The sequence below is a fragment of the Myxococcus sp. AB056 genome (assembly GCF_006547365.1).
Lineage (GTDB): Bacteria > Myxococcota > Myxococcia > Myxococcales > Myxococcaceae > Myxococcus > Myxococcus virescens.
The window spans coordinates 1-55,144 of record NZ_VHLB01000059.1 but is presented as its reverse complement, the minus strand read 5'-3'; the positions used below and the strand labels follow the sequence as shown (position 1 = coordinate 55,144).

The 55,144-nt window shown below is 69.4% G+C and carries 51 protein-coding genes, 1 tRNA gene and 2 pseudogenes; 33 read left to right on the top strand and 21 right to left on the bottom strand.

Translation table 11 applies throughout. The features are described from left to right. Together FMP39_RS24120 and FMP39_RS24115 are read right to left on the bottom strand one after the other, a co-directional pair. The coding region (locus FMP39_RS24120; RefSeq protein ID WP_141592578.1) for a TIGR04563 family protein at positions 1 to 203 on the bottom strand (203 nt) is incomplete at its 3' end. Positions 204 to 209: 6 nt separating this feature from the next. Next, on the bottom strand, positions 210 to 413 hold the full coding sequence (locus FMP39_RS24115; RefSeq protein WP_002638649.1) for a TIGR04563 family protein: 204 nt from the start codon (positions 411 to 413) through the stop codon (positions 210 to 212). Between the two features lie 454 nt (positions 414 to 867). Here FMP39_RS24115 and tilS point away from each other — a divergent pair, with 454 nt between their 5' ends. Both tilS and ftsH (FMP39_RS24105) read left to right on the top strand, forming a co-directional pair. Then, on the top strand, positions 868 to 2,223 hold the full coding sequence (gene tilS / locus FMP39_RS24110) for a tRNA lysidine(34) synthetase TilS (protein ID WP_141592577.1): 1,356 nt from the start codon (positions 868 to 870) through the stop codon (positions 2,221 to 2,223). Between the two features lie 180 nt (positions 2,224 to 2,403). After that, positions 2,404 to 4,320 carry an ATP-dependent zinc metalloprotease FtsH gene (gene ftsH, locus FMP39_RS24105; protein WP_090490779.1) on the top strand — a complete coding sequence of 639 codons (1,917 nt, stop codon included), beginning with the start codon at positions 2,404 to 2,406 and terminating at the stop codon, positions 4,318 to 4,320. 100 nt (positions 4,321 to 4,420) lie between these two features. Here the strand turns inward: ftsH (FMP39_RS24105) and FMP39_RS24100 are convergent, their stop codons facing one another. The 3 genes from FMP39_RS24100 to FMP39_RS24090 all read right to left on the bottom strand — a co-directional run bounded on the left by FMP39_RS24100 (position 4,421) and on the right by FMP39_RS24090 (position 7,084). Beyond that, entirely contained in the window at positions 4,421 to 5,347 is a 927-nt protein-coding gene (locus FMP39_RS24100; RefSeq protein WP_141592576.1) for a pirin family protein, read from the bottom strand. Between the two features lie 31 nt (positions 5,348 to 5,378). Continuing rightward, complete coding sequence (locus FMP39_RS24095) at positions 5,379 to 6,074, bottom strand: pirin family protein (RefSeq protein ID WP_141592575.1); 696 nt, start codon at positions 6,072 to 6,074, stop codon at positions 5,379 to 5,381. Between the two features lie 128 nt (positions 6,075 to 6,202). Beyond that, entirely contained in the window at positions 6,203 to 7,084 is an 882-nt protein-coding gene (locus FMP39_RS24090) for a LysR family transcriptional regulator (protein WP_141592574.1), read from the bottom strand. A 134-nt stretch (positions 7,085 to 7,218) separates the two neighbouring features. Between FMP39_RS24090 and FMP39_RS24085 the strand changes: the two genes are divergently transcribed. The 8 genes from FMP39_RS24085 (at position 7,219) to tsaE (ending at position 14,446) form a co-directional block, all read left to right on the top strand. After that, positions 7,219 to 7,767, top strand: coding sequence for a YceI family protein (locus tag FMP39_RS24085; RefSeq protein ID WP_141592573.1), 549 nt, complete (start codon positions 7,219 to 7,221; stop codon positions 7,765 to 7,767). A gap of 71 nt (positions 7,768 to 7,838) precedes the next feature. Beyond that, on the top strand, positions 7,839 to 8,243 hold the full coding sequence (locus FMP39_RS24080) for an OsmC family protein (protein WP_141592572.1): 405 nt from the start codon (positions 7,839 to 7,841) through the stop codon (positions 8,241 to 8,243). 86 nt (positions 8,244 to 8,329) lie between these two features. Next, positions 8,330 to 9,544, top strand: a complete 1,215-nt coding sequence (gene folP, locus FMP39_RS24075; RefSeq protein WP_141592571.1) for a dihydropteroate synthase — start codon at positions 8,330 to 8,332, stop codon at positions 9,542 to 9,544. A 261-nt stretch (positions 9,545 to 9,805) separates the two neighbouring features. Further along, entirely contained in the window at positions 9,806 to 11,200 is a 1,395-nt protein-coding gene (gene glmM / locus FMP39_RS24070) for a phosphoglucosamine mutase (RefSeq protein WP_141592570.1), read from the top strand. Positions 11,201 to 11,311: 111 nt separating this feature from the next. Continuing rightward, on the top strand, positions 11,312 to 12,037 hold the full coding sequence (locus tag FMP39_RS24065; protein WP_026113891.1) for a pyridoxine 5'-phosphate synthase: 726 nt from the start codon (positions 11,312 to 11,314) through the stop codon (positions 12,035 to 12,037). A gap of 6 nt (positions 12,038 to 12,043) precedes the next feature. Continuing rightward, positions 12,044 to 12,424 (top strand): holo-ACP synthase, encoded by a 381-nt coding sequence (gene acpS, locus FMP39_RS24060; protein WP_141592569.1) that lies wholly within the window; start codon positions 12,044 to 12,046, stop codon positions 12,422 to 12,424. Between the two features lie 4 nt (positions 12,425 to 12,428). Next, positions 12,429 to 13,964 carry an NAD(P)H-hydrate dehydratase gene (locus FMP39_RS24055; protein WP_141592568.1) on the top strand — a complete coding sequence of 512 codons (1,536 nt, stop codon included), beginning with the start codon at positions 12,429 to 12,431 and terminating at the stop codon, positions 13,962 to 13,964. Then, positions 13,961 to 14,446 carry a tRNA (adenosine(37)-N6)-threonylcarbamoyltransferase complex ATPase subunit type 1 TsaE gene (tsaE, locus tag FMP39_RS24050; protein WP_141592567.1) on the top strand — a complete coding sequence of 162 codons (486 nt, stop codon included), beginning with the start codon at positions 13,961 to 13,963 and terminating at the stop codon, positions 14,444 to 14,446. Before FMP39_RS24055 ends, tsaE begins: the two co-directional genes overlap by 4 nt. Before the next feature lie 84 nt (positions 14,447 to 14,530). Here tsaE and FMP39_RS24045 read toward each other — a convergent pair whose 3' ends face one another. The 5 genes from FMP39_RS24045 to FMP39_RS24025 all read right to left on the bottom strand — a co-directional run bounded on the left by FMP39_RS24045 (position 14,531) and on the right by FMP39_RS24025 (position 20,475). Next, entirely contained in the window at positions 14,531 to 15,394 is an 864-nt protein-coding gene (locus FMP39_RS24045) for a class II glutamine amidotransferase (RefSeq protein ID WP_141592566.1), read from the bottom strand. A gap of 90 nt (positions 15,395 to 15,484) precedes the next feature. Further along, positions 15,485 to 16,750, bottom strand: a complete 1,266-nt coding sequence (gene hutI / locus FMP39_RS24040) for an imidazolonepropionase (protein WP_141592565.1) — start codon at positions 16,748 to 16,750, stop codon at positions 15,485 to 15,487. Positions 16,751 to 16,753: 3 nt separating this feature from the next. Then, positions 16,754 to 17,509 (bottom strand): hypothetical protein, encoded by a 756-nt coding sequence (locus tag FMP39_RS24035; protein ID WP_141592564.1) that lies wholly within the window; start codon positions 17,507 to 17,509, stop codon positions 16,754 to 16,756. Between the two features lie 2 nt (positions 17,510 to 17,511). After that, complete coding sequence (gene hutU, locus FMP39_RS24030; protein ID WP_011554344.1) at positions 17,512 to 19,167, bottom strand: urocanate hydratase; 1,656 nt, start codon at positions 19,165 to 19,167, stop codon at positions 17,512 to 17,514. Positions 19,168 to 19,275: 108 nt separating this feature from the next. Further along, positions 19,276 to 20,475 (bottom strand): BON domain-containing protein, encoded by a 1,200-nt coding sequence (locus FMP39_RS24025; RefSeq protein ID WP_141592563.1) that lies wholly within the window; start codon positions 20,473 to 20,475, stop codon positions 19,276 to 19,278. Between the two features lie 240 nt (positions 20,476 to 20,715). On the opposite strand from FMP39_RS24025, the gene FMP39_RS24020 reads away from it, so the two are divergent. From FMP39_RS24020 to FMP39_RS24010, 3 genes are read left to right on the top strand one after another with little or no spacing between them, the layout of a single operon-like run. Further along, entirely contained in the window at positions 20,716 to 23,094 is a 2,379-nt protein-coding gene (locus tag FMP39_RS24020) for an FdhF/YdeP family oxidoreductase (protein WP_141592562.1), read from the top strand. A 15-nt stretch (positions 23,095 to 23,109) separates the two neighbouring features. Beyond that, positions 23,110 to 25,428, top strand: coding sequence for a hypothetical protein (locus FMP39_RS24015; RefSeq protein WP_141592561.1), 2,319 nt, complete (start codon positions 23,110 to 23,112; stop codon positions 25,426 to 25,428). 38 nt (positions 25,429 to 25,466) lie between these two features. Beyond that, complete coding sequence (locus tag FMP39_RS24010) at positions 25,467 to 26,846, top strand: sigma 54-interacting transcriptional regulator (protein WP_141592560.1); 1,380 nt, start codon at positions 25,467 to 25,469, stop codon at positions 26,844 to 26,846. A 5-nt stretch (positions 26,847 to 26,851) separates the two neighbouring features. Here FMP39_RS24010 and FMP39_RS24005 read toward each other — a convergent pair whose 3' ends face one another. From FMP39_RS24005 to FMP39_RS23995, 3 genes are all read right to left on the bottom strand, one after another. Next, a complete protein-coding gene (locus tag FMP39_RS24005; RefSeq protein WP_141592559.1) occupies positions 26,852 to 28,183 on the bottom strand; it encodes a serine/threonine-protein kinase in 1,332 nt (443 codons plus the stop codon). Positions 28,184 to 28,262: 79 nt separating this feature from the next. Next, a complete protein-coding gene (locus FMP39_RS24000; RefSeq protein WP_228558288.1) occupies positions 28,263 to 32,054 on the bottom strand; it encodes a serine/threonine-protein kinase in 3,792 nt (1,263 codons plus the stop codon). A gap of 147 nt (positions 32,055 to 32,201) precedes the next feature. Then, positions 32,202 to 32,438, bottom strand: coding sequence for a helix-turn-helix domain-containing protein (locus tag FMP39_RS23995; protein WP_013940940.1), 237 nt, complete (start codon positions 32,436 to 32,438; stop codon positions 32,202 to 32,204). 266 nt (positions 32,439 to 32,704) lie between these two features. Here FMP39_RS23995 and FMP39_RS23990 point away from each other — a divergent pair, with 266 nt between their 5' ends. From FMP39_RS23990 to FMP39_RS23965, 6 genes are all read left to right on the top strand, one after another. Next, positions 32,705 to 33,112, top strand: coding sequence for a (deoxy)nucleoside triphosphate pyrophosphohydrolase (locus tag FMP39_RS23990; RefSeq protein WP_090490760.1), 408 nt, complete (start codon positions 32,705 to 32,707; stop codon positions 33,110 to 33,112). 1 nt (position 33,113) lies between these two features. After that, positions 33,114 to 34,040, top strand: coding sequence for a hypothetical protein (locus FMP39_RS23985; RefSeq protein WP_141592557.1), 927 nt, complete (start codon positions 33,114 to 33,116; stop codon positions 34,038 to 34,040). Positions 34,041 to 34,215: 175 nt separating this feature from the next. Further along, positions 34,216 to 36,240: an ATP-dependent zinc metalloprotease FtsH gene (ftsH, locus tag FMP39_RS23980; protein ID WP_141592556.1), complete on the top strand. Its 2,025-nt coding sequence runs from the start codon at positions 34,216 to 34,218 to the stop codon at positions 36,238 to 36,240. A gap of 112 nt (positions 36,241 to 36,352) precedes the next feature. After that, positions 36,353 to 36,598: an RNA polymerase sigma factor region1.1 domain-containing protein gene (locus FMP39_RS23975; protein ID WP_090490757.1), complete on the top strand. Its 246-nt coding sequence runs from the start codon at positions 36,353 to 36,355 to the stop codon at positions 36,596 to 36,598. Between the two features lie 103 nt (positions 36,599 to 36,701). Further along, entirely contained in the window at positions 36,702 to 37,331 is a 630-nt protein-coding gene (locus FMP39_RS23970) for a nucleotide exchange factor GrpE (protein ID WP_141592555.1), read from the top strand. A 99-nt stretch (positions 37,332 to 37,430) separates the two neighbouring features. Then, positions 37,431 to 38,864, top strand: a complete 1,434-nt coding sequence (locus FMP39_RS23965; protein ID WP_141592554.1) for a trypsin-like peptidase domain-containing protein — start codon at positions 37,431 to 37,433, stop codon at positions 38,862 to 38,864. A gap of 12 nt (positions 38,865 to 38,876) precedes the next feature. Here the strand turns inward: FMP39_RS23965 and FMP39_RS23960 are convergent, their stop codons facing one another. Further along, positions 38,877 to 39,512, bottom strand: a complete 636-nt coding sequence (locus FMP39_RS23960) for a DUF6066 family protein (protein WP_141592553.1) — start codon at positions 39,510 to 39,512, stop codon at positions 38,877 to 38,879. Between the two features lie 167 nt (positions 39,513 to 39,679). Here FMP39_RS23960 and FMP39_RS23955 point away from each other — a divergent pair, with 167 nt between their 5' ends. Continuing rightward, positions 39,680 to 40,039: a PilZ domain-containing protein gene (locus FMP39_RS23955; protein ID WP_013940932.1), complete on the top strand. Its 360-nt coding sequence runs from the start codon at positions 39,680 to 39,682 to the stop codon at positions 40,037 to 40,039. 169 nt (positions 40,040 to 40,208) lie between these two features. On the opposite strand, the gene FMP39_RS23950 is transcribed toward FMP39_RS23955, so the two are convergent. Then, on the bottom strand, positions 40,209 to 41,759 hold the full coding sequence (locus FMP39_RS23950) for a Glu/Leu/Phe/Val dehydrogenase (RefSeq protein WP_141592552.1): 1,551 nt from the start codon (positions 41,757 to 41,759) through the stop codon (positions 40,209 to 40,211). Positions 41,760 to 42,096: 337 nt separating this feature from the next. Between FMP39_RS23950 and FMP39_RS23945 the strand changes: the two genes are divergently transcribed. After that, positions 42,097 to 42,171: transfer RNA gene (locus FMP39_RS23945), tRNA-Thr, on the top strand. A gap of 120 nt (positions 42,172 to 42,291) precedes the next feature. Here the strand turns inward: FMP39_RS23945 and FMP39_RS37535 are convergent. Next, a pseudogene (locus FMP39_RS37535) lies at positions 42,292 to 42,542 on the bottom strand (hypothetical protein); the annotation flags it as partial. After that, a complete protein-coding gene (locus tag FMP39_RS23940) occupies positions 42,529 to 42,822 on the bottom strand; it encodes a DUF2381 family protein (RefSeq protein ID WP_228558286.1) in 294 nt (97 codons plus the stop codon). The gene FMP39_RS23940 and the pseudogene FMP39_RS37535, both read right to left, overlap by 14 nt. Before the next feature lie 204 nt (positions 42,823 to 43,026). On the opposite strand from FMP39_RS23940, the gene FMP39_RS23935 reads away from it, so the two are divergent. From FMP39_RS23935 to FMP39_RS23925, 3 genes are all read left to right on the top strand, one after another. After that, positions 43,027 to 44,328 carry an AHH domain-containing protein gene (locus FMP39_RS23935; RefSeq protein WP_141592551.1) on the top strand — a complete coding sequence of 434 codons (1,302 nt, stop codon included), beginning with the start codon at positions 43,027 to 43,029 and terminating at the stop codon, positions 44,326 to 44,328. 22 nt (positions 44,329 to 44,350) lie between these two features. Next, positions 44,351 to 44,911, top strand: coding sequence for a DUF1629 domain-containing protein (locus tag FMP39_RS23930; RefSeq protein WP_228558285.1), 561 nt, complete (start codon positions 44,351 to 44,353; stop codon positions 44,909 to 44,911). Between the two features lie 335 nt (positions 44,912 to 45,246). Beyond that, positions 45,247 to 45,705, top strand: coding sequence for a hypothetical protein (locus tag FMP39_RS23925; protein WP_141592550.1), 459 nt, complete (start codon positions 45,247 to 45,249; stop codon positions 45,703 to 45,705). A 192-nt stretch (positions 45,706 to 45,897) separates the two neighbouring features. Here the strand turns inward: FMP39_RS23925 and FMP39_RS23920 are convergent, their stop codons facing one another. The 4 genes from FMP39_RS23920 to FMP39_RS23905 are packed head-to-tail and all read right to left on the bottom strand — an operon-like array spanning position 45,898 to position 48,429. Continuing rightward, on the bottom strand, positions 45,898 to 46,521 hold the full coding sequence (locus FMP39_RS23920) for a bifunctional 2-polyprenyl-6-hydroxyphenol methylase/3-demethylubiquinol 3-O-methyltransferase UbiG (protein WP_141592549.1): 624 nt from the start codon (positions 46,519 to 46,521) through the stop codon (positions 45,898 to 45,900). A gap of 28 nt (positions 46,522 to 46,549) precedes the next feature. Next, the gene (locus FMP39_RS23915) at positions 46,550 to 47,344 is read right to left on the bottom strand and encodes a sulfite exporter TauE/SafE family protein (RefSeq protein WP_141592548.1); all 795 of its coding nucleotides are present in this window, start codon (positions 47,342 to 47,344) and stop codon (positions 46,550 to 46,552) included. A gap of 26 nt (positions 47,345 to 47,370) precedes the next feature. After that, a complete protein-coding gene (locus tag FMP39_RS23910; RefSeq protein ID WP_141592547.1) occupies positions 47,371 to 47,697 on the bottom strand; it encodes a rhodanese-like domain-containing protein in 327 nt (108 codons plus the stop codon). A 30-nt stretch (positions 47,698 to 47,727) separates the two neighbouring features. Further along, positions 47,728 to 48,429, bottom strand: a complete 702-nt coding sequence (locus tag FMP39_RS23905; RefSeq protein ID WP_141592546.1) for an MBL fold metallo-hydrolase — start codon at positions 48,427 to 48,429, stop codon at positions 47,728 to 47,730. Positions 48,430 to 48,521: 92 nt separating this feature from the next. On the opposite strand from FMP39_RS23905, the gene FMP39_RS23900 reads away from it, so the two are divergent. From FMP39_RS23900 to FMP39_RS23860, 9 genes and pseudogenes are all read left to right on the top strand, one after another. Then, positions 48,522 to 48,947: a YeeE/YedE family protein gene (locus FMP39_RS23900; protein WP_141592545.1), complete on the top strand. Its 426-nt coding sequence runs from the start codon at positions 48,522 to 48,524 to the stop codon at positions 48,945 to 48,947. A gap of 11 nt (positions 48,948 to 48,958) precedes the next feature. Continuing rightward, entirely contained in the window at positions 48,959 to 49,429 is a 471-nt protein-coding gene (locus FMP39_RS23895) for a DUF6691 family protein (RefSeq protein WP_141592544.1), read from the top strand. A gap of 94 nt (positions 49,430 to 49,523) precedes the next feature. Continuing rightward, positions 49,524 to 50,051 (top strand): RNA polymerase sigma factor, encoded by a 528-nt coding sequence (locus FMP39_RS23890; protein ID WP_141592543.1) that lies wholly within the window; start codon positions 49,524 to 49,526, stop codon positions 50,049 to 50,051. Next, positions 50,038 to 50,799, top strand: a complete 762-nt coding sequence (locus FMP39_RS23885) for an anti-sigma factor (RefSeq protein WP_141592542.1) — start codon at positions 50,038 to 50,040, stop codon at positions 50,797 to 50,799. The genes FMP39_RS23890 and FMP39_RS23885 overlap by 14 nt, the downstream gene beginning before the upstream one ends. 212 nt (positions 50,800 to 51,011) lie before the next feature. After that, a complete protein-coding gene (locus tag FMP39_RS23880) occupies positions 51,012 to 51,368 on the top strand; it encodes a rhodanese-like domain-containing protein (protein ID WP_141592541.1) in 357 nt (118 codons plus the stop codon). A 100-nt stretch (positions 51,369 to 51,468) separates the two neighbouring features. After that, positions 51,469 to 53,067: a bifunctional UDP-sugar hydrolase/5'-nucleotidase gene (locus FMP39_RS23875; RefSeq protein ID WP_141592540.1), complete on the top strand. Its 1,599-nt coding sequence runs from the start codon at positions 51,469 to 51,471 to the stop codon at positions 53,065 to 53,067. A 29-nt stretch (positions 53,068 to 53,096) separates the two neighbouring features. After that, complete coding sequence (locus FMP39_RS23870; RefSeq protein WP_141592539.1) at positions 53,097 to 54,140, top strand: YeiH family protein; 1,044 nt, start codon at positions 53,097 to 53,099, stop codon at positions 54,138 to 54,140. A 28-nt stretch (positions 54,141 to 54,168) separates the two neighbouring features. After that, the gene (locus FMP39_RS23865) at positions 54,169 to 54,630 is read left to right on the top strand and encodes a DsrE family protein (RefSeq protein WP_228558284.1); all 462 of its coding nucleotides are present in this window, start codon (positions 54,169 to 54,171) and stop codon (positions 54,628 to 54,630) included. A gap of 15 nt (positions 54,631 to 54,645) precedes the next feature. Continuing rightward, positions 54,646 to 55,144: pseudogene (locus FMP39_RS23860) on the top strand (hypothetical protein); the annotation flags it as partial.

The following is a 55,144-nucleotide window of genomic DNA, read 5'->3' as shown; positions in this document are numbered from 1 at the left end:
GGCGCGGGGGCCGCGGGACGAGGAGGCGGGCTGAGCACGTCGTTGACCGACGGCATCTTCCGGATGTCCCCGCGCGCCACCTTCCACGCTTGCTGGACAATCCAGGACAGCGAGCGGTCCTGCCTCGTCGCCTCACGCTGGATCTCCTCCAGCATGTCCTCGGGGAAATACAGACTCTGTTTACGATGGTCCGTCGTAGCCATCCGTCGTTACTCCTCCCGAGGGTCCTGGCGCTCGTCGCCAGTCACGTCATTCACGGCGGGGAACGACTTGATGCGCTCGCGGGCGATCTTCCACGCCTGCTGCACGACCCAGGAAAGGGAGCGGTCCTGGCGGGTCGCCTCTTCCTGGATCTCCTTCAGCATCTCCTCGGGGAAGTACAGCGACTGCTTGCGCTTGTCGGTGCCTGCCATACTTGGGTCTCCGGGGCGGATTCGGGGTGACGACCTGAACACACCTGGGCCGTTATCCGACAGACTCCCAAGTGGGTCAACGGTTTCCAAGGACTCATTCCGAGGTCGCACGGTCCGTCCCCGTGCTCGTCCAGTTGCACGTAAGCTGTGCAACCATGCGCGAAAAAGGAAACGCCCCGGACTCCACGAGGGAGTCCGGGGCGCTTCGGAAAGAGGGACCGCCCGGGGAAATCTCCAGGCGGGCCCGTGGACCCAGAGGGGGAGGGGGGGGACCCCTAGGTCCAACAGCTCAAAATCCGACCGTCTCAAGAACAGCGTTCGCGGCCGCGTGTATTTCCGCTACCGCATCAACGCCGATTCGATGTTGTGGCGATCATAAGAATCAGCCCCCCTGCCTTCAACCGCACGTGCCTCTGTAACCCGCTCACCCGACACTCCATTCCACCGCAGTCCGATGCCCCGTCACGATTCCGCCACGCAGCTGCTGACGACGACGCTTCAAGAGGCGTACACCCGGCTGGGACTCGAGGGAGGTTCGGTGCTGCTCGCCGTTTCCGGCGGCGCGGACTCCACGGCCCTCCTGGTGGGAACCGCGCTCGTCGCCGAGCGACTCCGGCTTCGCGTGGAGGTGGCCTCGCTGGACCATGGCCTGCGTCCCGAAGCGGTGGAGGAGGCCCGCCAGGTGTCCGTCCTGGCGGCCGCGCGGGGGCTGCCCTGCCACGTCCAGGCGCTGCGGCTGCATCCAGGGGCCGGCATCGAGGCGCGCGCGAGGGAGGCTCGCTACGCGGCGCTGGAGGCGCTCCGCCTCGGGCGGGGCCTGGACGTGGTGGCCACCGCGCACACCGCCACGGACCAGGCGGAGACGCTGCTCATGCGCCTGGCCCGAGGCACCGCCCTGCGCGGCGCGGTGGGCATCCACGAAGCGCGCCCCGGACTGGTGCGTCCCCTGCTGTCGTGCACGCGGGAGGAGGTGGTGGCCTTCCTGGCGGAACAGGGTGTCGCCTATGTGACAGACCCGATGAACGCCGACCCTGTCCACTTCCGGACGCGCGTTCGCCTTGGAGTGCTACCCGCGCTGTCGCGCGCCGCCGGCTTCGCGGTGGAGGGGCACCTGGCCGCCTTCGCGCGCGTGGTCGCGGAGGACGAGTCGCTGCTGGCGTCCATGGCGGACGCGGCCTTCGACCGGCTGCGCCTGGAGGATGGCGCGCTGGATGCGGTGGGCGTGCGCGCGCTGGAGCCCGCGCTGCGCCGGCGGGTGCTCGCCCGGCTGGTGGCCGGCACGGAGGCCGCCGTGGATGAGGCCACGCTGGCCCGCGTGCAGCGCGCGGTGGCCCAGGGCGGCACAGCCACGTTGGGCAGGGGCTACGTGCTGCGCGCGACCAGCGGACGGGTGCGCTGCGTGCGGCAGGTGCCGTCCAACCCACCGGCTGAACTCCGGCTGGAGCACGCGGGTTCGCGGGGCGCGCTCGTGGGGACGGGCTGGAATTTTTCCGTCGAGTTCGCACCTCCACCTGCGGGCGTGCTCGGGCTGGCGCTCGGGGACGGGACGCGCTGGCCGCTGACCGTGCGGACACGCCGCCCCGGCGATCGGGTGTGCACTGCCGGGGGACAACGCAAGCTCCAAGATGTGTTGGTTGATCTTCGAGTGCCCGCAGAAGCACGGGCCACGCGGCCGGTGGTGGCGGATGCCGAGGGGCAGGTGTTGTGGCTCCCCGGCCTCTGGTCTCCGGTGGCTCCGCGTGCGGCCGCCAGGGAGTACCTCTGGGCGGTCCCTCCCGGTTCGAGCATTCAGCGGACCGCGGCGTTATAGAGTGGCAGAGTCGCAGTTCGGGGGATGGGCGCGGCCCCCTAAATAGTTGAGGGCTTTTTGCTGTTGCTGATACGGTCCGTCGCTGGGTAGCTCGCCTGGTGTCGGCCAAGTGATGGATAAAGCTGGGGTTCTTCCCAGCGCGGCCCTCATCCCGCCGAGTTCCGAAAGGGCAGCTGACACGTGCGTTCGACTTACAAGACCATCGGGCTCTGGGTCATCCTGATCGTCCTCTTCGTCGCCTTCTACAATTTCTTCTCCCAGGGCAACGACCAGGTCCAGGAACCGTCCTTCACCCAGTTGCTGACGAAGGTGGAGGAGAAGAAGGTCCAGGAGGTTGCCGTCAAGGGCAACACCTACTCCGGCAAGTTCACCGACACGTCGGAGAAGTTCCGCACGACGGGGCCGGCGCCGGATGCGGCCATGCTGAACCAGCTCCGCAGCAATGGCGTGGACGTGAAGTACGAGCGGGAGGAGCAGAACAGCCTCTGGCTGACCATCCTCGGTCAGTGGATGCCGGTCGTCTTCCTGTTCCTGTTCTTCATCTTCTTCATGCGCCAGCTCCAGGGTGGCAGCGGCAAGGCGATGACCTTCGGCAAGTCGAAGGCCAAGCTCCTCAGCGAGAGCCACAACAAGGTCACCTTCGCGGACGTGGCCGGCGCGGACGAGTGCAAGGAAGAGCTCGAGGAGATTGTCGCCTTCCTCAAGGACCCGAAGAAGTTCACCAAGCTGGGCGGCCGCATTCCCAAGGGCGTGCTGATGATGGGCTCGCCGGGAACGGGCAAGACGCTGCTCGCCCGCGCGGTGGCCGGCGAGGCCGGCGTGCCGTTCTTCTCCATCTCCGGCTCGGACTTCGTGGAGATGTTCGTGGGCGTCGGCGCCAGCCGCGTCCGTGACCTCTTCGAGCAGGGAAAGAAGAACGCCCCCTGCATCATCTTCATCGACGAAATCGACGCCGTGGGCCGTCACCGTGGCGCGGGCCTGGGCGGTGGACACGACGAGCGCGAGCAGACGCTCAACCAGCTCCTCGTGGAGATGGACGGCTTCGAGTCCAACGACGGCGTCATCCTGATTGCCGCCACCAACCGTCCGGACGTGTTGGATCCGGCGCTCCAGCGTCCCGGCCGCTTCGACCGGCGCATCGTGGTGCCGCGTCCCGACGTGAAGGGCCGCCTGGGCGTGCTGAAGGTGCACACCCGCCGCGTGCCGCTGGCGCCGGAAGTGGACCTGGAGGTCATCGCTCGCGGTACGCCGGGCATGACGGGCGCGGACCTGGAGAACCTCGTCAACGAGTCGGCGCTGATGGCCGCGCGGCAGAACAAGGAGCGCGTGGACCTGAGCGACTTCGAGGCCGCCAAGGACAAGGTCTTCATGGGCCCCGAGCGGCGCTCCATGATCATGACCGAGAAGGAGAAGAAGAACACCGCCGTCCACGAGGCGGGCCACGCGCTGCTGGCCAAGCTCCTCCCGGGCTGCGACCCTCTCCACAAGGTCACCATCATCCCGCGCGGCCAGGCCCTGGGCGTCACCTGGAGCCTGCCCACCGAGGACAAGGTCAACGGCTACAAGAAGCAGATGCTGGACCAGATCTCCATGGCCATGGGCGGCCGCATCGCCGAAGAGCTCATGTTCAACGAGATGAGCAGCGGCGCCGCCAACGACATCGAGCGTGCCACCGAGACGGCCCGCGCCATGGTGTGCCGCTGGGGCATGAGCGAGAAGATGGGCCCCCTGGCGTTCGGCAAGAGCGACGGTGAGGTGTTCCTGGGCCGCGACTTCAACTCGTCCAAGGACTACTCCGAGGACACCGCCCGGCAGATTGACGCCGAGGTCCGCAGCATCGTCGTGGGCTGCTACGAGCGCGGCAAGAACCTGCTGACGGAGAACATCGAGGCCCTGCGCCGCGTGTCCGACGCGCTGGTGGAGTACGAGACGCTGGACGCCGAGGACGTCAACATCCTCCTCCAAGGTGGTCAGCTGACCCGTGAGCGTCCGCCCCCGCGCGTGAATGCGCCCCCGAAGGCGACGGAGAAGAAGGACAAGCGGAAGATTCTCGACGCGCTCGAGGGCCTGCCGACGATGGAGCCGAAGAAGGCCTGAGCGTCACGCCCTTCCAGCGGTTGAGCTGAAATGAAGAAGGCCCTTCCCAGCAAGCGTGGGAAGGGCCTTCTGCTTTGCGGGCTTCCGGGAGTCCGCGCGCCTACGGGTAGCGCACGGGGAGGGGGGCCTCGGGCAGGGGGATGAACTCCGTCTCATCCGGGACGGCAGCGAAGCGGCCAGCCTTCCAGTCCTCCTTTGCCTGCTCCAGCCGCTCCTTCGAGCTGGAGACGAAGTTCCAGAAGATGTAGCGCGGCCCGTCCATGGGCTCCCCGCCGAGCACCAGCAGCCGCGCCGCCGCGGTGGCGCGGAGGGTGACGGCACCGCCGGGCCGAAAGACGAGCAGCTCTCCCGGCTCGAAGGCCATGCCGTCCACCTCCACGGTGCCCTGGACGAGGTACATCGCCCGCTCCTCGTGCTCGGCCGGAACCACGAAGCGCGCGCCGGCCTCCAGCGCCACGTCCGCGTAGAACATGTCCGACAGCGTCTGCACCGGCGAGCGCTGACCGTGCACGGTGCCGGTGATGACGCGCATCCGCGCGCCCTCGCCCTCGTGGACGGGCATCTGGTCCTCGGGGTGGTGGACGAACGCTGGGGCCGTCTCCTCGTGGCGCTTGGGCAGCGCCACCCACGCCTGCATGCCAAAGAGCTTGCTGCCCGCGGCGCGTGGGCCGGGGCCGGTGCGCTCCGAGTGGACGATGCCGTTGCCCGCCGTCATCCAGTTCACCGCGCCGGGGCGGATGGGCTGCACGGTGCCCAGGCTGTCCCGGTGCATGACTTCTCCGTCGAAGAGGTAGGTGACGGTCGCCAGCCCGATGTGCGGATGCGGTCGCACATCCAGGCCGTGGCCGGGTTGGAAGCCGGCGGGGCCCATCTGGTCCAGAAAGATGAAGGGCCCCACCATCCGGCGGCGGGCCGAGGGCAGCGCGCGCCGCACCTCGAACCCGTCGCCCAGGTCGCGTGAGGGCGCGACGATGAGTGTCTCCATCGAAGGAGGAAGCTGCCCCGCGTTCAAGTCGTCCCGGCTCATGTCGTGCTCTCTTTCGTTCAGCGATGTGGCCTCAGGCCAGGTCGAACAGCAGCGCTTCCACCGGCTCCGTGGCGGAGAGGACGAGCTGCGACTCGTCCGCCACCGCGGCGCCGTCCCCCGCCTTCAGCTCCACGCCGTTGAGCGTGGCCTTGCCCCGCGCCAGCTGCAGCCAGGCGTGGCGGCCCGGAGCGAGCGTGTACGTCGCCTGTTCGCCCGTGCCCAGCAGCGTCGCGTGAAGCACCACGTCCTGGTGCACCGTGAGGCTGCCGTCGCGGGCGTCCGGGCTGGCCACCACCCGCCAGCGGCCCTGGCGCTCGGCCTCCGGGAAGGCCTTCTGCTCGTAGCCAGGCGTCAGGCCCTTGCGGTCCGGGATGATCCAGATCTGCAGGAAGTGGAGGTTCTCATCCGCGCCGTTCATCTCGCTGTGCAGCACACCGGTGCCGGCCGTCATCCGCTGGATTTCACCGGCGCGCAGCAGGCCCTCGCCGCCCGTGCTGTCGCGGTGGGCAATGGCGCCGCTCAGCGGGTAGGTGATGATTTCCATGTCCCGGTGAGGGTGCGTACCGAAGCCCTCGTGGGGCGCGACGCGGTCCTCGTTGATGACGCGCAGGGCTCGGAAGCCCATGAAGTCCGGGTCGTAGTAACTGGCGAAGGAGAAGGTGTGGTGGGAGTCCAGCCAGCCGTGGTTGGCGTGACCGCGGGCTTCCGAGGGGCGAATGGCAATCATGGCGTTCCTTTCCGCGGCAGAACCTGGATGGCGGCCGCTGTTTCGAGAGTCATGATGTGCGTGAGGGCCTTTCGGGACTAGGCGTGGACAATGGGAAGCATCGTTCCACGGATGGAACGACGTCCTGTTCAGCCGGGGATGGGCCAGTGCTCGCGCAGGCACTCCACGAAGGCCATCACCTTGGGGGAGTGGTGCCGCGTGCTCGGGTAGACGGCGTGGACGGGGGCGCCCGTGGAGCTCCAGTCCGGCAGGATGCGCTGCAAGCGCCCGGCGGCCAGCTCCGAGGTGAAGGGGAGGTTGGGGAGCAGGGCGATGCCGGAGCCTGCCCGCGCCACCGCGTAGAGCATGTCCGGCTCATTCACGACGATTCGGGCGGGCACCTTGATGTCCACCGAGCGGTTGCCGGAGTGGAGCGTCCAGACGTTGTTCTCCAGGCCCGCGCCGAAGAGGAGGCAGTCATGCTTCTCCAAATCCTTCGGCGCCTTGGGCGTCCCGCGCGCCTTGAGATAGCTGGGCGCCGCGATGACGACGCGCTCCACGATGCCCAGCCGCCGCGCCATGAGTGACGAGTCCGCCAGCCGCCCGGCGCGAATCGCTACATCGAAGCCTTCCGCCATCAGGTCCACGTTGCGGTCGGTACACACCAGCTCGAGCTGGACCTCGGGGTACTGCTTGATGAAGGTGGACACCAGTGGCCCGATGAAGCTGAACGTCAGCGGCGTCGTCACGCGCAGCAGGCCATGGGGGGCGGCCTGCATCCGCGTCACGGCCAGCTCGGCCTGCTCCGCCTCCGCGACGATGCGCGCGCAGTGCTCGTAGTACGTCCGGCCCACGTCGGTGAGCCGCAGCTTGCGTGTGGTGCGCTGGAGCAACTGCGCGCCGACCCGCGTCTCCAGCTCCGACACCTTCCGGCTCACCGTGGACTTGGGCATCCGCAGCCCACGCGCCGCGGCGGTGAAGCTGCCTGCCTGGACGACGCGTGCGAAGACGAGCAGCTCGTTGAGGTCCATCTCCCGTCCTTCCCGGAGCGTTGTTCCGTGGGTGGAACAGTTCTTCCAGTCTGGCCCATCTAATCAAGCCCGGGGGGCCCCGCTACCTTCCTCCTCGTCGAACACACCGCTTCACACAAAAAGGAAGGCACCTCATGGCCACCACGACCTGGAACATCGACACCACCCACTCCGCCATCCACTTCTCCGTCCGCCACATGGTCATCGCGAAGGTTCGCGGCAGCTTCCGCAAGTACAGCGGCGCCATTTCGCTGGACGAGCAGGACATCACGAAGTCCTCCGTCGCCGTCACCATCGAGACGGCCAGCATCGACTCCGGCGTCGATCAGCGTGACAACCACCTGCGCTCGCCGGACTTCTTCGACGTGGAGAAGTTCCCCACCATCACGTTCAAGAGCACGAAGGTGGAGAAGGCGTCCGGCAACGGGCTGAAGGTGACGGGCAACCTGACCATCCGCGACATCACCCGCGAGGTGGTGCTGGACGCCGAGCAGCTCGGCGGGGCCAAGGACCCGTGGGGCAACGTCAAGACCGCGTTCGAGGCGAAGACGTCGGTGGACCGCCGCGACTTCGGCCTGACGTGGAACCAGGCGCTGGAGGCCGGCGGCGTGCTCGTCGGTGAGAAGATTGAAATCGCCATCGAGGTCCAGGCGGTGAAGGCGCAGGCCGACCAGGCGGCCTGAGCCACCCACGCGGACCGCTCCGGAGGCGCCTTCACCGGGCCTCCGGTCCACCTTCTTCTCCCGGAGCCCCCATGACGACCCACACCCAGACCGAGAAGCCCGGAGCGTTTCGCCAGGTCCTGCAGACCGGCACCCATACCCTGCATGCGGACGTGGCCCCCGCGCTGGGCGGAGAGGACTCCGCGCCCGGCCCGCACGACTACTTCGACGCCGCGCTGGCGGCATGCAAGGCCCTGACGGCCACGTGGTACGCGAAGCGTTACGGCCTGGCCCTGGAGCGTGTGGAGACGCACGTCGAACGGGATGATTCGCGGGAGCGGCAGGGCACCTACACGCTGAAGGTGAAGCTGGCGTTCCACGGGGCGCTGTCGCCGGCGGACACGCAGCGGCTGTACAACGCCGTCGCGCAGTGCCCCATCCACAAGCTGATGACGACGTCCACGGTGGACATCGTGACCGAGCCGCTCGAAGCCTGAGCCCCCGGGCGCGCTCGGGAGCGGTAGGGTAGGGAAGCGCGTCCCGTCCTGGTGGCGGTACGCGGTCCCCTCCCTGGAGCCTCCCGATGATTCGCGCCCGCCCCCTGACTTCGGAGCACCCGGAGGACCTCATCCTGGCCTTCCGGCGGATGGGGCTCACGGAGGCCACGCAATGGGCCCTGCTGGAGACGCTGCCATTCACTCGGCTCCTCCTCACCGGGTTGAGCCCCCAGGACGAGGCCTTCCTCCAGACGCTGTCTGAGGCGTTCCCCGAATGGCTTCCCGGGGACGTCCATTCCCGTTCAGGGACGGGGCTGCTGACGGGGCGCGCCGAGCAGTTCCAGCGGCTGGTGACGGCTGCTCGCGCCGACGCCCGGGGCCTGTCCGCGTTGGCATCGGCGGTGGCGTCCGCGCTGGCCGCGGGCGTGGCGCCCGCGGTGCTGACGCTGGGCGAAAGGCGCTTCGAGTGGGGCTCCCGCACCTACGTCATGGGCGTGGTGAACGTGACGCCGGACAGCTTCTCGGATGGCGGGCGCCATGCCGGGGCGGACGCCGCCATCGCCCACGGGTTGGCCTTGGCCGAGGCGGGGGCGGACCTGCTCGACGTGGGCGGCGAGTCCACCCGGCCGGGCTCCCTGCCGGTCAGCGCCGACGAGGAACTGGCGCGGGTGATTCCCGTCATCGAGGGCCTCCGGGCCCGGACCGATGTGCCTCTTTCCGTGGACACCACCAAGGCCGCGGTGGCGCGCGAGGCGTTGAAGGCCGGTGCGCACCTCATCAATGACATCACCGGCTTCAGCTCCGATGCCGGCCTGCCCCGCGTGGTGGCCGAGGCCGGCGCCGCCTGCTGTCTGATGCACATCCAGGGCACTCCGGCCACGATGCAGCAGGCGCCGCGCTACGACGACGTCGTCGAGGACGTGCTGGCCTTCCTGGAGGCCGCCATCCTCCGGGCCGAGTCGGCGGGCATCCCTCGGGGGCGCATCCTCCTGGACCCCGGCATCGGCTTCGGGAAGACCTTCGAGCACAACCTCTTCCTGCTGCGCCGCCTCCCGGAGCTGCGCGTGCTGGGGCTGCCGTTGCTGGTGGGCACGAGCCGCAAGGGCTTCCTCGGCCGGTTGGCGGGCGGCAAGCCTGCCTCCGAACGGCTGGCGGCGACGTTGGGCTCGGTGGCCTCCATGGCGGCGCTGGGCGGGGCCGACGTGGTCCGCGTCCATGACGTGACCGAGGCCCGGGACGCGCTGGCCGTCGCGGACGCCATCCGGAGGTGCGAAGACGGAGGAACGTTCTACGCCCGGTAACAAGGTGTGGCTTACAGCCCTCAAGCTGTGGCGGGAACCTTCACCTTCCGCTGGCCGCTCCCCGAGCCGCCGTGTATGGACGGCTGCGATTCGGTTGGTACTGATTTCGCAACCTCTTTTAGTCTGCGTCGGCCCGCATGCCTGGGTGGTTGCCCAGGGAGCAATGGGTTCCTAACTTCGAGCCCGGGTGGTGGGCGGGGTATAAGCCCCGACGTCGAGAGGCCGGCGCAGGCCCGGCGTGGGAAAGGCGGAGCGGCACACATGGCGTACAGGATGAACATGCCTCCGAAGGAGGCGCAGGCTTCCCAGAAGCTGTTCGGCACGGATGGTGTTCGCGGGAAGGCGAACGTCTATCCCATGACTGCCGAGGTCGCGATGCAGCTCGGGCGGGCGCTCGCGTTCCTCATCCGCAACGGCCCGCACCGCCACCGCGTCATCGTGGGCAAGGACACGCGGCTGTCCGGCTACATGTTGGAGCAGGCGCTGGCCTCCGGCCTCACCTCCATGGGCGTGGACGTGGAGCTCGTCGGGCCGCTGCCGACCCCGGGCATCTCCAACATCACCACCTCCATGCGGGCGGACGCGGGCGCTGTCATCTCCGCGTCCCACAACCCCTACGAGGACAACGGCATCAAGTTCTTCTGGCGCGACGGCTTCAAGCTGCCGGACGAGACGGAAGGCAAGATTGAGGAGCTGGTGTCCAGCGGCTCCATCGACTCCATCCGCCCCACGGCCACGAAGATTGGCCGGGCCTTCCGCATGGAGGACGCGCGGGGCCGCTACATCGTCTTCCTGAAGGCCACCTTCCCGCGCGAGCTGACGCTGGAGGGGATGACCATCGTCGTCGACTGCGCCAACGGCGCGGCCTACAAGACGGCGCCCGCCGTGCTGGAGGAGCTGGGCGCCAAGGTGATTGCGCTCGGCGTTTCGCCGGACGGCAAGAACATCAACCACAAGTGTGGCGCCCTCTATCCGGAGAACCTGGCCAAGACGGTGGTGAAGCACGGCGCGCACCTGGGCATCGCCCTGGACGGTGACGCCGACCGCCTCATCGTCGTGGACGAGAAGGGCAAGGTCGTCGACGGCGACGCCATCATGGCCATCTGCACGGGCGAGCTGGTGGCCCGCAAGCAGCTGAAGAAGAAGATGTTGGTCTCCACGGTGATGAGCAACATCGGCCTGGAGCGCGCGGTGGCGCGCTGGGGCGTGAAGGTGGCTCGCACGCGCGTGGGTGACCGCTACGTCGTCGATGAGATGCGCCGCAATGGCTACAACCTGGGCGGCGAGCAGAGCGGCCACCTCATCTTCCTGGACCACACCACCACGGGGGACGGAACCCTGGCGGCGCTCCAGTTGCTGGCGGTGATGTGCCGGGCGGGCAAGCCCCTGAGCGAGCTGGCCTCCATCTTCGAGCCCGTGCCCCAGACGCTGCTCAACGTCGTCGTGAAGCAGAAGAAGGAGCTGGGCGAGCTCCCGACGGTGATGAAGGTCATCAAGAGTGTGGAGCAGCGGCTGGGCAACACCGGCCGGGTGCTGGTGCGCTTCTCCGGCACCGAGCCCAAGGCCCGCGTCCTCATCGAGGGCGAAGACGCCGCCCGCAATCAGGCCTACGCGAAGGAAATCGCGGACGCGCTGTCCAAGGCCCTCAGCGTCTGAGGGCCGCTGCGAACGGTGGTTGACTTCCGGACGCAGCCAGCGTGAAGAAGGACCGGCGCGCACCGGGGCCTTTCGACAATCCCATGGCCGCGCATGAGCGAGGTGCGGTCGATGGGACAGCGACTGGGTGTCAACGTGGACCATGTGGCGACGCTGCGTCAGGCGAGGCGCACCACGTATCCGGATCCGGTGACGGCCGCGGCGCTGGCGGAGCTTGCCGGCGCGCAGCAAATCACCATCCACCTGCGTGAGGACCGGCGTCACATCCAGGACCGGGATTTGCGCATCCTCCGTGAGACGGTGCAGACGCTCCTGAACCTGGAGATGGCCGCCACCGCGGAGATGGTGAAGCTCGCCTACGAGCACAAGCCGGACGTGGTGACGCTGGTGCCCGAGCGCCGCGAGGAGCTCACCACGGAGGGCGGCCTGGAGGTCGCCAACCAGCGCGAGCACATCGCGAAGATCATCAAGAACCTGAAGGACGGCGAGATTGCCGTCTCGCTCTTCATCGACCCGGACCTGGACCAGGTGCGGGCGGCGCACAAGGTGAACGCGGACCGCATCGAGCTGCACACGGGCCGCTACTGCGAGGCGCGCAACGAGAAGGAGCGGGCCCGGGAGCTGGCGCGCATCATCGACGCGGCCAAGGCGGGCACCAAGCTGGGCCTGGGCGTGGCCGCGGGCCATGGGCTCAACTACGACAACGTGCACCCCATTGCCCGCATCTCCGAGATCGACGAGCTGAACATCGGGCACGCCATCGTCGGTCGCGCGGTGCTGGTGGGCTTCGAGCGGGCGGTGCGTGAGATGCTCGAAATCATGCGCAACCCGGGGTAGGGCGCCATGGGAATCCGCGGCCTGGGCCTGGACATCTGCTCCATCTCCCGCATCCAGCGCATCCTGGACGGGCCTCGCGCGGAGCCCTTTCTGAACCGCGTCTACACCGAGGCGGAGCGGGCCCTCTGCGGCCGGCGCAGTGACGCGGCCAGTGCCTATGCCGCGCGCTTCGCCGCCAAGGAGGCTCTGGTGAAGGCGCTGGGCGCCCCGCCGGGCATCCGCTGGAAGGACATGGAGGTCCGGCGGCAGGGCGGAGCGCCTTATTTCGCACTGTCCGGCGTGGCCCTGGAGGTCATGGAGGCGCGAGGGCTGGAGGCCTTCCTCGCGCTGACCCACGATGCGGACGTCGCCGCCGCCACGGTGGTGCTCCAAGCGAAGGGGGATTGAAGCCATGTTGCGCGTCCTCACCGCCGCCCAGATGCGTCAGGCCGAGCAGGCCGCCGAAGCCCGCCACGGCATGCCCTCCGCGTTGCTGATGGAGAATGCCGGGCGGGGGCTCGCGGAGGTGGCTCGGGGACTCATCGGCCCGGGTGGGCGCTACGTGGTGGTGTGTGGACCGGGCAACAATGGAGGGGACGGGCTGGTGGCCGCGCGCTTCCTCCGGGAGGGCGGCGCCTGCGTGTCGGTGGTGATGGTGGGCGACGCCGCGAAGCTGACGCCCGAGGCGCGCCGGAACGTGGAGGCGGTGAAGGGCTTCGGTGTGACGCCGCGCACGCTGGAGGCCGTGGAGCCGGCCAGGCGCGGTGACGTGGTGGTGGACGCGCTCTTTGGCACGGGCTTGAGTCGTGCGCCCGCGGGGGCCTTCGCGGACGCCGTGTCGGCGATTCGCGGCTGGCGGGCAGCAGGGGCCAAGGTCGTGGCGGCGGATGTGCCGTCCGGGCTTCAGAGCGACACGGGAGCGGCTTTCTCGCCGTGTGTGGAGGCGGATGCCACCGTGGCGTTCGGCTTCCTCAAGCCGGGGCAGGTGCTGGAGCCGGGGGCCTCGCTGTGTGGCCGCGTGCACCGGGTGGACATCGGCATGGGCGGCGAGTCCTCGAAGGAGGTCTCCGGTCCCGAGCTCTTCGTGGTGGAGGAGTCGGACGCGCGCCGCACATTGCCGGCGCGGAAGGCGGGCTCTCATAAGGGGACCTTTGGCCACGTGCTGGTGGTGGCGGGCAGCCGGGGAAAGACGGGGGCCGCGGCGCTGGTGGCGAAGGCGGCGCTGCGCTCCGGGGCGGGGCTCGTGACGGTGGCCGCTCGCGCGGATGCGCTGGACACCATCCAGGCGCATTCAGCGGAAATCATGGGCATCCCGCTGGAGGCTTCCGGGCCGCTGGGCATGGGTGACCTGGACGCGCTGGTGGCGGCGGCGGAGGGGAAGGATGCGCTCGTCATCGGGCCGGGGATTCCTCGGGGGCCGAAGACGGGGGCGCTGATTGGCGAGCTGTTGTCGCGCGTGGAGGTGCCCGCGGTGCTGGACGCGGACGCGCTCAATGCGGTGGCCACGGACTTGTCGGTGCTGCGCCGGGCGAAGGCGCCGGTGGTGATGACGCCGCACCCGGGAGAGATGGCCCGGCTGACGGGCAAGTCCACGAAGGAAGTCCAAGCACACCGGCTGGACGTGGCGCGGCAGTTCGCCGTGGGCTTGAAGGTGACGCTCGTGCTGAAGGGAGACCGGACGCTGACGAGTGACGCGGACGGGCGCGTGTACCTCAACACCACGGGCAACCCAGGAATGGCGACGGGGGGCTCGGGGGATGTCCTGTCCGGGATTTGTGGCGCGTTCCTGGCTCAGTCGTTTCCGGTGCCCACGGCCATCTGGACGGCGGTGTATGCGCACGGGCTCGCTGGGGACCTGGCGGCGGCGAAGCGCGGGCAACTGGGATTGGTTGCAGGGGACATCGTGGAGCAGGGGCTGTGCGAGGTGTGGCTGCGGTGGGAGCGATGAGCACGGAAGCGTCGGCTGCGCGTGTGCGGACGGTACGGCTGGAGTCTCCCGAGGAGACGCACCGGCTGGGGGTGCGACTGGGTGAGTTGCTGGAGCCCGGTGACTTCGTGGGGCTGATTGGCGACCTGGGCGCGGGAAAGACGCACCTGGTGCGCGGCGTGGCGGACGGGGCGAACGTTCCTCGCTCCGAGGTGGCGAGCCCCACGTTCGCGATTGTGTATCCGTATTCGGGACGCATCCCGCTGTACCACGCGGACCTGTACCGGCTGACGGACTACGACGACCTGTACGCCACGGGCTTCCTGGACCTGGAAGGCACCGAGAGCGCGATGCTGGTGGAGTGGTTGGACAAGATTCCGCAAGCCGCGCCGCGTGACTACCTGCGCGTCACGCTGAAGCACGCGGGCGGCGAGGCACGCGAGCTGACGGCGGAGGCGTTCGGTGTACGGCCCGCGGCGTTGCTTGACGCGTGGATGGGCTGACTCGAAGCGACAAAAGTCCCGACATTTCCGAACAGCGACCTCGCAGCACCAGCGCGCTGCCATCAGCGCGGGTCTCCAAAGCCCTCAGGCCAGATTGGGCGACGCGGCCGGCTTCACGGCGGGGAAGAGGTCCGGGCCCGCGAGCTCCGGCACGCGCCAGTGGTGGAACACGAGGTTCGCGTCCACGCCGATGACGTCTTCTTCGGCCACCGGTGCCCAGTACGGCCCGCCACACAGCGACTCACTTGCCACGACGAGCTGCTCCAGCTTCGTCCCTGGCGCTGGCAGCGTCGACACGTCGTCGCGCGACGGGCCCGTGGACACGAACAGCGTCCGGTTGCGCCGCGAGGCCACCATCAACTCGCCGTCAGACACGAGGAAGTTCATCGCCGAGCGGCCATCCTGTCCCACGGCATCCGTGATGGCGGCCACCAACGACATCGTCTCCGCCAGCGCGCGCGCCACGGCCTCCACGGGGACCTGCCGGTCAATCGGATGCCGGGCACCCAAGCGGGTGAGGAACAGGTAGAAGCACCGCTCGCTGTCCGTGGTGCCCCTGATGTTCGTCCGCAGGCTCGGGCAGATGAGCGCTTCCACGGCAGCCCGGTGCTGCGCGAACTCCCGCAGCGTACCGTTATGCACGAACGACCAGCGGCCATGCAGGAAGGGGTGCGAGTTGCGCAGCTCCACCGCGCCCACCGAGGCCAAGCGGATGTGCGCCACCACCGTGTGGGAGGACACCCGGCTGCTCACCCGCTCGAAGTCCGGGTCGCTGTGCGCGGGCCCCACACCGTGCGCCACCACCGGCGCCTGCTCGGCGCCGTAGGCCGCGATGCCCCATCCATCCTTGTGCTCGCGCGACTGGATGAGGAGCGAGTTCTTCTCCGTTACCAACGAGGGGTGTACGGCGGCAGGAATCGCTGAACGGAATCCAAATAGTCGGCACATGGCTAGCAACGAATATTCTTAACGTCCGGCCCTGACGGATGTCGTTCCGTCTTTATCCACTCGGAGCCGCTGTGTCTCTGCGACGCCGGTTCACGCGCAACCATCCATCTGCTGCCGGACAGCGATGCGTCCGGCCTTCACGACCACTCGCGCGTGCGCTACCCCTAGATGGTAGGGCAGGTGGCGGTACGAAGCACAGCTGAAGACCACCAGGTCGCCCGCGTCACCCACGGTCAGCCTTCCGTGCTGTTGCAGCCCCAAGGACATCGCCGCGCCACGGGTGGCTCCCCAATACGCCTCTGCCGCAGTAAGCCCGTTTTCCAGACACGCAAGTCCCAGCGCCAGTGCTGTGTTTTCACTCATGGCGGAACCGGGGTTGACGTTGGTGCCCAAAGCGACGTTGAGCCCCGCATCGCGGATGCGGCGTCCAGGCGCGTAGGGCCGCATGCGCAGGAACAGCGTGGAGGTGGGAACGAGCACCGCCGTGACGTTGGCGTCCGCCAGCGCCTTGAGTCCCGCGTCCGTCACCTGCTCCAGGTGGTCCGCCGTGGCGGCCCCCAGCTCCGCGGCGAGCTCGGAGGCACCACACGCGGTGAGTTGGTCCGCATGCAGTCGCGGCACCATTCCCAGTGCCCGGCCCGCGCTCAAGATGCGGCGCGCCTCGTCCACGGTGAAGGCGCTGTCTTCCACGAAAACGTCACAGAAGCGCGCCAGCCCCTCGCGCGCGACGGCGGGAAGTATCTCCTCGATGCACAGCCGCACGTAGTCCTCGCGCTTGCCGCGGTACTCCTCCGGCACGGCGTGCGCGCACAGCAGCGTGGGGACCAGCTCCAGCGGCGTCAGCGTCCCGAGCCGCCGCACCGCGCGCAGCATCTTCAGCTCCGTCGCCAGGTCGAGCCCGTAGCCGCTCTTCACCTCCGCCGTCGTGACGCCCTGCTCCAACAGGCGCTTCGTGCGGGGGAGGGCGAGCCGCACCAGCTCCTCCTCGCTCGCGGCCCGCGTTGCGTGCACCGTGCCGGCGATGCCACCGCCCGCCTTGGCAATCTCCAGGTAGGTGGCGCCCTGGTTGCGCAGGTCGAACTCCGCCGAGCGCTCACCGGCGAAGACGAGGTGCGTGTGGGGGTCCACGAAGCCGGGGCCCACGAAGCCACCCTGGGCGTCCACGACTTCGGTGCCAGGGCCCACCGCGCCCGTGGGGAGGCCGGCCTCGGGGCCCACGTAGGCGATGCGTCCTTCACGCACACCCACCACCGCACCTGGGCGTGGGGTGAGGGCGTCCTCCGCGCGCTCGCGGTGCGAGCCTTCCACCGTCAGCACTTCGGAGGTGTTGCGCACCAGCAGGTCCAGCACGTCCATGGCTCAACGTCCTCCGCGTGCGCCCATGATGGGCACGTTCCAGCTCACACCCTTGCCAACCTTCGCGCGGCCGAACCCGCCCGACAGCTCGAAGTCGTTCTTTCCGCCCCAGGAGATGCGCGCCGCCACCACGCCGCCGTAATACAACGCTTGCTCGTTGCGCCCGTGCGACGCCACCGTGTGCCACGACGCGAAGGGCACCAGGCCAATGGACACGTTCTTCTCCGGCTGCATCGTGAGCGCGCACGACACCTCCGCGCCGAAGATGGTGCCCGGCCCGCCGCGCGGGGTGCCCACCCCGAAATCACTGGCGCCTCGCAGCGACAACGCCGGGGCCAGGCCCAGCCGCTCCGAGCCCACGTAGTACGAGGCCCCGGCGTACAGCCCGTACCCGGGCAGCGGGATGGGCAGGAGGAACTCGCCCTGAAGCCCGGTGTGCAGGTGCAGCCGCTCGGACACGGGCACCGTCAGGGCCGCGTCGAACGCCACGCCCCACTGCTGCGTGGAGAAGCTCGACTCGTTTCCCCGAAAGCTGTTTCCCGTTCCGAGGCCGCCCTGCGTCCCCGCGATGGGCGCGCTCAGCCGGGGGCCGGAGCGCATGCCGACCTGCATGACGTTGCGGTCCGGCGCCCCGGGCCCCATCCGCATCACCATGGGGCCCATCGCCGTGGGGGCGCACCCCGTCAGTCCCACGACGGCGGCGCCCCACAGTCCGACCCCTGCCGCGCACAAGCGCTTCACTGCGGCCTCCTGCTTCATTTTCAGGTGGTGATGCCGGGAATCTTCACGCCGCGCTCTTTCGCCACCTCGATGGCCTCCGGGTAGCCCGCGTCCGCGTGGCGCAGCACGCCCATGCCGGGGTCGCTGGTGAGCACGCGCTCGATGCGGCGCGCGGCCTCCGGCGTTCCGTCCGCGACGATGACCTGACCGGCGTGCAGCGAGTAGCCCATGCCCACGCCGCCGCCGTGGTGGAAGGACACCCACGACGCGCCGTTCACCGCGTTCACCAGCGCGTTGAGGATGGGCCAGTCCGCCACCGCGTCCGTGCCGTCCTTCATCGCCTCCGTCTCGCGGTTGGGCGACGCCACCGAGCCGCAGTCCAGGTGGTCCCGGCCGATGACGATGGGCGCCTTCACCTCGCCCTTGCGCACGAGCTCGTTGAACGCGAGGCCCGCCTTGGCGCGCTCGCCATACCCCAGCCAGCAGATGCGCGAGGGCAGGCCCTGGAACGCCACGCGCTCCTCGGCCATGTTCAGCCAGCGCTGGAGCGAGGCCTTCTGGGGGAACAGCTCGCGCACCACGCGGTCGGTGACGCGGATGTCCTCCGGGTCACCGGAGAGCGCCACCCAGCGGAAGGGCCCCATGCCCTCGCAGAAGAGGGGACGGATGTAGGCGGGGACGAAGCCGGGGAACTCGAAGGCGTTCTCCATGCCGCCCAGCTCCGCCTGGCCGCGCAGGTTGTTGCCGTAGTCGAAGACGTGGCTGCCGGCCTTCTGGAAGTCGTTCATCGCCTGCACGTGCATCATCATCGACTCGCGCGCGCGGCGGACGTACGTCTCCGGATCCCGCTGGCGCAGCTCGGCGGCGGCCTCCAGCGACAGGTCCGTGGGGATGTAGCCGTTGAGCGGGTCATGGGCGCTCGTCTGGTCCGTGACGAGGTCCGGCTTGATGCCGCGGCGGTACAGCTCGCGGAACACCGACGCCGCGTTGCCGATGACGGCGATGGAGCGGCCCACGCGCTTCTCCTGGGCGTCCTTCACCAGGGCCAGCGCTTCATCCAGGTCCTTGGCGACGACGTCCAGGTAGCGCGTCTCCACGCGGCGGCGAGCGCGCGTGGGGTCGATTTCCACGCCGAGGAACACCGCGTTGTTCATGGTGGCGGCCAGCGGCTGCGCGCCACCCATGCCACCCAGACCGCCGGAGAGGATGAGGCGGCCCGCCAGGTCGTCGGTGCCGAAGTGGAAGCGGCCGGCGGCGGCGAAGGTCTCGTAGGTGCCTTGGAGGATGCCCTGCGTGCCGATGTAGATCCACGAGCCCGCGGTCATCTGGCCGTACATCATCAGGCCCTTCTTCTCCAGCTCGTGGAAGTGCTCCCAGTTGGCCCAGCGGCCCACGAGGTTGGAGTTGGCGATGAGCACGCGCGGCGCGTCCGGGTGCGTGCGGAAGATGCCCACGGGCTTGCCGGATTGGACGAGCAGGGTCTCATCGTCGCCCAGGTTCTGGAGGCTCGACACGATGCGGTCGAAGGAGGGCCAGTCGCGGGCGGCCTTGCCGGTGCCGCCGTAGACGACGAGGTCCTCGGGGCGCTCGGCGACGTCCGGGTCGAGGTTGTTCATCAACATCCGGAGCGCGGCCTCCTGGACCCAGCCCTTGCAGGACAGGGTGGAACCGTGGGGGGCGCGGATGACGCGGGACATGAACGGACTCCTAGAGTGTGGCGGACGGAAAGGCCCGGCACACTACCTGAACCGGGGTGCTTCCGGGCCACCGCGATGTCCGCGTCGCGCCGCGTCGCGTCCGCCGCCTCACGAATGCAGCGTGTCGTCGTCGGAGGCGTCCATGCCCGGAGTCTGGACGGGGCTGCGTGACGCGGGCCGGTCCACGACGCCGTCCTCGCGGTCGATGCGAATGTCGTTGATGACCTCCTTCACTCCCAGCACGTCCCGGGCGAGCGCTTCCGTCGCGTGCCGTTCATCCTGGCTGCGCACCACGCCGGCCAGCAGCACCACGCCGTCCCGCACACGGATGTCCACGTCCGCGGCGTCCACCCAGCTCTGCATCAGCCCGTCACAGAGGTCCGCCAGGATTCGCTCACTGGAGCGCCGGTAGCCCCGCGGCGCGCGTCCCCGGGGGGGCGCCCTCACAGGGCCTTCGGGCCGGTAGCGCCCACCCGAGAAGCCACCTTGCCCCAGGTCGTGGTCGTCCGGGCGTGACGGACTGGTGGAGTACCCATCCCACGGTGGCGCCATGTTCTCCACACCGGGGCCATGGCCCGCAGGCTGTGTGCCCCCGTAGCGGACATCCGTTTCGGCCATGTGGCCGGCGGCGCGCCAGGGCCGGCCCCGGTCCATGCCGCCCGCTTCCCGTCGTCGGCGCTCGTGGGCGTCGTCGGCGCCTCGGTGGCCATGGCGCCTCCCGCCGTGCCCCCGGCGCTCTGGCATCTCACGGCCGCCCCGGCGTCCTCCCTCCGTCCCCACGTCCTCCAGGACGCCGAGGTAGGGAGGCTCCAGGCGCCAGTCCTCCGCGACTTCGCGGAACGTGCCGCTGGGGCTGTAGCCGGGCCGTCTGGCGATGCGCTCCGGGTCGAAGTGCCGGGCGCGGCGGTCCAGCTCCCGGTCCAGGTCGAAGTCGCGGCCATACTCCCGGCCCTGGTCCAGGGCGCGCGCGGCGCGTCCGAAGTCCACGTCTTGTTGGTAATCGCGTGTGTCCCGGTCCCTCGCCGCGTCCCGGAAGTGCCGCTCGCTGTCGAAGGTGCGTGGAAACGCATCATCCTCGGAGGCCCAACCGCCTCGGCGGTGCTGGTCCCGTTGTCGCTCGGCGCTGGCGTCCTCCCGCTCGAAGTCGCCCCTGCGTTCGGACCCGCGCTCGTCGCCGTGCGCATCCCTGGCCGGGGCGCGGGCCCAGGTGTCCCTCGGATGGGTGTGTTCGTCCTCCCAGCCCCTCGAGGACCGCTGCTCCCGCTCCCTGTCTCCCCATCGCCGGTCGTCATCGCGCCTGCCGTTCATCTGGATGGCCTCCTCTCGTTGAGCGTTCGCCCAGGGCCTGTCTCCTGACGTTCTGGACCGCGAGCGCCGCTGGCAACGCAGGCAGGCCCCGTCAGAGGCCCGGCCGGGCATGGGGGCCCCGGAGTGGCCGCTGTATGCCGGGGGAGGCGCCGGTCGTTCCATGAGCATTCCCGCGCGGCCAGAGCGCGGTAGAGTCCACAGCCGCGGCCAGCCAGCCGCGCGATGCCTGGAGGGAGTGCCATGGACGACGGGAACCGGAACGCACAGGGGCCTGGCGCGCGAGCGTCGTCCGCGCTCACGAAGGCAACGCCCTGCGCCCAGCCTCCCGAGGAGGCCCGTGGACCCACCGTGGGGCCCATCGCGACGGTGGCGGGCGGCCTCCCCGCCGTCATCTCCGCCATACGGCACGTCTACGGTGAAATGGACGTGGTGCGCGGGACGAAGCTGCTGCTCAAGGTGAACCAGAAGGAGGGCTTCGACTGCCCCGGCTGCGCGTGGCCCGACCCGGGACACCGCTCCATGGCGGAGTTCTGTGAGAACGGCGCCAAGGCGGTGGCGGAAGAGGCCATGGCCGCGCGGGCGACGCCGGAGTTCTTCCGTCGATGGAGCGTGGCGGACCTCGCCCTCCAGACGGACCACTGGCTGGGCAAGCAGGGCCGGCTGACGCACCCGATGGTGCTCCGCGAAGACGCCACGTACTACGAGCCCCTGTCCTGGGACGAAGCCTTCGCGCTGGTGGCCGAGGAGCTGAACGCGCTCGACACGCCAGACGCCGCGAGTTTCTACACCTCCGGGCGTACCAGCAACGAGGCGGCGTTCCTCTACCAGCTCTTCGTACGGCAGTTCGGCACCAACAACCTGCCGGACTGCTCGAACATGTGCCACGAGTCGAGTGGCTCCGCGCTCAACGAGACGGTGGGCATCGGCAAGGGCACTGTCACGCTGGAGGACTTCGACCAGGCGGATGCCATCTTCGTCATCGGGCAGAACCCGGGGACGAACCATCCGCGCATGTTGTCGTCGCTCGAGGCCGCCGCGCGACGGGGCTGCCAGATTGTCAGCATCAACCCGCTGCCGGAGACGGGGCTCAACCGCTTCAAGCACCCGCAGGACGTGCTGCACCTCATCGGGCCCGGAACGGCGCTCAACTCCCTGTTCGTTCAGGTCCGCATCAACGGTGACGCCGCGCTGCTGCAGGGCATCGCCAAGGCGCTGTTCGAGATGGAGGACGCGAACCCTGGCTCGGTGGTGGCCAAGGGCTTCATCGACGACAAGACGCTCGGCTTCGAGGCCTACGCGGCCCACATGCGCGCGGTGAAGTGGGAGGACGTGGAGGAGGGGAGTGGGGTGCCGCGCGCGCAGGTGCTCGCGGCGGCGGAAATCCTCGCGCGCTCCGAGCGCACCATCTTCTGCTGGGCCATGGGGCTGACGCAGCACCGCAATGGCGTGGCGTGCATTCAGGAAATCGTCAACCTGGCGCTGCTGCGCGGCGCTATCGGCAAGCCGGGCGCGGGCCTGTGCCCGGTGCGTGGTCACAGCAATGTGCAGGGCGACCGCACCATGGGCATCTGGGAGAAGCCGCCCGAGGCCCTGTTGACGGCGCTGTCCCGGGAGTTCGGGTTCGAGCCGCCGCGGCACCACGGCATGGACGTGGTGGACACGCTGCACGCCATGCACGACGGCCGGGTGAAGGTGTTCTTCGCGCTCGGTGGAAACTTCCTCTCCGCCACGCCGGACACGGAGTTCACCGCCGAGGCCCTGCGCCGCACGCGCCTCACCGTCCACGTGTCCACCAAGCTCAACCGCTCGCACCTGGTCCACGGACGGCGGGCGCTCATCCTGCCGTGCCTGGGCCGCACCGAGCGCGACGTGCAGGCCGGCGGGGCCCAGTTCGTCACCGTGGAGAACTCCATGGGCGTGGTGTCGTCTTCGCGGGGCTCGGTGGCGCCCGCGTCGGAGCACCTGCTCAGCGAACCCGTCATCGTCGCCCGGCTGGCGACGGCGGTGCTGGGGGCGCGCTCTCGCGTGCCCTGGCTGTCGCTGGTGGAGGACTACGACCGCATCCGGGAGCAGATTTCGCGCGTCATCCCCGGCTTCGATGACTTCAATCGCCGCGTGCGGGAGCCGGGCGGCTTCGCGCTGCCGAACGGTCCGCGCGAGGGACGCTTCACCACGACGAGTGGCAAGGCGCACTTCACGGTGCATTCGCTACAGCCCATTGCCCTGGAGCCGGGGCAGCTCCTGATGATGACGATTCGCACGCATGACCAGTTCAACACCACGGTGTACGGGCTGGATGACCGCTACCGCGGCATCCGCAATGGCCGCCGGGTGGTGTTGCTGCATCCCGCCGACATGAAGGCGCAGGGGCTGGCCGCGGACCAGCTTGTCGACCTGCGGAGCCACTTCGAAGGCGAGACGCGGCTGGCGCGTGGTTTCCGCGTGGTGCCGTACAACATCCCGCGCAGGTGCGCGGCCACCTACTTCCCCGAGGCCAACGTCCTCGTTCCCGTGAACAGCTTCGCGGAGAAGAGCCGCACGCCCACGTCGAAGTCGGTGGTCATCAGCATCACCCCGGCCGGAGAATCGCGGGCCCTGCCCGCTGGCGCGGTGGCATGAGGCGCGTGAGAGAGCATGCAGCCCGTCAATGAAACCGGGTGGCCGGAGTCGCTCCGGTCCCTCTATGAGACGGTGACGGGGACGCCCGCGGCGGAGGCCATGGCCGCGTCCACCCAGTGGCGCGAGTCCTTCGCCGCCTGGGTGCGAGGCGCTTCGCTGGATGAGCGCACCCTGGCGCAAGCGGCGGCCTGGAGCCGCCTGGACGAGGGCGAGCGGACCCTCGGCGAGCTGTTGTTCCTGCTCTCTTCATGCAGTGAGTTGCTGTGGCCCTACGCCGTGCCGCCCCGGGGCCTGCTGCCGCGCTTGATGGCGCGGCAGGAGACGATGCTGGCCGCGTTGCTGCAGGTGGGGGACGCGGACACGGCCGCGCGGGTGCGGCGTGAGACGGAGGCCACCGTCACCACGGTGCTGACGCGCATCCTGAAGCGGCACCCGGACGCGCTCCAGTCCCTCGTCGGCGACGCGCCGTGTACCTTCGACGGCCGGTCCCTGCGCTTCCACGGCGCGGTGGAGGTGGACCTGCGTCAAGTGTTGGGCACCGGCGCGAAGTCCGTTGCGCTGCTGGAGCAACTGCGCGCGCTGATGCCGGCGACGGCGGCGGACGGGCGCGACCGGTTGGCGGAGTTCATCCGGACACGGGCCGCGCGGCTGCCGTGGCGGGAAGCTTCGGAGGTCCTGGCCGAGCGCCTCTTCTCGCTGGCGACGTCGCCGGAGGGCCGCAGCGGCATGAGTGGCTTCCTGGCGTGCTACCCCGGTGGACGCAAGGAGCCGGACTGGTGCGCTCGGGCGGGGCTCTTGCTGTCGCGCACGCTGGAGGTCGGCGGTCCTCCCGAGGTGGTGGAGAACCTGTGCGAGCTGCTGGCGCGCTTCGATGCGCCACCGGTGGACGGCCTGCGCGGGGCGCTGGGCGCCTTGGTGAACGGCGACTTCGAGGCCTCGGCGGACCTGGGCCCCGTGCGCTTCGTGCTCGACCACTGCCAGGCCACGCTGCGCAAGGGCGAGCCGGGTCTGGTGCTCACGCTGCTGTGGCTGGAGGAGCGGCTGTTCCGTGCCGCCGTGCGCAAGGGCGCGCCAGATGCCTTCGACCGCCGCAAGCGCGCGCTGTCGAAGCTCAAGCCGGGGGCGCCGGGATTCGACCAGCTCCACTGGCTGGCGGAAGAATGTGCCGAGCTGTGGCCTCGTTTCATGCCCGGTGCCGTGCGGCCCGGTCTGGACGAGCTGGCGGCGTGGCGTCAGGAAGTCGCCGACCGCGTGGGGCGCAAGCCCGTGCTGCGCAAGGCGGCCATCGAGTTCTTCCTCTGGTGCGCGCCGGATGCCGCTTCGTCCGAGGCAGAGCTCACGGTGCTGGCGCTGGTGCGCACCGCGACCGACCGGCGACAGGTGAAGCGGCTGAAGGAGCACCCGTCGTCACGCGTTCGCCTCCGCGTCCGGACACTCCAGTCCTGGTTCCAGGGCCCGTCGGCGAAGGGGAAGCCGGGCGCCCCCGTGGAGCCTTCGCCGGCTTCGGGCCCCGCGACGCTGACGGAGGCGTTGCGGCACCTGCATGTGACGCGCGCGGTGCCGCTCGGAGGCCGGACGTGGCTGCGTGACCGGGACCTGGAGGAGCTGTTGCTGGGCGCTTTCGGTCGAGTGGAGGCGGAGTTCTCGTCTCGCTATCCGGAGCGCTTCCGCGAGGACACCGAGACGCTGGCGGCGGACCTGCTCGAAGCACTGCGCGCCGAGCTGGCGCGGGTGAAGGCGGACGTCGCCGCGTTGATGGCCCAGGGGCAGCCCTCTCCGTGGGAGCTGTCGATGACGGTCCGGCGCCGTGAACCGGAGCCCGTGCCCGAGCCTGTCCCGGTGGACGGCGAGGCGGCTCCGGACGCCGTGCCTCCGCCTTTGGCCGCCGCGCGGCTGGGGGTGGAGGTGGCTTTCGTCCTCGACGTGGCGGTGGGCGACTTCCTGCGCACGCGGCGCGTGGTGTCCGTGCAGGTGGTGAAGCTCGAACAGCGTGGAGAAGGTCAGTGGCTGCCCGCCTTCCGGTTGGGCCGGGAGCACCTGGACGCGCAGTTGCTGCGGACCGACGCCGCGTTCTGCCTGTTCCTGGCGCCTCCGTTTCCTCGGGCCGAGTGCTGGGTGGTTCCGTCGCGAACGGTGCGCGCGATGATGGAATCGCAGCGCTCGCTGTCGGGTGTTCCGCGAGACGGGGTGCAGCGGGTGGCGCGCTCACTGTCCCACTGGCTGTTGGGCGACCTCGTCGGTCTGTGGACGGGGGACGAACGCCCGGAGTCGTTTGCCCGGCTGTCTCGCGCGGAGGACGGGCCGGACTTCGTCGTCGAATGGGGCCTCCGGTAGCGCTGGTGTGGCGTCCACGGTGATAGCGTCCATCCCTTATGAGTCACACCGAGCGACCCCAGGGGGCGGGCCGTCCAGTCGAAGGGCCTGATTCCGTCCAGCAGACGCGGCCCACAGGCACAGGAAGGCCCGGGACCTCGGGCGCTGTTCGCCGCTTCCGATTCACCGTCCTCGAAGGTCCGCAGCCTGGGCAGTCCAAGGACAGCAACGCGGACACGTTCTCCATCGGTTCGCATGGGCTCAACGACTTCGTCATCGAGGAGCCCACCGTTTCGCGCTTCCACTGCGAGGTGAAGGTCGACCACGACGGCGCCCGCCTGCGGGATTTGGACAGCCGAAACGGCACGGTGCTCGACGGCGTCCACGTGCGCGACGCGTACCTTCGCGGCGGAAGCATCCTGCGCCTGGGCCGGGTGAGCGTCCGGTTCGACTTCAGCCCGGAGACGAACCGGCTGCTCATCTCCGACCGCACGACGTTCGGTGAGCTGGTGGGTTCGTCGCCCGTGACGCGCGCCAGCTTCGCTCTCATGGAGCGAGCCGCCGCGAGCGACGCGACGGTGTTGCTGGAGGGGGAGACTGGCACGGGCAAGAGCCGCGCCGCCTTCGCCATCCATCAGGCCAGCGCCCGGGCCTCGGGGCCCTTCCTCACCGTGGACTGCGGCGCCATTCCCGGCAACCTGCTGGAGAGCGAGCTGTTCGGCCACGAGAAGGGCTCCTTCACCGGCGCCATCCAGCGCCGCGTCGGCGCCTTCGAGGAGGCGGACGGCGGCACCATCTTCCTGGACGAGATTGGCGAGCTGCCCGCGGAACTGCAGCCGAAGCTGCTGCGCGTCCTGGAGAACAAGGAGATTCGCCGGCTGGGCGCCAACGGGTACCAGCCCGTCAACGTGCGCGTCATCGCCGCCACGCACCGGGACCTGCGCGCCGAGGTGAACGCGGCGCGCTTCCGCTCCGACCTGTTCTTCCGCCTCGCGGTGGTGCGCATCATCATCCCCGCGCTGCGGGAGCGGCCCGAGGACATCCCCCTCATCGCGGAGCGAATCCTCACGGCCTTCGGGGCCGGCTCCGAGCAGCTCGCGGCGCTGAGCACGCCGGAGTTCATCGCGCAGCTCCAGCACGCCGCGTGGCCGGGGAACGTGCGTGAGCTGCGCAACCACCTGGAGCGTTGCCTCGTCTTCCAGGACGCCATGCCGCCGGACGCCGAGGAGGTGAGCGCGCAAGCGGTGCTGCGCAGCCTGGTGGACCCGAAGCAGCCCTACGCGGAGGCCCGCCGCCGCGCCCTGGAGGTCTTCGAGCGCGAGTACCTGGATGCGCTCCTCAAGCTCCATGGAGGCAAGGTGTCGCAGGCCGCCACCGCCGCGGACATGGACCGCGTGTACCTGTACCGCCTGCTGCGCCGGCACCGGCTGCGGACGTAGCCCGCTCAGCGGCTGGCGAGTGCATCCGACAGCAGGACCTCGCCCGCCGTGCCTCCCGAAGCCCAGTGCTCCAGGCGCAGCAGCTCACCGCCCGCCAGCCTCGGAAGGCCCTGGGCGTCCGTGTTCAGCTCACACAGGGCCGCGTGCGCATAGACGCGGACTTCCACGCTGTCACCCGCGGCCTCACACGCTTGCCGCAGCAGCGCGTCCGCCACCTGACGCGCTTCCACCAGGGCAGGGACACGAGCCTCGGAGGCGGGAGGCAGTGACGTCCACGCGAGCACGGCGTTGCCACTCTCCAGGGCGAGCATCCAGCCACGGGTCTCCAGTTCGGTGAGCGTCGCGTCCAGCGTGGCGTCCCTGGCATCCAGGTCCGCGTCGGAGGGCTCGTCCAGGGCCTCCGGGAAGCGGAGGTCCACATAGACAGCCACGGCCCATGTCTCATCCGGAGTGGGCGCCAGCGCCGCGCGCAAGGCATCGAGGAAGGCGGGCACGTCCGGCCAGCGGTCCCCAGGGGCCTTCGCGAGACACCGTTGAACCACGGCGTCCAGTGCTGGCGGTGCGTGCACCCGTTCATCCAGGTGCGGTGGTGGCGCATGGAGGTGCTGCTCCTCGACCTCCACCACGCTGGTGCCCTCGAAAGGCAGGCTCCCGGTGAGGAGTTGGTAGAGAAGCACGCCCATCGCGTACAGGTCGGTGCGTGCGTCCAGGGCCTGCCCGCGAATCTGCTCGGGGGCCATGGACACGGGCGTGCCGAGCACGGCGCCGCCGGACGTCAGGCCGGAGAGTCCCTCCGGTTGCTCCACGCGGGCGATGCCGAAGTCCACCAGCTTCACCGTGAAGCCCTCCGCCAGGGGGATGACCATCACGTTCTGGGCCTTGAGGTCCCGGTGCAGGATGCCGCGGCCATGGGCGAAGTGCAGCGCGGCGCCCAGTTCCTCCATCACCGTCAGCGCCTCCGCGAGGGAGAAGGGGCCTCGGTGCGTGAGCCACTGGTCCACGCTTTCGCCCTCCAGCCATTCCATGGCCAGCCAGGGGCGTCCGTCGCGAAGGTCGCCGTGCTCGAGCACCTCCACGATGTGGGGATGGCGCAGCGCCCGGAGCGTGTCCGCTTCCTGCTGGAAGCGGCGGAGCACGTTGGTGACGTGGTTGAACTCGGCACGCACCACCTTCACCGCGGCGGGAGCCCGGGTGGACAGGTGCGACGCGCGATAGAGCCACGCGGTCACGCCCGCGTGGACGCGTGACTCGATGACCCAGTCGCCCACCAGCGCTCCGGGTTCCAGCTCGTCTCCGTAGAGCGATATGGCGTGTTCGCGTGGGGGCCCACCGGCCATGGGACGTCCCTCCGTGCCGTTGCTGCGACACCCCGTGCTAACACGGTTCTCGGCTCCGGCACTGGGCGTGGCCGTCCCACTAGGGGCTGTCGGCCGGGGCCACCAGCGCGCGGACGCGGTCCGTCCACAGCGGCGCTTCGCGTGCGGTCTCCTCGACCTCCGCGACCCGAGCCCGCAGCGTCACCGTGTCTCCGGCCTTGCGCGCCGCGCGTGCCGCCCAGACGAGAATCTCCAGCCGCTCATCAGGCGTGGCCAACCGGCGGGACTCTTCCACCAGGTGGGCCCAGGCATCGGCGCCGTAGGGAAGGGCGTCTCGAGCCTCGTTCACGACGCGCCGGACCACGGACAGCATCAGCGCGTCCGAAGGTGACAGACGCTGCCGCGTGTCCGGCTCCTCGAGCCAGGCGAGCTGACGCGCGACTTCGGGCAGGTCTCCCAGTTCGCAGCACAGGCGCGCCACCAGCAGGGCATCCTGGGCCATGGACCGCGGGAAGAAGCGCTGGCTGAGCACGCCGGCCCGCCGCGCCAGGGGCAACGCCTCCACGGCCCGGCCCTGGTAGCCGAGCAGCAGCGCCAGGTTGAAGGCGGAGGTCCGTTCAATCTGCACGTTGCCCAGCTCGCGTCCCAGGGTCACCGCGCGCTCCAGGTCCGCGTGCGCGCCCGCCGCGTCCCGGCGCTGGACATGCAGCACCATCCGGTTGTTGAGGGCCACGCCCAGGTGCAGGGTGTCGCCGGTCGCCTCGCACAGGGCGATGGCTTCGTCGAAGCGGCGCGAGGCTTCGTCCAGCCGGTCGGTCCACGCCAGCATCGCGCCCAGCATGGCCAGGGCGATGGCCTCCGTCTCCGAGTCCTCGCCGGACCGCGCGGCCTCCACGGCTCGCTCCAGAGCGGGCACGGCCCCCGTGATGTCCTCCCGCCGCACGAGGACGCGTGCCTGGGCCAGGGCATGGCGTGCGGCCAGCTCCGAGGGGACCGCGTCCTTCAGGCAGTGCAGGGCCTGCTCCAGCAGCGCGGTGGAGCCCACCGCGTCGTCCTGCCAGTCGAGGGCGGTGGCTTCTTCCAGCAGCAGGTCCGCCTCGCGCACCACATCGCGGTGGGCCTCGGCCAGCAGGCGGGCGGCGCGCAGGTCTTCCACGGCGTCGTCGATGCGCTGGAGGCGGTAGCGCACGCGTCCTCGTCCCGACAGCAGCTCCAGCCGGACGGCCTCTTCGGTGCGCGGCACCAGTGACAAGGCGGCCGAGTAGTGCCGTTCCGCCTCCAGGAGCCGGTGCGCGTGGCGAGCGGATTCGGCCAGGTTCCAGTGGAGCGCCGTGGCTTGGAGGGAATCTCCGGCGGACTCGGCCAGACGCGCCCTTCGGGCGGTGGGCGTAGCGGGCAGGGCGCGCAAGGCGGCCGTGCAGATGCGCCGCTTCAGTGGCGGAGGGAGCAGGGCGGTGAAGGCTTCGCGCAGGGTGGTGTGTTCGAAGCGCCAGCGTCGCGGCCCTCGAGGTTCCAGCATGCCCGTTCGTGCCAGCCGCTCCATCGCGACGCCCGGGTCCAGCGACAGGTCCAGGTCCGCGTCTGTCTCCAGGTGGGCGAGCGTGGCGGTGAGCTCCTCCAGCCGCACGTCGTCTCCCAGGAGGGCCGCGACCTGGAGCGGGGCGCGCATGCCAGTGGGCAGGCCCGAGAGGCTTCGTTCGGCGAGCCGTTCATCCGCGCCCGGGCGGTCCGGGGCCAGCCCGTTCAAGGCGTCCGCGGCGAGGTAGCCACCCCCATCCGGACGGGTGCGGATGGCGCCCGCGCCTCGGAGGGCACGCACCGTCTCCAGCATGCGCAGCGGCGAGCCACCGCAGCGGTCCACCAGCTCTCTCAACACGCCTTCGGCAATCAGGTCTACGGGGCGCAGCCACTGGCGAAGCAGCTCGCGCGCATCCTGTTCCGGAAGGGGAGGAAGCTCTCGCTGTTCGGCGTCTCGTGCGCGTTCCCCCAGGTAGGGGCGTAGGCCCAGCAGCCGGTGCCGGCCGGCGAGCACCACGCACAGGGGGGCCCCCTCCCCAGAGAGCGTCGCCAGTTCCAATGCATCCAGGGCCGTGGGGTCCAGCGTGTGCGCGTCATCGACCAGCAGAACCAGGGGCTGCGCGGCCGCGAGTCGCCACAGGTGCGCTGCGATGGCCCTCGCCACCAGTTGCCTGCGCGCCGCCGGGTGCACGGTGGCCACATCCAACGGGGGACGCGCGTCCGCGAGCAGCCGGCGCAGCGCTTCATCCGAGGGCGTCTGGGATGGCAGGCCGAGGACGGTGTTGATGAGACTTCGCAGACCGCTTTCGCTCGCGCTCCCTTCCTCCGGGAGTGCCTCCACGAAGCGCACGGAGACGCCGGGCGTGCCCTCCAGTTCGCTCCGCCACGTGGTGAGCAGGCGTGTCTTGCCCTGGCCCTCTTCCGCCAGCAGGGTGCGCAGCACGGGCGCGCCGTGTGCCTGCACGCGCGACAGGGCTTCGCGCAGCCACTGCCGTTCCGTGTCCCGGCCCAGGAGGGCGTCAGGAGATGTCAGCGCGTCCCCATGCGGCGTGCTGTAGGGCAGGTCGCCCAGGTGGGCTCGGGCGCTGGCCGTCAGCGCGACTGTTTCCGGGGTGGAGACGGATTCAAGCGATGGCCACCATCGCTCGGGCCGCTCCACCGCCGCGCCACCCACCGTCAATCGGCCTGCACGCTCACGAAGGCGCAGCGGTGCGCAATGAAGCGCGAGCGTTGCGTTGGGGGGGAGGGCGGCTTTCAGCACCTCCGCGGCCCGGAGCGCCGCGCGCAGCCCGGCTTCCACCGCCGCTTCGTGGGGGAACGCGAAGAGGCAAAGGCCCGGCTCCACGCGCGCGAGGATGGCGCCGCTTCCGGCGAGGGAGGCCTGCAAGGCCGGTGCATCCCGTGAGGACTTCACACCGAGGACCGCTACGTCGCGCGTGGCTCGGCTGGCGTCTGGGGTGGGGGCGGTTGAAGGGCCCGTGTCCGTCCGTGGCGCCTCCGTGGCGCGGCGCGGGTTCTCCGCCAGGGCCCCGGACACCGCATGGGTGCCCAGCGCATCGCCAGCGCCCTGAAGCTCGCGCAACTCCTCCGCCAGCGACCGCGCACTGTCTCCCCGGTCCTCGGGCACCTTGGCCAGCAGCCGTTGCACCAACGCCTCCACCGCCGCGGGCACCGGCCAAGGCGCGAGCGTCCGCATCGCCGGAGGCCGCCGCGAGACATGCGCCTGGAGCACCGCTGCCGCCTCTCCGACAAAGGGAGGCCGACCACACAGCAGCTCAAAGAACATGACCCCAAGCCCATACAGGTCCGCGCGCGCGTCGATGTATCGCGCGTCCCGGCACTGCTCGGGTGACATGTACTCATGGGTCCCCAGCCGCTGACCCGTGCGGGTGAGCCCTGGCGAGAGCCCCTCCCCATCATCCTGGGCCGACAGCCGCGCGAGGCCGAAGTCCAGCAGGACGAGCCGCCCTTCGGACAGCACGACGTTCTCCGGCTTCAGGTCCCGGTGCACCACGCCCGCCGCATGGACCTGGGCCAGCGCCTCCGCCAGGGCTCGCGTCAGCGGGGCCGCATCGGCCCAGGGCAGGGCACCGGCGCCCGGCAGCTTCGCCAACCGCTGAGCCAGCGTCGGGCCCTCGATGCGCTCCATGATGACCACCCGCTCACCGGCGCGGGTCGTGGCCTCGCCCAGCAGCCGTGGCACGGCGGGGGGGCCAATGCGGCGCAGGGCCTCCAGCTCCCGCCCCAGCCGTTCGCCCGCGAGCGGTTCCAGCACCTTCAGCGCGACGTCCTGCCCATCCACCTCACGCCGCGCGGCGAATACCCGTCCAAACCCACCGCGCCCCAAGGGCGCTCCCAGGACATAGCCCGCCACATCCGGAGGCTCCGGCAAGGAGCCTTGGGCACGCGCTTCGACCGGGCCGTGGCGAGGACAGCGCTCGGCCACGCGGCGATGGCAGGTGGGGCAGCGCATGGGGCGTGGGAGCTCGGGGCCGGGAGCTTGGACGGCCACGCCCGGACGTCAGTCACTCATCTCCGGCAGCTCGGGCAGCACATCCGGGTCCAGCTTCAGAATCACACACAGGCGCGTCAGGGTGGGAATGGTCGGCACCATCACCCCGCGTTCCACCCGAGCGAGCACTTCCACGGGGATTTCCAGTTGCTCGGCGACCTCCTCCATGCCGAGCCCCGCCTGCTGGCGGGCGGCCTTCAGTGCCGCTCCGAGCACCTCGGCCCTTTCCCTACGACTCGTCGTCATGGGCCGAGCATGACGCCTTCTCGCGTTCCCGTCATCCAATTCACCACATGCCGGTGCGCTGGCGCACGGACCCGAACATTGCCCGGGGGGCGGTCGGCCGGGGCAAGCCCCCCGGGCGTCCGCGGCGACTGTGCGGCCCAGGGGGAGGGTGGCCAGGTTGCCCGGACATGCGCAGGCTGGGCGACTGGGGTTGCGGCATTGGCGCCGGGCGGGGGCTGTGTTAGGTCGCCCCTCCCCCGGTGTCCCGCCAGAAAGAGGAGAAGCGAATGGCCCGCCGTCAGGTCCGTGTCGTCGGTGCGATGCTCCAGAATGAGCAGGGGCGCTACCTCATCACCCAGCGCCCCCCCACCGCGTCACTGCCCCTGCTGTGGGAGTTCCCCGGCGGGCGCGTGGAAGAGGGCGAAGAGGACGCCGAGGCCCTTGCCCGGGAAATCCAGGAAGAGACGGGCGTGGAGGTGGACGTGCTGGGTCAGGCCATGCACACCCACCACGAGTACCCCAACTACGACATCGACTTCCGCGTCTTCCACTGCCGGCTCTCGCGGCCGACGGAGGAAATCCAACACCTGCGCGTGCATGACCACCGCTGGGTGACGCTGGAGGAGATGTCCGCGTACCGCTTCCCGGACGCGGATGCCAAGACGTTGGCGAAGCTGCTCGACCTGGACAGCTGACGTGCCGCGCCGTCTCCTCCTGGCGTTGCTGGCCGGAGTGCTGGGCGCGTGCTCCCGCTCCAAGCCGCCGCCCGCGCCGCCCCCACCCGAGGCGACGAACCAGGTCCCTGCCCAGGGCGTGCCGGGGTGCACGCTCTACAGCGAGCCTCAGCGGTCCGGCACCGTGCCCGACGTGCTGTCCGAACTCTCCGGCCTGGCCGCCAGCCAGCGCCACCCGGGCGCCTTCTGGGCGCACAACGACTCCGGCAACGGCTTCGAGCTGTTCGCGATGGACGCGAAGGGCGCCATCCTCGCCCGGCTGACGCTCACCGGGGCCACCCCTCGCGACATCGAGGACGTCACGGTGGGGCCCTGCGCCTCGGGCGCGTCGCGCGGCTGCGTCTATCTTGCGGACATCGGTGACAACTTCGCGCGCCGGGAGCAGGTGCGGCTCTACCGGCTGCCAGAACCGGAGGCGCTCGAGGATGCCACGGTGCCGGTGGAGGTGCTGTCCTTCATGTACCCAGACGGGCCCCGCGACGCGGAGTCGGTCATCATCGACGCCCGCTCTGGCCGGTTGGCCGTCATCACCAAGACGCTGGACTCCCTGGGGGAGGTCTTCGCGCTGGATGGGCTGAGCGTGGAGACCCCCATCCAGGCCCGGAAGCTGGGGACGCTGACGGCGCCGCTCGGGATGGACCGGGCCACCACCGCGGCCTCCCTGCATCCCTCCGGTGAGCGGCTGCTGCTGCGCACCTACTCGCGCGCGTACGAGCTGCGCCGCCCCGACGCCGCGCGGCTGGAGGACCTGCTGCAAGGACAGCTCGTCGAGGTTCCGAGCGGGAGTCAGGCGCAGGCAGAAGCCATCACCTTCGTGCAAGACGGCAACGGCTATTTGTTGGGGACGGAGTTCACTGGCCAACCCTTGTGGTTGATCGGGTGTCGCTGATTCGGCGCAAGGGCCCGCACATGCCGTGAAGCCCGCCTGGCGGGTTGACGGTATGGCAACGGTGAACATCTTTGGCCCGCCAGGGAAGACGCCTCGCGGTCACTGTGTCCGCGTGGGCGGGGGAGGGGGAGGGTCGAGCGTGCCGACGATGAAGCCACAGGATTTGCCGCCTGGGATGGGCCCACGCGGAAAGAAGACAGACAAGCCAACGCCAACGGGGAAGGGGTTCAAGTTCGGCTCACCGTTGGGCTACATCCTGTTGCTCGTCCTGGGCTTCCTGCTGTTCCGCAACGTCTTCCAGGACGCGGGCGTGCGGCGCGTGAGCTACAGCCAGTTCCGCGACGGGGTGGAGTCCGGGAACTTCAGCCGGGTCCAGATTTCGAATGAGTGGGTGAAGGGCTTCCTCAAGGACACGGCACAGCCGCCTCCTCCTCCGGCAGACGGGGAGCGCACGCTGCGCGGCGAGCCGAGCGCCCTGCCGTGGATGGCCTACCGCGTCGCCGGTGACGAGGGGCTGGTGCCGTTGCTGGAGCAGAAGGGCATCCAGTTCGAGGCCGTGCCGCAGTCAGGGCTGGGCGAGGCGCTGTGGATATGGCTGTTGCCCCTGGGCCTCTTCTTCCTCTTCTGGAGCTTCATGATGCGCCGGGTGGCCGGCGGCATGGGCCAGGGCCCGCAGAGCGTCATGAGCTTCGGGAAGACGCGCGCCAAGGTGCAGGCCGAGGCCGATACCGGCGTGGGCTTCAAGGACGTGGCTGGCGTGGACGAGGCGGTCGACGAGCTGCGTGAAATCGTCGAGTTCCTCAAGACGCCCGAGAAGTTCCGCCGCCTGGGCGGGCGCATCCCCAAGGGGGTGCTGCTGGTGGGCCCTCCGGGCACGGGCAAGACGCTGCTGGCGCGAGCCGTGGCGGGTGAAGCGGGCGTCCCCTTCTTCAGTCTGTCGGGCTCCGAGTTCGTGGAGATGTTCGTCGGCGTGGGCGCCGCGCGAGTCCGCGACTTGTTCGCCCAGGCCACGTCGAAGGCGCCGTGCATCATCTTCATCGACGAGCTGGACGCCATTGGCAAGAGCCGCAACTCGGGCGTGGCCGGTGGACATGACGAGCGTGAGCAGACGCTCAACCAACTGCTCGCGGAGATGGACGGCTTCGACAGCCGCGCGGGGCTCATCATCCTGGCGGCCACCAACCGTCCGGAGATCCTGGACAGCGCGCTGATGCGTCCGGGCCGCTTCGACCGGCAGGTGCTGGTGGACCGGCCGGACAAGCGGGGCCGCGAGCGCGTGCTGGAGATTCACGCCAAGGGCGTGAAGTTGGGACCGGACGTGGACCTCAAGGCCATTGCCTCGCGCACCCCGGGCTTCGCGGGCGCGGACCTGGCCAACGTGGTGAACGAGGCCGCGCTCCTGGCCGCGCGCCGCAACCGCGACGCGGTGATGCGGGCGGACTTCGAGGAAGCCATCGAGCGTGTCGTCGCCGGTCTGGAGAAGAAGAACCGCCGGATGAACGAGCGTGAAAAGGAGATTGTCGCGCACCACGAGGCGGGCCACGCGGTGGTGGGGTGGATGCTGCCTCACGCGGAGCGGGTGACGAAGGTGTCCATCATCCCACGCGGCCTGGCGGCGCTGGGCTACACCATGTCGCTGCCGCTGGAGGACCGCTATCTCATGTCGCTGGACGAACTGCGCGACAAGATGGCGGGGATGATGGGCGGCCGGGCCGCGGAGGAGATCTTCATCGGGGAAATCTCCACCGGCGCGTCCAACGACATCCGCCAGGCCACGGAAATGGCCCGGATGATGGTGCGGGACTACGGCATGAGCACGCTGGGGCCGGTGGCCCTGAGCGCGGACCATGGCCCGGGCTTCCTCCGCTCGGCGGGCGTGCCGGAGACGCGCAGCTACTCCGAGCAGACGGCGCGGATGATTGACGAGGAGGTGCGCAAGCTCGTCAGTGAAGCGCTCGACAGGGCCCGTCAGGTGCTGACCACCCACAAGGACAGGGCCCAGGCGTTGGCGGCCCGGCTCCTGGCCGTGGAGGTGGTGGAGGAGGACACCATGGTGACGATTCTGGGTCCCAAGGTGTTGGCGCAGCGCGGCCTGCTGCACCCGGAGGCGCGTCAGGTCATCTCCGCGCACCCGGTGGACGTCGGGGGCAACGACGACCAGACGCCGCCCACGCAACACTCGGATGCGCTCGACTCCTGAGGCTCCGGCTGGCTGGGCGCCTGCCCTCCAGCCGTCCCGAAGCCCACCGCCAGCGCGACGTCCTGCGGTGACCGGTGGGCGAAATTATCTTTAGCGGAAAGGAGGCGTCGCCGTGGAGAACAGGATCGGCAAGAGCTACATCGCCCGCAAGGCCCTCTTCGCGAAGGGGCTCAAGGAGGGCCGGCTCACGGTTCAGGAGATTGAGGAGGCCCTGCCGGCGGGAACCCTGACGGCGGCGGAGCGCTGGCTCCTCTATTACTCGCTGCGGGCCGCCCAGGTGGAAATCATCGACGAGGTGACAGGGCAGGTGGACCACGGCTTCATGGCCGAGTCTCCCGCCGCGCCGCAGGAGCACTAGCTCGCTCCCGCGTTGACAGGGGCCGTCTCGCGGTTAGGTTCCGGGCAGCAGTGACTCCCTACCTCTCGCGCGACTGCGCACCCACCATCGCCTCAGGTTAGACATGGCCGGCAACACCCGCACCGACGCAGCTCCCGAAGCCACCCAGCAGCCCCCCTCCGCCAACAGCGAGGGACCTGTTTCCGCCGCCGAGGAGATTTCCTCCCAGCAGCAGGCTCCGGAGGAGCACGCGGCTGCCGGTCAGGACGCGGAGCGGGAGCGGATGGCCGCGGAGCTGGAGACGCTTCGCAAGAAGTTCGACATTGCCGTCCGCGCGGTGCAGGCCGCGGAGAAGGACCGCGAGGAGTTCAAGCAGCGCGTGACGCGGGAGCGTGAGCGCATGCTGGACGTGGAGCGCGGCAACGTGGCCATCACGCTGCTGGAGGCCATTGACGAGTTGGACCGGTGCCTGTCCGTCAGCGCCCAGGACACCTCGCCGCTGGCCGAGGGCGTCCGGATGATTCGTGCCGAGCTCTTGCGCAAGGCGCAGTCCACGGGCATCGAGCGCCTTCAGGTCGTCGGGCAGCCCTTCGACCCGAACACGGCCGATGCGGTCGACATGGAAGTGACCGCCTCGCCGGACGAGGACCACCGCATCGTCGCCGAGCTGCGTGCGGGCTACCGGCTGAAGGACCGCATCATCCGTCCGGCCCGGGTGAAGGTGGCGAAGTACGTCGCCCCCGTCCAGGCCTGACGCCGCCGTTCAGGGCGCCCCCGTCACTCACGGGAAGGGGGCGCCGGGCCAGGCTGTTGAGTCCGCTCGACCCTGGTCCGCCGTGTAGACTGCCGCTCCGTGCTCTCCCGATTCTTCTCCCTGTGTTTGGTGCTGGCGCTCGTCCCGGTCGCGGCGGCCGCCGAGGGTCCTCTCGACGCGTGGCTTCCCGCGCGGGCCCGGGAGCATGCCGCGTGGTTCGCCGCGCAGGCCGCGGGTGTCGAGGGGCAGACGGGCAGCCTGGGCCTGTGGCGCGAGCGCGCCGAGGGAGATCCGGGCATTCCGCACTTCGTGCCCCCGTCCTCGTTGGCGCCGCTGATCCGCGCGGTGGAGGCGGGCGTCGTCAACATCACCACCGTGGGGCCCCGGGCCGGTGGCCTGGAGGGGATGAAGAAGTCCACCGGCTCCGGCTTCGTGCTGACGCCCGACGGGCTCGTCGTCACCAACAACCACGTGGTGGCCAGCGCGCAGCAGATTGCCGTGCGTCTGGCGGATGGCCGCGAGTTCGCCGCCTCCGTGGTGGGCCGCGACGCCTCCACGGACGTGGCGCTGCTGCGGCTCAGCGGCGTGGACCTGGGCAAGCTGCCCGCAGTGTACCTGGGGGACTCGGACCGGATGGCGGTGGGCGACTGGGTGGTGGCCATTGGCAACCCCTTTGGCCTGGACCACTCCGTGTCCCACGGGATGATCTCCGCCAAGGAGCGCGTGCTGGGCGTGGGCCAGTTCGACGACTTCATCCAGACGGACGCGCTCATCAACCCCGGAAACTCCGGAGGGCCGCTCTTCAACATGAAGGGGGAGGTGGTGGGGGTGAACACCGCCATCATCAGTCAGGGGCAGGGCATTGGTTTCGCGGTCCCCAGCAACCTGGTGAAGGAGCTGCTGCCCAACCTCCGGGAGAACGGCAAGCTGGAGCGTGGGTGGCTGGGCGTCGTCATCAATGACGACGGGAGCCATGGGGGCGGTGAGCGCCAGGCCCCGCTGGTGAAGGACGTCTACAAGGGCAGCCCCGCCGCGGCCGTGGGCATCCGCCCCGGAGACCGGCTGGTGGCGGTGAACGGGCGGCCCATCGGCTCCTACCTGCAGTTGTTGCGCAAGGTGGCGCTGCTGGCGCCGGGCACCGAGGCGCGCCTGTCGCTGACGCGGGGCACCGAGACGCAGGAAGTGACGGTGCGGCTGGTGGCGCGCCCCGCGCAGGAGGCCACTGAGGGGCTCATCCAGCGGACGGCCAGCGAGGAGGAGATGGGGCTGGTGATCCGCGACCTCACGCCGGAGGTGGCCGCGCCCCTGGGGGAGACGGCCTGGTCCGGCGTGCTGGTGTCGGGGGTCACGCCGCGCAGCCCGGCGGACTCGGCCGGCCTGCGGGCGGGAGACGTCGTGACGGAAGTGAACCGCCGCCGGGTGAAGGACGTGGCCGGGGTGCGCGCGGCGCTGGGGAAGGGGAGCGCCGGGGTCAGCATCCTCCTGCGGGTGAAGCGGGGCGAGGCGCTCCAGTACATCGCCATCGCCCGGTGAGGTGACGCCCGGCTAGCGCTTCTTGGCGTCCTTGCCGTGGAGCCACAGGCCCATGGCCTGGCCGCTGCGACCCTCGGTGATGAAGATGGCTTCGATGCGCGCCGTCACGCCGTGGCTCTTCCCGCCGCCCTTCTTGGGCAGGGTCCACACGCTCTGCGGGGTGAAGACAATCTGTGCCCGCACCGAGCGCGTGGAGAAGAGGCGGTTGAACATCTGCAGGTTCCACCCCGCCGGCATGTCACCGGTGACGGTGAGGTAGGGGAGGATGGGGTTGCCGTTGGCGTCCGTCTTCTTGGGCGCCCCGTGGGTGAGCGCCGAGCTGCCGCCGGGGAAGAACGGGGTGATGTTGATGCTGTACTCGCCCGTGCCCAGCGAATAGGGCCCCGGGGTGAGCATGGTGGCGTCGTCCTCGGTGACGATCATGTACAGCCGCTTGCCCTGGTACTTCTTCCGGAACGCCTCCGCGTTGGCCTTGCACTGCGAGTCCACGAAGGGGCCGTCGCACGCGCCCACGAACTTATCCAAGAAGGTCCCCAGCCCGCCCAGCGGCTCGGCTTCGTCACGCAGCTTGGCGAAGCGAGGGTCCGCGTCCGCCAGGGCAAGCGCGGGCGCGAGGAAGAGGGCGGCGGCGAGGAGGATGCGATTCACGGGCGAGGTCTCCGGGGAACAAGGGTTCAGCCCGGAATCGTGCCATTTCGGAAAGCGTCCGGCACTCGTTACATGGGTGTGTGAGGGTGGATGTAGGTGAAGAACTTGCCTACATGTGGCTACCGTGTAGGTTGCGCCTGTCACCACCTGTTCCGGGAGCTACCCCCATGTTTGAGCGTCCTCACGAGCGCCGTTCCCACCTCCGTTTCGACAAGGTCTTCACCGTCTACCTCACCACCCAGGATGGGATGCTTCGGGGGGTGGGCCGCAACATCAGCGCGCGGGGCATGTTCGTGGAGGTCCGGGACCAGGTGGGCCTGGGCGAGAAGCTGAAGGTGACGTTCGCGGGCGAGGACGGGACGGAGATGACGTGCCTGTGCGAGGTCCGCTACCAGGTGGCCCTGGCCTTCGGGCGCAAGGACGGGCGCGAGGGCAGCAGCCGCGGCGTGGGGCTGCGCATCGTGGCCTATGAGACGCAGGACGACGCGCCCCTCCTGCTGGTGGACCGCGAGCGGGTGATGCACTGACATCCGTCCGGGGCCCGTGAGGGGCTTCGCGGCCTGGCGCTTCCCGGAACAGCAGCGGGGGCCGCCCAAGCCAACCTCTGGGCCCGGCGAAAACGAAAGGGCACGGCCTTCCAGATGGAGGACCGTGCCCTTCGTGTTTCCAGCCGTGGGCGGGTGCCCGTGGCTTCGACTACTGCGAGAAGCCCTCGAGGAGGTAGTGGGCCTCGATGCGCTTGAGCGCCAGAATCATGGCGGCGCAGCGGGTGTCCACCGTCTCACCGATGCAGTACTGGCGGCTGTCGTGCATCTCCGTCTTGCGCGGCTGGTTGCGCGAGATGTCGCGGATGATGCGGTAGTTGCGCTTCATGGCGCGCTCGAGCCGCTGGTCGACCTCGGCCTCGCTCCAGCGCTCCATGCGCTTGTTCTGGATCCACTCGTAGTAGCTCACCGTCACACCACCGGCGTTGGCGATGATGTCCGGGATGAGCTCGATGCCGCGCTTCTCCAGGATGCGGTCGGCCTCCGGGGTGGTGGGGCCGTTGGCGCCCTCGGCCACCAGCTTGACGCGCAGGCGCTCGGCCACGTCGGCGGTGATTTCGCCGCCCAGGGCCGCAGGGACCAGGATGTCCGCCTGGACGTCCCAGAGGTCCTTCTTCTCGATGCGCTGGGCGCCCGGGAAGCCGAGCACGCTGCGCTTGAGGTTCTTGGGGTCCTGCACGTAGGCGGAGAGCGCGGCCACGTCGATGCCGTCACCATTGAAGATGGTGCCGTCGGCGTCGTTCACCGCGAGCAGGCGGGCGCCCATCTGCGACAGGATGTTGGCGGCGTGGCTGCCCACGTTGCCGAAGCCCTGGATGATGAACGTCTTGCCCTTCACGGACTCGCCGCGGTCGGCGTAGTAGTCCTCGATGCAGAAGGCGACGCCCTGGCCGGTGGCCTTGTGGCGGCCCTCGGAGCCGCCGATGCGCACGTCCTTGCCGGTGACGATGCCGCGCAGGTTGTGGCGCTCGCGCTCACCGTCCGAGTACTGGCGGTAGAGCAGGGCCATGATGCCGGGGTTGGTGCCCACGTCCGGCGCCGGGATGTCGATGTCCGGGCCAATCATGCTCTTGAGCCGGTACATGAAGCGCAGGGTGATGGCCTCGATCTCCTCGCGGCCGTACTCGCGCGGGTCGATCTGGATGCCGCCCTTGCCGCCGCCGAACGGAACCTCGGCGATGGCCGTCTTCCAGGTCATCTCCGCGGCCAGCGCCTTGAAGAGGTCCAGGGACACCTCGCGGTGGTAGCGCAGGCCGCCCTTGTAGGGGCCGCGCGCCTGGTTGTGCTGCACGCGGTAGGCCTTGAAGCGCTGCGACTCACCGGGGACCAGCTGGTACACCTTGCCGTCGGGCAGGCGCAGGTGGCCCTGGCGGATGTCCACGTCCGAGCCCAGCAGGGCGCGGCCGTTGAGGATGATGTTGCCGTTGGCCAGCAGCTCCAGGCCTTCCTTGTTGCGGACCTGCGTCTCCGGGAGGTTGGAGAAGGTGCGCGCCTTCTCCTCGGAGAGCGGGACGAGACGGTCCTTCAGCTTCGCCGTGACGTAGAAGATGTGCTCGTAGTCCGGCTCCTCCAACTCGAGGCGGACGCGCTTGTCCAGCGCGATGAGGTCCGCTGCACGATGGAAGATCTCCATCGCCTCGGTGTAGACGGTGCGCTTGGGCGTAGGGGCCGGGGCACGCATGAAATTCTCTTCACTGGCCATGACGGGAGATGCTCCTTGTCGCGTCGCCGCTCGTGGGCGAGGCACGTGGGGGTAGCGGGGCCCTTATGTACATAGGCGCTCCGAGACTTCAACCGCGCCAAGCACCCGTCCTCTCCCAAGAATCTGGAGCGATAACGGGCACTTATGTCAACGCGATGTGTCAGCTGCGACAGACGCGGTGTGTCATCCGTGTCAGGGTGGTCAATCGTGGTGATGGTTGGAAAACCAACGATGCGGGTGCGCGGAAAATGGGCGGAATGGCGGGGAGGGTGAGCACTCGCCTTCATTTCTGCTTGCCGGGCATGAGCCGCCATGGTACTCCCCGCGCACCTGTCGCGCCGACATAGCTCAGCGGCAGAGCAACTGATTCGTAATCAGTAGGTCCCCAGTTCAATCCTGGGTGTCGGCTCCAAGAAAAGAGAAGGGCTGGTTGCTTCAGGCAGCCAGCCCTTTTTCTTTTCCGCCGCGTTCAGCGCTCGGGCGTTGCTCCAACCAGGCCGGCGCCCGCGACGATTTCAGCGGCCCTGCTTCCTCACCGGAACTCGTCCACGATGTAGACCCCTGCGCGGGGCGAATCGAGGATGGCTGTCCCTGGCTTGGACTCCGGGTGCTTTCGGAGCTGCCCGAACCCGAGGCGAGCCACGGCGCAGATGGGCACGTGATCCCCGCCATTCATCGGCTGGGCCGCATGGTAGCGGATGACGACTTGGGGGGCGCCTGTCCAGGCCGGGCGTAGAGCCGAGCTGGTGCTTCAAGGAGCCCGAGGTTCTCATCCAGCATCGCGGTGGAGAGCCCGGATGGGCTTCAGGATGACCTTGTTGTGGACCACCGTGAGTGGTTCGAGTCGACCTTCCCAGCCGAGCACCTTCGTCTTGCTCGGGTTGACGGGCTGCTCGAAGCGCAACGTCGTGATGACTTGCCCCTTCACGTAGACGGAGTGGGTCCCGTTCTCCGGATGCTCGGAGCGCAGGATGGACCGCCGATAGTGATTGGCGGCATGCGCACCCAACGACGCTAGCGCTGCGAAAGTCAGGATAGACCTTGTGAATTGGGTAGGTCTCATCGAGCGAACAACCTGTCAGGAGCGTGGTGGGGTAATCCACTCTTGCTCGGTGGCGACTGAAGGACAGTGCAACCTGTGAGGTGTTGAAATCTAGTTGGGATGCGTGTGGTAGGTTGGTTGCCGCGCGAACTCTGCTGAACTTGTCAGACCCTAGAGTCAGGCTGCAGCGCCTCCTGATTTCCAGGGGTGTCTTTGGGGGATGCTATGAGATGGGTTGCAGTGGTGTCTTTGCTGCTTCTTTCAGCGGGGTGTGCGACCACTCGCATTGTCAATATCGATGCTGGAAATGGTCAGCGACTCGTCCACGAGTCGGTCGATGTTGACCCAGTCGAAGTGAGCGAGGACGAATTCAAGTCTGCCCTCACTCGGCTCATCCTCGACATGCGCATGGACGTTGCGTTCCGAGCGGCTGAAGCGGTGGATGAGCGAGGATGGGTGCGCTCCAGGGCCCTGATCGCGTCCTCGAAGGGCTTCGCGGATTCGGGGGCGGGGAGTTCACCTGAGTCTTTGTACGCGCGCATCTGCCCCGACGCGGACGACTGCTTGACCCTGGTGGGAGGGACGGGGCTGACGTTCTCGCGAAAGGACCGGACGCTCATGGCGCTGTCCTTCGCGCTCGATACCGTATGGGAGAGCGTCGAGGCCGAGGTCGGCAAGGTGCTGAAGCCAGCGGCGCTCAAGGCCCTGGTGACGTCGGCCGCGCTGACGCTGCTCCTCACGATGGCGTTGCCCGAGCCCGTCACCAAGGTTATCGCGGTAGCGCTGACGGCGGCGATGGTGGCCTATCTGGGCGTGGTGCCTGTCTGGGAGATTGGGCGCGGATTCGTCCGGTTGTGGGATGATGCGGGGACGGCGATGAGCGTCATCGAGCTACAAGACATCGGGCATCGGTTCGGGCGGGTGCTCGGCACGAACGGCACGCGCGTCCTGGTGCTCGTCGTCATGGCGGCACTTGGAGGAAAGAACGCGGTGGCAGCCCAGGGGCCGAGACTTCCGGGCTTCCCTCAGGCCGCGATTCGGGCGCAGGCCGAGGCGGGATTCTCGCTCGGAGCGGCGTTGAATGGCGGCGTGACTTCAATCGCGATTCCCGCTGCTGGAGTGCTGAACGTTGCCCTGGCGCCTGGTGCTGCTGCCGCCCTGGCGATGTACTCGGACGGGCGATTTCCTGGTGACGCGGTGGGGCCCGTTCATCACATCTGCACGAACAAGAACCCCATCTCCGACGCTACCGGCGGTCCTTGGACTCCTCAGTGCCAGAAGCTATTCGAGAAGGCCGGGATGACGCTCGAAGACGCTGCCAACAAGGTGCGGCTCAAGGGACACGAGGGGCCTCACCCTGAACTGTATCACCGAGCGGTGATTCGGCGTCTTGAACTCTCTGTTGCGCGCTGCCGAACGACAGAGACCTGCCGGGCCAGTCTGATGAAGGAACTTGCGAGGATCGCGAACGAGCTTATGACGCCGGGAAATCCGCTGCGGAGCTTCATTGTGAAGGTGGAGAAATAAGTTGGAGCGTCATTATTACTCAGTGGAGCTGGGTGATGTGCCACGGTGGCTGATTGAGACGCCGACACGAGATTCTGGTGAGGCGTTTGACGAGCCTTGGATGTTCGCGGATGGTCGCATCCTTCCTGACCTGGGTCCCCTCGCAGCACGAATCGCACATCCTGGCACAAAGCGAGCGTTTGACTTCTCTGTGATTGAGGCTGCCCCCATCGTCAGCGAGGCCATTGCGAACGTCTTCAGGACACTGGCTCCCAACGATGTTCAGCTCTTTCCGGTGGCGATCGAGAGAGAGTCCGAGCGGTACTTCGTCGTCAATGCAATCAAGGTGGTTGATGCCATTGACGAGGCACGGTGCCGGGAGGTGCATCACTATGACGAACCGTCCCCTGATTACCCAGGCGAGTACAACTGGATCTACGGACTGCGAATCGACCCCTCGAAGACTGAGGGCGCGCACGTCTTTCGGCTGAAGAAGTTCAAGATCGCCTTCATTGTCTCGGAGGACATCAAGAACGCGCTCGAACGGGTCGGGAACCTGGGCGTGTCGTTCGAGCGCGTGACCGAGGCTCCCGTCCTTCATTGACGGTCGGGGCTGATAGCCGAGCCGGCGACGATTCCGATCTTCAAAGTCTATGTCTTGCCTCCGGTGTCGCGTGTGGCCCCGACCCGGAGGGCCACACGACAGCGCTCACGAAACCATTGCCGCGCTGCTTGATGCCCCTTCGAAACAGCTACACAAGATTCGGGACTAGACCCGCTGAACGGCTACCCAGTTGCGGACCGAGCCAACGGGGATGGCAGTTCCTCGGACGTTCGCAGCATTTGAGCAGTTCAGGACACTTCCCAGATGCGTAAGCGGGATCTCTTGAAAGTCAGTTAAATTTCGACTGCCTTTTCGGCCTTGCCACAGGAGCGCCCATGTCGGTTCGCACCATCAGGAAGCACCTTCCGCTCATCGCAGTGTCTGCTTCGGCGGTGGCCTTGCTCAGCGCCTGCGGGGAGCCTCTTTCCGCCGACGGAAGGGAAGTCGATACGGACGACACGGTAGTCGCCTTCGACATTCCGCCTCCGACAGTGACTGGGAGCTGTTTTCGGAATGATTCATTCACCAGGATTGAGTGCTCTGGGAGTGCAAGCGGCGGCGTAGCGCCGTACATTTATCAGTGGCAAATGGCACATAATCTCGATGCCAATCCAGACCCAGCCAACTTCTACTGGCGCAATGGTTCCACTACTTTTAGTGAGCCGTGCAAGTATGACTTGTTTATCGGCGGGCGATACTACACCAAGTACATCCGATTCCGTGTGCTTGATGCCAATGACTACGTTTCAAATTTCATTGAGCAACCATTCATCTGCTGGACGCCAAACCCGTAGGATGCCGCCAGCGCATCCCTGACCCACTCCCGGAGGTCAAGTCCCGAGTCATGTGTGGTTGGCCGGGGAGGGGCAGGGAGGAAAGCTCCTTGGCGGCATCATGCTTCGGTATCCAGGTTTGATTTCAACTGGTCGATGACGAGGGCGGATACGGCGCCGGATCTGGTGTCCTCCGCCCGTGCAGGTCCAGACTCACGTCGCCTTGCGACCGACGAGCTGCACCACGGCGGCCCTTCCGGTGTGCAGGGTCCCCTCGCGGACCTCCCGCGTCAGCTCACGGAGCACGGGCAGCTCCAGCCCCGCGAAGTCCTCGCGCAGGGCCTCCGCCGTGTAGAGGAGCTCCTCGACAGGCGGTCCGCCCGTGCGGAAGCCCAGTTGAGCGGGCGTGTACGCTTCGAGGAGGACCAGGCCACCGGGGCGGAGGCTCTTCACTAGCGCGCCATGCACCCGCCGCCGCAGTGCAGGGGGGAGGTGACAGAAGATGAGGATGGCCGCGTCCCACGCCTCCGGCGCGAAGGTGAAGTGCGCCAGGTCGCTGACGCGCGTCTCGATGTTGACGCCGCGCTCGTCTGCCAAGTGCTTCGCCTTCCGGAGTCCCACGCTCGACGCGTCCACGGCGGTGACGGCGTGGCCCAGGGAGGCGAGGTAGACGGCGTTGCGGCCCTCACCCTCACCAAGGCTCAGCACGCGCCCGCCGGGAGGGAGGCGCGAAGCCATCTCCACGAGGAAGTCGTTGGGCTGGGTGCCATAGACATACGCCGGGTGACTGAAGCGTGCGTCCCATTGAGCGGCTGTGTCGGGGGGCTGCTCGGCCATGGTGCTCCTCCTGGAGTTCTGCGTGACGTCAGTGGGCATTCTGTGTCGTGGTGGCGGCGCCCCCCAGCCCCAACGCTTCCCGGTTCTTGAAGAAGATGAAGACGCCCATCACGACGAGGAAGCCGGAGAAGGCTGCCTTGAGCGTCGCCTGCGAGACGAAGTGGGACGCCCAGGTGCCCAGCAGGATGCCCACCACGGCGATGGCCGTGAAGATGCCAAGGGAGACCCAGGGCACCTCGACGTGGCCGAGGTAGCCGGCGAAGCCCACGAGGGAGTTGAGGGCGATGACGAGCAGGCTGGTGCCCACCGCCTGCTTCATGGGCAGGCCCACCAGCAGCACCAGCGCCGGGACGATGAGGAAGCCGCCGCCCACGCCGACCAGACCGGTGAGGCCTCCCACCCCGAGGGCGGCCAGGGCCATGAGGGGGAAGGACGCCTTCCGGGGCTCGGGCGCCTGCGCGGAGTCCTTCCGGCCATTGCGGAACATGAAGACGGCGGAGACGAGCATCACCGTGGCGAAGAGCAGCAGCTGCGTCGTCCCGGAGATGAGCGCGGACAGGCGCGCCCCGGCGTAGGTGCCCGCCATGGCCACCGTCCCGAAGACGAGGGCCGCCTTCCACTGGACGTTACCCCTGCGCCAGTGGCTCGCCGCGCCAAAGAGGCTGGTGACGCCCACCACGGCCAGTCCCATGGCGATGGACTCCTTGGCCCCGAAGCCCAGGACGTACACGAGGATGGGGACGGTGATGATGGAGCCACCGCCGCCGAGCAGGCCGAGCGACAGGCCCATGAGCGCCGCGAGGGAGAAGCCGAGAAGGGGCATGGTGTTCGTCCTGTCGCGACGCGCGCTCAGCCTTGGGGCCGCGGCGCGAGCGGCTCGCGCACGGCGAGCATCCCGCCCGCCAGGTTGAAGAGGTGTTTGAAGCCGCCGTGGGCGAGCAACCGCGCCGCCTGCGCGGAGCGCCCGCCCGAGCGGCAGATGAGCAGCAGCGGCGCCTCGCGCGGCCACGCGCTGGCGGCGGCCTCGAGCGTGCCCAGGGGGACGAGCTCGGCTCCGGGCAGGTGGCCGAGGGGGCCGGTGTACTCGTCCGGCTCGCGCACGTCGATGCGCCGCACCTCGGGGCCGAGCGTGTCGAGCTGCGAGGGCGTGATGTCCTGATAGGGGCGAGGTGTCATGGTCGGGACTCCTGCGAAGTGGCCAGGGACTCAGGCTCCCTGGGGTGAGGGCGCCGTGTGTCCACAGGCGCGGTTGGCCGGGACGGCGGCGTCAATCAGCTTGGGCCTGGGCAGGTTGAGGTTCTCCATGATGTGGATGAACTCCTCCCGGCTCTTGCCGGCCACGCGAGGGTTGTGCCGCTTCTCCTCGGCGATGCTCGTCACCGTGCGGCCCTTGTAGTCGTGGGCGGGGTAGACGAGCGTCTCATCGGGGAGGGCGAAGAGGACGCGCGTGAGGCTATCGTAGAGCTGGCTCGCGTTCCCGTTCTGGAAGTCGGTGCGGCCGTTGCCGCGCACGAGCAGCGCATCCCCGGTGAAGACGCGGTCGCCGAGCAGGTAGCTGATGCTGTCGTCCGTGTGCCCCGGGGTGGCGAGCACCTGGAAGACGAGCTGACCGACGCGCACCTCGTCCCCGTGGCGGACCTGGATGTTGGCGCAACTGGCGCCGTTCACGCTCCCCACCACCGTGGCCCGCGTGCGCTCCCGCAGTGTGCCCGACGCGGTGACGTGGTCGGCGTGGACGTGGGTGTCGAAGACGTGGGTGAGGGTGAGGTCCAGCTCGGCGACCAGTTGCAGGTCGCGGTCGGCCTGCTCCAGCACGGGGTCGATGAGGACGGCCTGGCGCGTGGTCTCGTCGCCGATGAGGTACGTGTACGTCGAGGACTCGGAATCGAAAAGCTGCCGGAAAATCATGTCGAAGCCTCCTGTCCATGAGAGCCCGGGGCGTGGAAGAAGGATTCAGGCCCTGCTGAATCCTTTTTTTTGGAGCCTGGCTCTCACGCGACATGACTTCCTCCATCCTCCTTCCTCTCCTGGGCGGGGCCCTCATCGGGCTGAGCGCCTCCCTGTTGCTCCTGGCCAACGGCCGGGTCGCCGGCATCAGCGGCGTGGTGGGCTCGCTGCTGGCTCCCGTGCGCGGTGACGTCGCCTGGCGCGTGCTCTTCTTCGCTGGGCTACTCGCCGGGGGGCTGCTGCTCGCCTGGTTGCGCCCCGGCTCCTTCCCGGCGCCCTCGGCCCCGAGCGCGGGCGGCCTCTGGCTGCTGGTGGGGGCCGGACTGTTGGTGGGGTTCGGTTCGCGGCTGGGTAACGGCTGCACCAGTGGACACGGCGTCTGCGGCATCAGCCGGGGCTCGGTCCGCTCCATCTCCGCCACGCTCACCTTCATGGCTACCGGTGTCCTCACCGTCTTCCTGGTCCGCCACGTCCTCTAGAGAAAGCCCCCATGCGTTCCTCCCTCAGTGCGTTCCTCAGCGGCCTCATCTTCGCCCTCGGCCTGGGCCTCGCCGGCATGACGGACCCGGCCAACGTCCTCGGCTTCCTCGACATCGCAGGAGACTGGGACTACCGGCTCGCGTTCGTGATGGGCGGCGCCATCGCCGTTCACGCGGCGCTGCGGCCCCTCATCCACCGGCGCGCGCAGCCCCTGTTCGCCGCCAGGTTCCCCGCGTTCGCCGCCAGCAAGCCGGACGCGAAGCTCCTCGTGGGCTCGGCCCTCTTCGGCGTGGGCTGGGGGCTGGCCGGCTATTGCCCCGGTCCCGCGCTCACCTCGCTGGCGACCGGGGCCTTCCCGTTGCTCGTCTTCGTGCCCGCCATGTTCGCGGGCTTCTACCTCGCGCAGGTGCTGCAGGCGCGGAGCGGCGTGGGTGCATCGCGTCCAGGGGCTCCGCAGGTGGGCGCCACGCCCGCTCAGTAGCCCCGCGTCCGCCACACGGTAGGCGAGGGCGCTCCTCCTTCTCGAGCGCCCTCGTCCTTTTCCGGGAACCTCTCACCCGTCCCACTGTGTCCTCATGCCCGTGAGCGCTCGCGCCTTCATTGAACGTGCCCTGGAGCACCTGCCCGTCTTGAGACGGGTGGGGCGTCGGCTGACGGGCAGCGCCGCGGAGGCGGATGACCTGGTCCAGGAAACACTGGCGCGCGCCCTGGAGCAGCGCGGCGCGCTGAGAGAGACCGAGCGCCTCAAGGCCTGGCTGCTCGCCGTACAGCGCACCGTGTTCCTCAACTCCCGTCGGGGGCTGCGGCCTCACCTGGAGGTGCTGGAGGGCGGGCTGGGCCGGGCGCTTCCTCCGGAGCCATCCGCGGACCTGGAGGCGGAGCTGCACGCCCGCACCTTGAGTGCGGGGATGCAGGCGGCGCTCGACTCCCTGGCGCCGGAGTGGCGCGACACGTTGTGGCTGCGGGAAGTCGAGGAGCTGAGCTACGAGGAGATTGCTCAGGTGCAGGGCTGCCCGGTGGGCACCGTGCGCTCGCGGCTGGCGAGGGCGCGGCTGGCGATGCTCGACTTCCTCGAGAAGGAGAAGGTCCATGGAAGCCTGTAGCCCCCAGTGGCAGGAGCGTCTCTCCGCGTGGTTCGACGGTGAGGTCCAGGCGCATGAACAGCAGGCGGTGGCGCACCACCTGTCCCGATGTGCGGGCTGTGCCCGGGAGGCTGCCCGCTATGCCTCGCTGCGGCAGGCGCTGAGGGCGGAGGGCGCCGCGGAGCAGCGAGTGCCGCCCGAACTGGCGGAGCGTGTCACGCGGTTGGCGCCGCGCCCCAGGCCGTCCTTCCCCAGGCGGAGGCTGGCGGCGGGCCTGGCCGCGGTGCTCGCATCGGTGGGGGTTCTCTGGACGTCATGGCCCAGTGGCATGAACGAGGCGCTGGCGATGGACCTTGAGCGGCACCACCTCAAGGCCTTCTCCCGGATTGCCCCCTGTGAGTTCGAGTCCTCGGACCCGGCTGAGGTGAAGGCGTGGGTGGAGCGGGAGGTGGGCTATCCGGTGGATGTGCCGGTGGTGCCAGGCGCGACGCTGCTGGGGGCCCGTCGCTGCCGGTTGCATGGAAAGCTCTCCGCCTCGTTGCTGTACCGGCACGAGGAGGGCAAGGCGATGACACTCTTCCTTCCCCTGCCGGGCTCGGCGGCGGCGCAGGAGGCGGCCCGCTTCGCTGGTGACGGGCCTCGGTGCACGCAAGGGCCCGTGGGCGAGCGCATCTGCGTGCTGCCCGGTGGGGGCGAGCGGGCCGCGCTGGCCGTCTCCGAACTGGATCCCGCGGTGCTCCTGGCCGCGCTGGCCCGACTCTCTCCCTGAGGCGGCTGGGGCGGGGCCCTGCTGGAAGCGGCGGCCGAACCGTCCCCGCCGGCCGTTGGGGGAGGCGGGAGTGCGCGCGTCTGCGTGCCCTTGTCGCGGCCGGGCTGCCGGGCGGAAAGGGCGCTGAATCCTTCGGCCGTCGCCATGGCTCTCACCAGGCTGTACGCACTTCCCGGGGGCCAGTGGCCACTGGGGTCGCTTGGAGCCGCGCCATGAAGGTCATTTTCGTCGTCGCCGCCGCCGTGTTCATGGGTCTCTTCTTCACCGCCTGTACGCGCCCGCGTCCAGGTGACGCCGCGGTGGGGTCCGAGGCCCGCCGCAGGGTGGAGGCGGGCGCCACGCTGGTGGATGTCCGCACGCCCGAGGAGTTCGCCTCCGGTCACCTGCCCGGCGCGGTGAACATCCCGGTGGATGAACTGGCACGGCGGTTCGGAGAGCTCGGCTCGCCGCAGACGCCCCTGGTTGTCTACTGCCGCAGTGGCGCGCGCAGCGGCCGTGCCGAGCGCCTGTTGAAGGAGCAGGGGTTCCAGGACGTCCTCAATCTCGGCCCCATGTCGACGTGGCCGTGATGCGCGAGGCGTTCGAGGTGAGCCGCTGTCCGGGAACTTCGCGCGGCGCATCTCGTGTCACTTCCGCTGTCTCCTTTCACTCCTCGCAAGGTGCTCCACGATGTCCCGTCTCCTGTTCGCGCTCGGCGCGCTGCTCGTTCTGGCCTCCGGCTGTGCTTCATCCCGGCCCCCGGTCACCGCCAGCGCTCCCGCGTCCCAGCGCCAGCAGCTCACCGTCCTCTACGTGGCGGACCTGCACGCGCAACTGCGCGCCCACCCGGAGCTCTTCTGGCGCGATGGGAAGGAGCGCATCGAGATGGCGGGCGGCTTCGCCCACGTCGCCGCCGCCATCCAACAGATTCGGGCTGAGCGCGGTGGTGACGTGCTGGTGCTCGATGCCGGCGACACGATTCAAGGCTCGGGCGCGGCTGCCCTTACCGAGGGCGGCGTCCTCATCGAACCGCTCAATGCGCTCGGGCTGGACGGCGCGGTGCCCGGCAACTGGGAGGTGGTGTACGGCCCCGCGGTGCTGCGCCAGCGCGCGCGTGAGCTGAAGCATCCGCTCTTCGCTGCCAACCTGCGTGATGCGGCCAGCGGTGAACGGCTCTTTCCGCCGTACCTGGTGAAGGAGGTGGGCGGGGTGAAGGTGGCCGTGGTGGGCTTCACGGACCCGGACGTCCCGCGCCGTCAGCCCCCGGGGTACAGCAAGGGGTTGCGCTACGACGGCCCGGAGGCGCTGCCAGAGCTGGTGCGCGAGGTGCGCGAGCGTGAGGGCGCCCAGGTGGTGCTCTTGATGTCGCACGTGGGGCTCGCCAAGGCCGTGGGGATCGCCGCCCGGGTGCCGGGCGTGGACGCCCACCTGTCCAGCGACACGCATGAGCGCACCTATGTCCCCATCGAGCAGGGCGGAAGCTGGGTGGTGGAGCCCGGCGCCTTCGGCTCCTTCCTCGGCCGGATGGACTTGTGGTTGGAGGACGGGAAGGTGGTGGACCGCCGCTGGGAGCTCATCGAGCTGACCGCGTCGCGCTTCCCCGAGGACCCGGAGATGGCGCGGCTCGTGGACGCCGCGCTCGCGCCTTATGACGAGCAGCTATCCTCGCCGGTGGGGCACACCGACGTGACGCTCGCGCGCTACGCGGTGGTGGAGAACCCGCTGGACAACGTGCTGGCTGACGCCATCCGCGCCGCTGGCGGGACGGAGATTGGCCTCTCCAACGGCTTCCGCTTCGGCACGCCGCTGCTGCCCGGGCCCGTGCGTGAGGCGGACCTGTGGAACTTCTTTCCCATCACCAACAAGCTGAAGACGGGCAAGGTGAGTGGCCGTCAGCTTCGCGCCTTCTGGGAGCAGGAGTTGGAGAACGTTTTCGCGAAGGACCCGGAGAAGCGCTTCGGCGGGTGGCTGCCGCGCCCCTCGGGGATGACGGTGCGTTTCCGCTCGGAGGCCCCCAAGGGGCAGCGCCTCATCGCCCTGGAGGTCGCTGGCGAGCCGGTGGTGGACGAGCGCCTCTACACCGTGACGGCCTGCGAACGGGAAGGGGACTCGCCGGACATGCTCTGCCGCATCCCCGGCGTCCAGGATCCGCAAGTGCTCGAAGTGGACGCGCACGAGGCGGTGCGCCGCTTCCTCGCCGGCAAGCCGCGACTGCGCGAGTCGCTGGAGGGCCGCGCGGTGGGCGAGGACCTGCCGGCCGTGCTCCGCACCCAGCAGGTCCAACCGTGAGCGCGACTTCCCCCCACCGTCCCCCTGAAATGACCGCACCTCTCGCCACTTCCGACTCGATTTCCGCCGCGCCTCCGCCTGGAGGCCCCTGGCGCCGGCGGCTGCCGGGGCTGGGGCTCGCCGCTGGACTGGCGGTGGTCAGCTACGGGCTGGCCACGCTCCCCGGCCTCAAGGTGGTGGGGCCCCTCACGGTGGCCCTGCTGATTGGCATCTCACTGCGCACGGCCCTGGGGCTGGCCCCCGCTCTGATGGAGGGCACGCGCTACTCGGCGCGCACGGTGCTGCGGTTGGGCATCGTGCTGATGGGCGCGCGGCTCGACTTCGGGCTGGTGGCGAAGGTGGGCCCACGCGTGCTGCTGCTGGCCCTGGCCGTCATCGTCGGCGGCATTCTGGGCATCCGCTGGGTGACGAAGCGCTTCGGCGTGCCGGAGAAGCTGGGCACGCTGCTGGCGGTGGGGACTTCCATTTGTGGCGCCAGCGCGGTGGTGGCCGCCAGCTCCGTCACCCGCGCGGAGGAGGAGGACACCACGCTGGCGGTGGGGCTGTGCGGAATCCTGGGCACGGTGGGCGTCCTCTTCTACGTCTTCGTGGGGCCGCTGCTGGGGCTGAGCACCGCGCAGCTCGCCATCTTGTCGGGCGCCACGTTGCATGAGGTGGCGCAGGTCATGGCCGCGGCCTTCACCTGGGGCACCTCGGCCGGGGACCTGGGCACGCTGGTCAAGCTCACCCGCGTGGTGTTGCTGGCCCCCGCGCTCGTGGTGCTGGGGCTGGTCTCCGGCGCGGGCGGGCAGGTGCGCTACTCGCTGAAGGAGCCACCCATCCCGTGGTTCGTCATCGGCTTCCTCGCGGTGGGCGTGCTGGGCACGGTGGGCGTGGTGCCCGCCGCCGCCAAGGCGTGGCTCTCCACCGCCAGCGTCTTCCTCATGGTGATGGCCATGGCGGCCATGGGGCTTGGCACCCACCTGAGCATGGTCCGCCGCGCGGGCATGCGCGTCGTCTACGCGGGCCTCGTTGGCTTCGCCGCCCTGGCGCTGTCCGCCTGGGGGCTCATCCATGTGCTGTCCATCCAGTAGTCCTCGAATCACTTCGGAGTCTGTCCAGATGAATCGCTTCTTGCCGTTGCTCGTCATCGCGCTCGTCACCGCTCCCCTGGCCACGTTCGCCGCGCCGCCGTCCCAGCCCGCGAAGAAGGAGGTGCCCGCTCGCCAGGGCAAGCTCGTCTTCGTGGCCAACACGGGCTTGGAGGACATCGGCACCCTCTCCAGCTCCCTCCGACACGTGAAGAACGCCAAGGAGTCGGGCTACCTCTCGGACGTGGTGTGGCTCACCTACGGCCGCGCGGTGGTGGCGCTGGACCCGACGGTGAAGGCCGTGCCGGCGGAGGTCCGCGAGGCGGCCCAGGCGGCGAAGGCCGCTGGCGTGCGGCTGGTGGCGTGCGGCACCGCGCTGCAGAAGTTTGGCATCGACCCGAAGAAGCTCCAGCCCCAGGCCGACGTGGTGGACGACGGCGTGGCGGAGTTGTCGCGCCTGGTGGCCGAGGGCTACCAGGTCATCCGCTACTAGCGAGTCGTGGCCCCCATGGAGCGCGCGACGCGCAAGACGCGGATCGTGCTGTCCCTCTGTCTGCTGGCCCTGGCCGGCATGGCGCGGCCGGGCCGGGCCGAGGAGGTGGTGGAGGAGGGGCCGCAGCTCGTAATCAGGGAGGCGCTTCAGCTCCGAATCGACCAGGGGCTGAGCGCCGCGGGCGCCGCCGCCGTGAGCCTGCGACGTGGGCGGGTGGGGCTCCACCTGACCGGGTCTCCGTGGGTGCGGGGCGGACTGGAGGTGTCGTTCGACCGGCTCATCCTCCTGCCCGGTCCGGTCCAGGGGCCGCCGCTGGCCCTCCACGAGGCCAGCGTCACCTTCACCGTGCTGCCCCAGCGCGCCTGGCTGAGCGTGGGGCTGTTCCGTCCGCAGGTGGGCCGGGAGAGCCTCACCAGCGGCTTCGAGGTGGACTCGCTGGACAAGGCCATCACACAAGGCCCCTTGCGCGAGCACCTCACCGGGACGGAGTCGGGGCGAGCGCCGGGGGTGGACG

Bases quoted from the DNA above. Each gene is read 5' to 3' on its own strand.
- FMP39_RS24115 (WP_002638649.1), bottom strand. From the start codon at position 413: ATGGCAGGCACCGACAAGCGCAAGCAGTCGCTGTACTTCCCCGAGGAG.
- tilS (WP_141592577.1), top strand. From the start codon at position 868: ATGCCCCGTCACGATTCCGCCACGCAGCTGCTGACGACGACGCTTCAA.
- FMP39_RS24100 (WP_141592576.1), bottom strand. From the start codon at position 5,347: ATGAGCCGGGACGACTTGAACGCGGGGCAGCTTCCTCCTTCGATGGAG.
- FMP39_RS24095 (WP_141592575.1), bottom strand. From the start codon at position 6,074: ATGATTGCCATTCGCCCCTCGGAAGCCCGCGGTCACGCCAACCACGGC.
- FMP39_RS24090 (WP_141592574.1), bottom strand. From the start codon at position 7,084: ATGGACCTCAACGAGCTGCTCGTCTTCGCACGCGTCGTCCAGGCAGGC.
- FMP39_RS24085 (WP_141592573.1), top strand. From the start codon at position 7,219: ATGGCCACCACGACCTGGAACATCGACACCACCCACTCCGCCATCCAC.
- FMP39_RS24080 (WP_141592572.1), top strand. From the start codon at position 7,839: ATGACGACCCACACCCAGACCGAGAAGCCCGGAGCGTTTCGCCAGGTC.
- folP (WP_141592571.1), top strand. From the start codon at position 8,330: ATGATTCGCGCCCGCCCCCTGACTTCGGAGCACCCGGAGGACCTCATC.
- glmM (WP_141592570.1), top strand. From the start codon at position 9,806: ATGGCGTACAGGATGAACATGCCTCCGAAGGAGGCGCAGGCTTCCCAG.
- FMP39_RS24065 (WP_026113891.1), top strand. From the start codon at position 11,312: ATGGGACAGCGACTGGGTGTCAACGTGGACCATGTGGCGACGCTGCGT.
- acpS (WP_141592569.1), top strand. From the start codon at position 12,044: ATGGGAATCCGCGGCCTGGGCCTGGACATCTGCTCCATCTCCCGCATC.
- FMP39_RS24055 (WP_141592568.1), top strand. From the start codon at position 12,429: ATGTTGCGCGTCCTCACCGCCGCCCAGATGCGTCAGGCCGAGCAGGCC.
- tsaE (WP_141592567.1), top strand. From the start codon at position 13,961: ATGAGCACGGAAGCGTCGGCTGCGCGTGTGCGGACGGTACGGCTGGAG.
- FMP39_RS24045 (WP_141592566.1), bottom strand. From the start codon at position 15,394: ATGTGCCGACTATTTGGATTCCGTTCAGCGATTCCTGCCGCCGTACAC.
- hutI (WP_141592565.1), bottom strand. From the start codon at position 16,750: ATGGACGTGCTGGACCTGCTGGTGCGCAACACCTCCGAAGTGCTGACG.
- FMP39_RS24035 (WP_141592564.1), bottom strand. From the start codon at position 17,509: ATGAAGCAGGAGGCCGCAGTGAAGCGCTTGTGCGCGGCAGGGGTCGGA.
- hutU (WP_011554344.1), bottom strand. From the start codon at position 19,167: ATGTCCCGCGTCATCCGCGCCCCCCACGGTTCCACCCTGTCCTGCAAG.
- FMP39_RS24025 (WP_141592563.1), bottom strand. From the start codon at position 20,475: ATGAACGGCAGGCGCGATGACGACCGGCGATGGGGAGACAGGGAGCGG.
- FMP39_RS24020 (WP_141592562.1), top strand. From the start codon at position 20,716: ATGGACGACGGGAACCGGAACGCACAGGGGCCTGGCGCGCGAGCGTCG.
- FMP39_RS24015 (WP_141592561.1), top strand. From the start codon at position 23,110: ATGCAGCCCGTCAATGAAACCGGGTGGCCGGAGTCGCTCCGGTCCCTC.
- FMP39_RS24010 (WP_141592560.1), top strand. From the start codon at position 25,467: ATGAGTCACACCGAGCGACCCCAGGGGGCGGGCCGTCCAGTCGAAGGG.
- FMP39_RS24005 (WP_141592559.1), bottom strand. From the start codon at position 28,183: ATGGCCGGTGGGCCCCCACGCGAACACGCCATATCGCTCTACGGAGAC.
- FMP39_RS23995 (WP_013940940.1), bottom strand. From the start codon at position 32,438: ATGACGACGAGTCGTAGGGAAAGGGCCGAGGTGCTCGGAGCGGCACTG.
- FMP39_RS23990 (WP_090490760.1), top strand. From the start codon at position 32,705: ATGGCCCGCCGTCAGGTCCGTGTCGTCGGTGCGATGCTCCAGAATGAG.
- ftsH (WP_141592556.1), top strand. From the start codon at position 34,216: ATGGGCCCACGCGGAAAGAAGACAGACAAGCCAACGCCAACGGGGAAG.
- FMP39_RS23970 (WP_141592555.1), top strand. From the start codon at position 36,702: ATGGCCGGCAACACCCGCACCGACGCAGCTCCCGAAGCCACCCAGCAG.
- FMP39_RS23955 (WP_013940932.1), top strand. From the start codon at position 39,680: ATGTTTGAGCGTCCTCACGAGCGCCGTTCCCACCTCCGTTTCGACAAG.
- FMP39_RS23950 (WP_141592552.1), bottom strand. From the start codon at position 41,759: ATGGCCAGTGAAGAGAATTTCATGCGTGCCCCGGCCCCTACGCCCAAG.
- FMP39_RS23940 (WP_228558286.1), bottom strand. From the start codon at position 42,822: ATGAGACCTACCCAATTCACAAGGTCTATCCTGACTTTCGCAGCGCTA.
- FMP39_RS23935 (WP_141592551.1), top strand. From the start codon at position 43,027: ATGAGATGGGTTGCAGTGGTGTCTTTGCTGCTTCTTTCAGCGGGGTGT.
- FMP39_RS23925 (WP_141592550.1), top strand. From the start codon at position 45,247: ATGTCGGTTCGCACCATCAGGAAGCACCTTCCGCTCATCGCAGTGTCT.
- FMP39_RS23920 (WP_141592549.1), bottom strand. From the start codon at position 46,521: ATGGCCGAGCAGCCCCCCGACACAGCCGCTCAATGGGACGCACGCTTC.
- FMP39_RS23915 (WP_141592548.1), bottom strand. From the start codon at position 47,344: ATGCCCCTTCTCGGCTTCTCCCTCGCGGCGCTCATGGGCCTGTCGCTC.
- FMP39_RS23910 (WP_141592547.1), bottom strand. From the start codon at position 47,697: ATGACACCTCGCCCCTATCAGGACATCACGCCCTCGCAGCTCGACACG.
- FMP39_RS23905 (WP_141592546.1), bottom strand. From the start codon at position 48,429: ATGATTTTCCGGCAGCTTTTCGATTCCGAGTCCTCGACGTACACGTAC.
- FMP39_RS23900 (WP_141592545.1), top strand. From the start codon at position 48,522: ATGACTTCCTCCATCCTCCTTCCTCTCCTGGGCGGGGCCCTCATCGGG.
- FMP39_RS23895 (WP_141592544.1), top strand. From the start codon at position 48,959: ATGCGTTCCTCCCTCAGTGCGTTCCTCAGCGGCCTCATCTTCGCCCTC.
- FMP39_RS23890 (WP_141592543.1), top strand. From the start codon at position 49,524: ATGCCCGTGAGCGCTCGCGCCTTCATTGAACGTGCCCTGGAGCACCTG.
- FMP39_RS23885 (WP_141592542.1), top strand. From the start codon at position 50,038: ATGGAAGCCTGTAGCCCCCAGTGGCAGGAGCGTCTCTCCGCGTGGTTC.
- FMP39_RS23880 (WP_141592541.1), top strand. From the start codon at position 51,012: ATGAAGGTCATTTTCGTCGTCGCCGCCGCCGTGTTCATGGGTCTCTTC.
- FMP39_RS23875 (WP_141592540.1), top strand. From the start codon at position 51,469: ATGTCCCGTCTCCTGTTCGCGCTCGGCGCGCTGCTCGTTCTGGCCTCC.
- FMP39_RS23870 (WP_141592539.1), top strand. From the start codon at position 53,097: ATGACCGCACCTCTCGCCACTTCCGACTCGATTTCCGCCGCGCCTCCG.
- FMP39_RS23865 (WP_228558284.1), top strand. From the start codon at position 54,169: ATGAATCGCTTCTTGCCGTTGCTCGTCATCGCGCTCGTCACCGCTCCC.